Source organism: Mycoplasma pogonae, assembly GCF_054170725.1.
Genome location: NZ_JBSWZS010000008.1, coordinates 1 through 57671, shown reverse-complemented (window position 1 = coordinate 57671; position 57671 = coordinate 1). Strand labels below are relative to the sequence as shown.

At 26.1% G+C, this 57671-nt stretch carries 30 protein-coding genes and 1 pseudogene; 14 read left to right on the top strand and 17 right to left on the bottom strand.

Annotated elements, in window-relative coordinates; all coding sequences use genetic code 4:
• Nucleotides 1-42 precede the first annotated feature (42 nt).
• Complete coding sequence (locus tag ACW95P_RS03330; protein WP_457961815.1) at nucleotides 43-714, bottom strand: hypothetical protein; 672 nt, start codon at nucleotides 712-714, stop codon at nucleotides 43-45.
• A 180-nt stretch (nucleotides 715-894) separates the two neighbouring features.
• Between ACW95P_RS03330 and ACW95P_RS03325 the strand changes: the two genes are divergently transcribed.
• Nucleotides 895-2796, top strand: a complete 1902-nt coding sequence (locus tag ACW95P_RS03325; protein ID WP_457961814.1) for a M13-type metalloendopeptidase — start codon at nucleotides 895-897, stop codon at nucleotides 2794-2796.
• 133 nt (nucleotides 2797-2929) lie between these two features.
• Nucleotides 2930-4141 carry an IS3 family transposase gene (locus tag ACW95P_RS03320; RefSeq protein ID WP_457961813.1) on the top strand — a complete coding sequence of 404 codons (1212 nt, stop codon included), beginning with the start codon at nucleotides 2930-2932 and terminating at the stop codon, nucleotides 4139-4141.
• A gap of 152 nt (nucleotides 4142-4293) precedes the next feature.
• Here the strand turns inward: ACW95P_RS03320 and ACW95P_RS03315 are convergent, their stop codons facing one another.
• The 4 genes from ACW95P_RS03315 to ACW95P_RS03300 form a co-directional block, all read right to left on the bottom strand.
• A complete protein-coding gene (locus ACW95P_RS03315; protein WP_457961812.1) occupies nucleotides 4294-4803 on the bottom strand; it encodes a hypothetical protein in 510 nt (169 codons plus the stop codon).
• Between the two features lie 256 nt (nucleotides 4804-5059).
• Nucleotides 5060-5386: a histidine triad protein HinT gene (gene hinT, locus ACW95P_RS03310; protein WP_457961811.1), complete on the bottom strand. Its 327-nt coding sequence runs from the start codon at nucleotides 5384-5386 to the stop codon at nucleotides 5060-5062.
• Nucleotides 5387-5403: 17 nt separating this feature from the next.
• Nucleotides 5404-6960, bottom strand: coding sequence for a HinT-interacting membrane complex lipoprotein P60 (locus tag ACW95P_RS03305; RefSeq protein ID WP_457961810.1), 1557 nt, complete (start codon nucleotides 6958-6960; stop codon nucleotides 5404-5406).
• A 2-nt stretch (nucleotides 6961-6962) separates the two neighbouring features.
• The gene (locus ACW95P_RS03300) at nucleotides 6963-9083 is read right to left on the bottom strand and encodes a HinT-interacting membrane complex protein P80 (protein ID WP_457961809.1); all 2121 of its coding nucleotides are present in this window, start codon (nucleotides 9081-9083) and stop codon (nucleotides 6963-6965) included.
• A gap of 262 nt (nucleotides 9084-9345) precedes the next feature.
• Here ACW95P_RS03300 and pheS point away from each other — a divergent pair, with 262 nt between their 5' ends.
• The 4 genes from pheS (at nucleotide 9346) to ACW95P_RS03280 (ending at nucleotide 40137) form a co-directional block, all read left to right on the top strand.
• Complete coding sequence (gene pheS / locus ACW95P_RS03295) at nucleotides 9346-10284, top strand: phenylalanine--tRNA ligase subunit alpha (protein ID WP_457961808.1); 939 nt, start codon at nucleotides 9346-9348, stop codon at nucleotides 10282-10284.
• Between the two features lie 22 nt (nucleotides 10285-10306).
• Nucleotides 10307-12463 (top strand): phenylalanine--tRNA ligase subunit beta, encoded by a 2157-nt coding sequence (locus ACW95P_RS03290; RefSeq protein ID WP_457961807.1) that lies wholly within the window; start codon nucleotides 10307-10309, stop codon nucleotides 12461-12463.
• Nucleotides 12464-12772: 309 nt separating this feature from the next.
• Nucleotides 12773-28396 (top strand): hypothetical protein, encoded by a 15624-nt coding sequence (locus ACW95P_RS03285; protein WP_457961806.1) that lies wholly within the window; start codon nucleotides 12773-12775, stop codon nucleotides 28394-28396.
• A 491-nt stretch (nucleotides 28397-28887) separates the two neighbouring features.
• A complete protein-coding gene (locus ACW95P_RS03280) occupies nucleotides 28888-40137 on the top strand; it encodes a hypothetical protein (protein WP_457961805.1) in 11250 nt (3749 codons plus the stop codon).
• Between the two features lie 367 nt (nucleotides 40138-40504).
• On the opposite strand, the gene ACW95P_RS03275 is transcribed toward ACW95P_RS03280, so the two are convergent.
• The 6 genes from ACW95P_RS03275 to ACW95P_RS03250 all read right to left on the bottom strand — a co-directional run bounded on the left by ACW95P_RS03275 (nucleotide 40505) and on the right by ACW95P_RS03250 (nucleotide 45894).
• A complete protein-coding gene (locus tag ACW95P_RS03275) occupies nucleotides 40505-41272 on the bottom strand; it encodes a hypothetical protein (RefSeq protein ID WP_457961804.1) in 768 nt (255 codons plus the stop codon).
• On the bottom strand, nucleotides 41259-43301 hold the full coding sequence (locus ACW95P_RS03270) for a S8 family serine peptidase (RefSeq protein ID WP_457961803.1): 2043 nt from the start codon (nucleotides 43299-43301) through the stop codon (nucleotides 41259-41261). Before ACW95P_RS03270 ends, ACW95P_RS03275 begins: the two co-directional genes overlap by 14 nt.
• A 437-nt stretch (nucleotides 43302-43738) precedes the next feature.
• Nucleotides 43739-43873, bottom strand: a complete 135-nt coding sequence (locus ACW95P_RS03265; protein ID WP_457961802.1) for a hypothetical protein — start codon at nucleotides 43871-43873, stop codon at nucleotides 43739-43741.
• 226 nt (nucleotides 43874-44099) lie between these two features.
• Nucleotides 44100-44756: a hypothetical protein gene (locus ACW95P_RS03260; RefSeq protein WP_457961801.1), complete on the bottom strand. Its 657-nt coding sequence runs from the start codon at nucleotides 44754-44756 to the stop codon at nucleotides 44100-44102.
• 121 nt (nucleotides 44757-44877) lie between these two features.
• On the bottom strand, nucleotides 44878-45327 hold the full coding sequence (locus tag ACW95P_RS03255; RefSeq protein WP_457961800.1) for a hypothetical protein: 450 nt from the start codon (nucleotides 45325-45327) through the stop codon (nucleotides 44878-44880).
• A gap of 432 nt (nucleotides 45328-45759) precedes the next feature.
• Nucleotides 45760-45894 carry a hypothetical protein gene (locus ACW95P_RS03250; protein WP_457961799.1) on the bottom strand — a complete coding sequence of 45 codons (135 nt, stop codon included), beginning with the start codon at nucleotides 45892-45894 and terminating at the stop codon, nucleotides 45760-45762.
• A 149-nt stretch (nucleotides 45895-46043) separates the two neighbouring features.
• Between ACW95P_RS03250 and ACW95P_RS03245 the strand changes: the two genes are divergently transcribed.
• The 8 genes and pseudogenes from ACW95P_RS03245 (at nucleotide 46044) to ACW95P_RS03210 (ending at nucleotide 51014) form a co-directional block, all read left to right on the top strand.
• Complete coding sequence (locus ACW95P_RS03245; RefSeq protein WP_457961798.1) at nucleotides 46044-46703, top strand: S1 family peptidase; 660 nt, start codon at nucleotides 46044-46046, stop codon at nucleotides 46701-46703.
• Between the two features lie 88 nt (nucleotides 46704-46791).
• Complete coding sequence (locus ACW95P_RS03240) at nucleotides 46792-46977, top strand: hypothetical protein (RefSeq protein ID WP_457961797.1); 186 nt, start codon at nucleotides 46792-46794, stop codon at nucleotides 46975-46977.
• A gap of 75 nt (nucleotides 46978-47052) precedes the next feature.
• Nucleotides 47053-47175 carry a hypothetical protein gene (locus ACW95P_RS03235; RefSeq protein WP_457961796.1) on the top strand — a complete coding sequence of 41 codons (123 nt, stop codon included), beginning with the start codon at nucleotides 47053-47055 and terminating at the stop codon, nucleotides 47173-47175.
• A 44-nt stretch (nucleotides 47176-47219) separates the two neighbouring features.
• Entirely contained in the window at nucleotides 47220-47900 is a 681-nt protein-coding gene (locus ACW95P_RS03230; RefSeq protein ID WP_457961817.1) for an IS3 family transposase, read from the top strand.
• Nucleotides 47873-48052 (top strand): annotated as a pseudogene (locus ACW95P_RS03225) (hypothetical protein); the annotation flags it as partial. The gene ACW95P_RS03230 and the pseudogene ACW95P_RS03225, both read left to right, overlap by 28 nt.
• 14 nt (nucleotides 48053-48066) lie before the next feature.
• Nucleotides 48067-48150, top strand: a complete 84-nt coding sequence (locus ACW95P_RS03220) for an IS3 family transposase (RefSeq protein ID WP_457961816.1) — start codon at nucleotides 48067-48069, stop codon at nucleotides 48148-48150.
• A gap of 274 nt (nucleotides 48151-48424) precedes the next feature.
• On the top strand, nucleotides 48425-49705 hold the full coding sequence (locus ACW95P_RS03215) for a hypothetical protein (protein ID WP_457961795.1): 1281 nt from the start codon (nucleotides 48425-48427) through the stop codon (nucleotides 49703-49705).
• A 1-nt stretch (nucleotide 49706) separates the two neighbouring features.
• A complete protein-coding gene (locus tag ACW95P_RS03210; RefSeq protein WP_457961794.1) occupies nucleotides 49707-51014 on the top strand; it encodes a hypothetical protein in 1308 nt (435 codons plus the stop codon).
• Nucleotides 51015-51558: 544 nt separating this feature from the next.
• Here the strand turns inward: ACW95P_RS03210 and ACW95P_RS03205 are convergent.
• From ACW95P_RS03205 to ACW95P_RS03180, 6 genes are all read right to left on the bottom strand, one after another.
• Nucleotides 51559-52065 (bottom strand): PDDEXK family nuclease, encoded by a 507-nt coding sequence (locus tag ACW95P_RS03205; protein ID WP_457961793.1) that lies wholly within the window; start codon nucleotides 52063-52065, stop codon nucleotides 51559-51561.
• A complete protein-coding gene (locus ACW95P_RS03200; RefSeq protein WP_457961792.1) occupies nucleotides 52058-52999 on the bottom strand; it encodes a tyrosine-type recombinase/integrase in 942 nt (313 codons plus the stop codon). Before ACW95P_RS03200 ends, ACW95P_RS03205 begins: the two co-directional genes overlap by 8 nt.
• Nucleotides 53000-53282: 283 nt before the next feature.
• Complete coding sequence (locus tag ACW95P_RS03195) at nucleotides 53283-53726, bottom strand: hypothetical protein (protein ID WP_457961791.1); 444 nt, start codon at nucleotides 53724-53726, stop codon at nucleotides 53283-53285.
• 152 nt (nucleotides 53727-53878) lie between these two features.
• Nucleotides 53879-54247, bottom strand: coding sequence for a hypothetical protein (locus tag ACW95P_RS03190; protein ID WP_457961790.1), 369 nt, complete (start codon nucleotides 54245-54247; stop codon nucleotides 53879-53881).
• A complete protein-coding gene (locus tag ACW95P_RS03185) occupies nucleotides 54248-56371 on the bottom strand; it encodes a collagen-like domain-containing protein (RefSeq protein WP_457961789.1) in 2124 nt (707 codons plus the stop codon). It abuts the gene before it with no gap.
• The coding region (locus tag ACW95P_RS03180; RefSeq protein ID WP_457961788.1) for a hypothetical protein at nucleotides 56372-57671 on the bottom strand (1300 nt) is incomplete at its 5' end. It abuts the gene before it with no gap.

The following is a 57671-nucleotide window of genomic DNA, read 5'->3' as shown; positions in this document are numbered from 1 at the left end:
AATTTTTTTAACAATTTCTAAATTTTGCGAATAATACATAATTTAAATAATGTCATGAGAGAAAATTCATAAGTTTAAAAAATTAAAACTAATTCAAAAGTATTTTAATAATTTAGGATTTTCTTTGATTCAATCAAAGAAGATTAATGCTTGATCTATGCTATCAAAAAAATCTTTTTTAATTTTTGTTATTAAAGGTAGATTTTTATTTAAAATGTTTATTAATTCATAAATTTGCATGTTATTTTCAATATAAAAAGTTGTTAAAAATGGCTCATTAAATCCATAATAGTTGGATTGAAACTGCTCAATTCAATATTTTTCAATTTTTTGAATTTGCCATTCTTCATAAATTTCATCGCGAGCATCTAGTAAATAAAATTTTAAATCACTTATTTCATAACCCTTAGTTGCTAGACCTACAAAAATTTTAAATAAAAATTTTTTATTGTAATCTACTATTTTTTCCAAATAAATTTTTTCGGGATATAAACTATTTAACTTTTCTAAATCACTTAAATGTTTTTTAAAATGTCTACCAAAACCACTTTTATTATTTACACTACCAACATAAATTCAATTTTCAATTTTAATTGCATAAACGCCTTTTTTGTTTCGATCAGCTTTATGTTTATACACTTTTTTAAGATTTTGTTTTAACTTTAAAGCGATTTCTTGAGGAACAACAGGAAGAGGAAATTTGTTAAATTTCATTTTTTAACTTTCTTAGTACTTTTTTAATTTTTATGAATTAATTATAGCAACACAAAATTGTTTTTAGCTTTATATAAATAACAAAAAAGTTTTTTATTATCAAAGTTTAAAAATTTACATTAAAATTTATACAATTAATTTTTGTTTGCTAGTAAGCGAACTATAAGGAAGTGAATTTAAATGACAGATAAAATGTATAAAAAAGATTTTTATAGATATATTAATCAAGAGTGATTAAAACAAGCTCAAATTCCCGGTGATCGTTCTTCAATTTCAGGGTTTGGAGAACTAGATATTAATATTGAAAAATTATTAATGAATTTATCAGCTGATTGAGCAAATGGTAAACAAGCTGTACCGTCTGATGAATTGATAAAAAATTATGTTGAAATGTATAAATTAGCTATGGATAAGACTAAAAGAGCAGAATTGGGATTTCAACCAGTTGTGAAATATTTAAATCAAATTCAAGACTTAAAATGTTTTAAAGACGTTGCTGCAGCTATGTATTCGATGCGTCACATTTGAAGCTTTGCACCATTTTTCTTGTATGTTTCTGAAGATTTTTTAGATCCAAAAACTCAAACAATGTGAATGACTGAACCAGGAACCATTTTACCTTCAACTGATTTTTATGGGACAGAAAACGGTGATAAACTTTTAGTTGTTTATAAAAACATGGTTATTGGATTACTAAAAGATTATGGAATGGATGAGTTGGATGCAAATGAAATGGTTGACAAAGCCTTAAAATTTGACAACCTATTAAAAGATTTTGTTTTAACATCAGTGGAAAAAGCCGATTATACAAAACGTTATAACCCTATTAAAATAGCTGATTTACCAAAAAATAATTATTTTGATATTTCAGCCCTTGCAGCAGAAATTGCAAAACAACCAGTTAAAGAAATTATCGTTTCTAATAAACGCTTTTTAGAATCATTGGATAAACTATACAATGCTGAAACTTTTGAAAATTTTAAAAGTTTATTATTTATTAAAACATTATTGGCATTTGCACATTTATTAAGTGATGAAACTAGAATTAAAGCATCAGAATTTAGTAGAGCAGTTACTGGTACAGTTGAAACACAAAGCTTTGAAAAACATTGCTTTAATTTAGCGAAAAGTTTTTTTTCAGCTCCATTAGGTATTTATTATGGAAAAACTTATTTTGGAGAAGTTGCAAAACAAGATGTTGTTAATATGATTCATGAAATGATCGGAGTTTACAAAACAAGATTAGAAGAAAATACTTGATTATCAGAAACAACAAAGCAAAAAGCACTTCTAAAGCTTTCAAAATTAAAACCAATGATCGGTTACCCGGATGAGATGGAACCTTATTACAATCAATTTAATACTATTTCTTACCAAAATGGAGGAGATTTAGTAACAAATAATATTAATTTTAGTAAAGCAATTCAAGATTACAATGATAGTCTATATTTAAAAGAAGAAAATCCGAACTATTGATCAATGTCAGCTGCTACCGTTAACGCTTACTTCCACCCAATGAAAAATCAAATTGTTTTTCCAGCAGCAATTTTGAATTTGCCTTTTTATAGTATTGAACGAAATGCTTCAGCTAATTTTGGTGCAATTGGGGCAGTTATTGCTCATGAGATTTCTCATGCTTTTGACAACAATGGAGCTCGTTTTGATGAAAATGGGAGAATGAATAATTGATGAACAAAAGAAGATGAAGCTAGATTTAAAGAAAAACAAGAAGCAATTATTGAGTTATATAATGATTACAAAACCGAAATTGGCAATGTTAATGGAAAATTAACAGTTAGTGAAAACATTGCTGATACTGGTGGCTTTGCATGTGCATTGGAAGCAGCTCAAAAAAGAAATGATTTTGATGCTAAAAAATTCTTAGTAAGCTGGGCTGAAGCTTGAAGACAAAAAGCTCATAAAGAATATAAGGAATTATTATTAAAAACAGATGTTCATGCTCCAGCTGAAGCCCGTGCAAATGTTCAAATTAAAAACTGTGATTTATTTTATGATATCTATGACGTCGTTGAAGGCGATGAAATGTTTTTACCAAAAGAAAAACGTATTAAAATTTGATAATTTTAAATCCTAATATTTAAAACAAAATAAACAAAAATGCACTTTTCTAAACCTGGACAAAAAAAGTAAACCTTAGAAGTTATAAAGTCCGCCCCAATATTGGGGCGGCTGAAACTTGGGGGTTTATTTTTTTATGGCAAAACAGTTAAAACTGAACGAATGATTAGAAGCATTTGAAATTTATGAGAAAAGTGACCTTTCTTTACAAACTTTTTGAGAATGATATTGTTCTAAATTTAATAAGAAAAATAGTAAAAATACAAAAAGACTTTTTCGAGAAAAGTATTTTAGGTTTAAAATTTCTAATGATATGGAAATATTAAAATCAAAATCAGGTAAAGCACCTAAGAAAAATAAAGGTGTAGGTAGAAAACCTAAGCCACTTACCGATGCGGAATTATGAAAAATTTATAATGAATTGGAAGATTGAGAAAAGTTTAATTTTTTTAAAAGATATAAACAAATTACTGATGAAAAATCTAAAAATGATAAAAACAAAGAAGCTAAATCATTAGATGTTAAACAAGTCACAAAGGTAAAATTTTTTCAATTATCAAAATCAGGAATATATAAATATGAACAAAAATTTAATGAAAATAAATCCAAGGAAGATCCACTTGACAAAATTATCATTGAAGCTTTTAACAAAAATAAAGGTATTTATGGTAGAGAAAAACTCTCTTTTTATATTAAAAAAGAATATAAAATCTTTATAAATCCTCGCACTTTAGGCAGAAAAATGAAGAAATTAGGGTTATTTTGTAAAGTTAGACAAAAAACAAAAGCTAGAGAAATTAAAAATACTAATGTCAAAATTTCTAATTTAGTGCAAAGAGATTACAATGATGTTTTAAATAGAAATATTGTTGCAACCGACGTAACCTACATTTCTGCTCCAAAAGATGTTAAAGGAAATCATGTTTATTTATCAGCAGCAATTCATCATAAAACTAAGAAAATTATTTCTTGAAAATTGAGTATACTAAATAACGCCGATTTTATTTTACAACATCATAATGAAATTGATTTTAATAATCAAAGTTGAGTATTGCACTCTGATCATGGTTCACAATATTCAACAGAAGGTTTTGCTGAAATGGCTAAAAGAAAAAATGCAGTTTTATCAATGTCAAGAATTGGCAATTCATTAGATAATCGTGAAATAGAATATTTTTTTTCTTGCATAAAATCTGAATGATTGAATTTTATAAATATTTCTACAATCACTTTTCAAGATCTTGAAAATGAAATTAGTAGATACATTGATTGATATAATAATGAGAGAATTCAATCAATTTTAGGTTGAAAAACTCCTCAGGAGTCCTGAGGAGCATACATTAATTAAAAAAAGGTTACTTTTTTTGTCCTAGTTTATTCAGGTGCATTTTTTAAAATAATAAATTATTTAATTTTAGTATTAAATATTTAAAGATAAAATTATTCGTAATTCATAGAATTCAAATAATAACTTCATGAAAGCTTTAAATTATAAAATAGTTAGTTTTTAATTTGTTGATGATATGATTCAAGCACTGTAACACGCCCTTCAAGATTTGTTAGTCTCTCTTTAATATCTGTAATATCAGATTCAATTCTATCTAAGCGTTTACCGTGCTCAATTTGAGTTGCTTGAATTTGATCAATCTTTTTATCTTGAGCATCTAATCTAGTAATAACATATTGTCTAAATTCTTCATCTTTACGATCACGCTCAGCATCTCTTGCATCTTGTAATGCAAAACGATTTTCAACATAAGTTGTAAAATTATTAATTTGGCCAACTAAGCCTAAAACTAATTCTTTTAGCTCTTTAATTTCGGTGTTTTTCTCGTCTTTTTCCATCTCTGAATATCCTTCAAATTTAACATAGTATAAACCATTTAGTTTTCCATTTACAACTTCCACTTCGACTAAATTATAGTGAATATTTTCTGAATTTTTAACAAATTTATTAGCTTGGTTTTTTGAAATATTACCAGGCTTAATTTTATTTAAATTTTTAGTCATTATCAACTCCTTAAATAATTATTTTTTGATAATATATCTATAAAATAAATGTAGAGCAAACTAAGTATTTTTTTATTCTCTACATTTATATATCGTTAAAAACTACTTATTTTGAGAAAAAAAATTTTTATATTTTTTAAAAAAGCGCAAAAACTGTTGTTTTTTAACATTTTATTAAATTTTTAATTTTTTTTAATATAAAAAAAATCGCAATTCTTGCGATTTTTAAAAATGAATAAACAATTAAGTCAAATAATTATTTTTTATGACTAGGAACAATATGAATGTGGGTGTGAAAAACTTCTTGTCCAGCATCAGCATGATTATTAACAACTAAATTAAAACCAGCAACTCCCATATCCTTAATAATCTTTAAAGCTAATTCTCTAGCTTTTGACATAGTGTATAAAAAATCTTGCTCTTCAATATCAATTAAATTAGTAGAGTGATTTTTTGGAATTACTAAGAAATGTCCTTCTCTAACTGGTTTAATATCCTTAATAGCAATTACTTTATCATCCTCGTAAATGATTTCTGAAGGAATTTCTCGATCAATAATTTTTTGAAAAATTGTTTTTTCCATTGTGACTCCTTTTAAAATTATTTAGCAATATCAGGGTATTTTTTTTCTAATTCAAATCCTAGGCTTTTGTAAAATTCAACAGCAGCATTGTAAAATGAATCATTAATATTATACAAACTAAATGCTAATTTTGTTTTTTGTAAATCAGTATTTCAAGGAGTTTTTTCAAAACTAAAGTAAATATTAGCTGTTTTTTTATCTTCACTTACTTTAACAAAAGTTGCTAATGGAGTAATTTTATTAACATAAGCCATTTGAACTTGTTTTTTGTCACTTGTTAATACATTTAATTCACTTGGAATATTAATTTCTTTACCATTACTTGGTGTATATTGGGTTGCTTTATCAGCTTCTGTAAATCACACTACTTTAACTCTATATACAAAGTTATTTTGCTGATTATTTTTATCAGTAGCATTAATAATAATTTCTAATGTTCTTTCTCTAGTTTCGTCGGGATAAATTCCTACTACTTCAAAATTTAAATCAGATTGATCTTCAAAAGTAAAATCTGTAACTTTAATTTCAAAGCGATTTTTAGATTTTGCTGAATCATTTAATTTTGGAATTGCAGTTTTTTTACCTTTTCAAAATGCAGCATTTGTTAGTTGTCTTTGTGAATAAATTTTTGAGGTATTATTATCTACAAAACCTGATTTAGTAGTGTCTTGTGATCTTAAATAACTCACAGCAAAATTTAAATCAGCATTTCCAGTTTGATTAATTTGTAAACCTTTGTATGAAAATAGTTGATTAGTATTTAGATCATCAGATGTTTGTAATGCATTTTGCGGCACAACTTTTTGTCTTACTAATGATAATTTATTTTCTGACAATAAATTAAAGCCTGAACCATCTTTAATTTTGAAGGAACCATAAGATGCTAGTGCGCTTAATTTGTCAGTATTAAATTCTCATTTTTGTAAAATACGATTTTTTAAAACTTGAGCCAATAAGAAAAAATCTTTACTATCAGTTGAAATGTATTTATATTCATCTTTATCTTTGTTTTCGGTGTATTCTTTTGATTTTTCAATATTTTCTTTAGTTGAATTTAATAAATATTGTTTTGTGATCAACATCTTTTTAAGCAATTCTTTTATACCAGTATCTAAATTTTTAGAAATTAAAACTAATTGCATTTTATTTAGTGGTTGATTGGATTCAACATTCAATTGTTGTGTTGCATTGATATTTGAATCAGGGGTTCCATCTTGACTTAAGAATCCTTGGCTAGATCAAGCATTGATTAATTTAATAAAAAAGAAAGGGTCATTTTGTAGTTGTTGAGATTGATAAAAATCAAAAGCTTCTCATGCTTCATTAAAAAAAGTAGAATTAGCATTTTCTAAAGCTTGATCAACACTATCACTACCTAAAATTTCGCGATATTGATAAGTTAAAATAGAATTTAAGTATTCATTATTGCTAACTTTTTCACCATGTTGTAGCAAAATTTTGTCTTGAATATTTTTATTATCAGAATTAACTGTTGCAGCACAAGCCACAAGTGAAACAGATAAAACAGCAGGAGAGGCAATCACTAATAATTTTTTAAATTTATTTTTAAACATAATTATTTCCCTCCTAGCTTTCTAATTGCTTCATAAATTGCCACAGCCATTGGTTTGGAATTGTTTGACCCAGAAATTGAAAAATCAGCAATAGACTTATTAAATTCATAATCCGAATTGATGTTATTATCAATTGTTTGGTTTAAGTAAGCATTAATTTTTTGCTGTGACTCAAGTGAAGCGTTGATGTAAAAGTTATCTTGAATTCTTTGGCCAATTTTTGTTAATGAATTAATCAGTTCAAGTTTTTTATCATCACTACTATTTTTAGCTAATTTTTCTTTTAAATAATTTTGGAACTCAACATCTTTAATCATTTGTGCAAAAATCATATCTTCACCATTAATATAACTAAATGTTTTGCTAATATCGGTTGAAGGTTTAATTGATTTATCAATTTTTGAATTAGCTTCTAATTGCAATTGTTGACGAATTACTTCATTAAATTGATTTAAATTTTCCAATTTTTGTAGCACAACAAAATGCACACCTTTTGAAGATAAAAATACATACTTATTTTCAGCAATTTTATAAATTGTTTTAGTTCTAAAATCAGTTTGCGAAGTTGCAAAAACATCTCTAAATACTTGCCCAACTAATGATTTAACTTGATCATCTGATAGTTTGTTAATTTCGTTTTCTAAATTAACATTAATTTTTTCAATTTCATTTATTTTTTTAGTACTCAAAGATGCTGAAGAAGGCATATAAACTTCTTTGTTAACATCATTAAATAATACACCCTTAATTTTTTCTAGTAATTCGGCAAATAAATTCGGCACATCTTTAGCTTTGTATAAATTACTTAAAAAACCATTAGCATAAGATATTTCTTCATTTTTAAAAATTTCAAAAATATTACTTAAAGGTTTTGCACCTAAAACATTTTGAACATTAATTTGACTATTTAATGTATTTAATAATAATTTGTCATTTTCATTTTGTTGCGACGTTTTTCCTAATGCGCCTTCAAAAGAAGTGATTAATTCAATGTTTTGTTTTACATTCAAATTATTGTCGACATTATCTAAAACACGATATAACAACAAGTCAACTAAATCTTTTTTTGTTATTTCTCAACTCAAGGCAGCGCTATTTGCATCTTGTTTGGCTGGAATAATAACTTCAGAAAAATTAAATGCTGAAGAAAAAGTATCGACATATGAGTTAATTAATTTATTTGTTTTTCTATATTCAGGATCAAAGGATTTTGTTAAAAAAGCAGAAGCTAAAGTTTTTTCGTTTATTTCATTACCATTTATATTTGGGAAAATAGCATTAACTTCATTGGCATTATTAATCGTATTTTTAGTGTTTAAAAAGTTTTTAAAAATTCTTTCACCTTTTGGATAAACAACCACCACTTGTTGAGCGGAGTTAGTGTATGAAATATCTTCTTTGGCTTTTCTTTCTTCTATATCTTTTTTGCTAAATGAACTTTCAATGTATGGCAACCATCTTCCATATGCTTGATTTCTAATTGTTCTTAAAACTAAAAACTCAATTGCTTGCTCTTCTGTAGAAGATTTCCCATACTTATCGGTACCCAATTCTTTTTTTCATTCGCTTTCTCAGTTCTGTACTCCAAAACTTCTTTGAAATGTTCTTTTTTGGTCTTCTAAATTTTTAGCTTCTTTTTCTCTAACTTGTTCTAATGTTTCTAATTTAAAATTACGATCAGCTTCACCGTCTTCTTTACTAGAGTTTCAAGCTTTTTGAAATAAATCAGAAGCATCAACTTCTTTTTTGTATAAATATTGAACTAATTCACGTTTAGCTTTAGCAAATTCACCTTGGTCTTCATCAAAAAAATTTTTTGAAGCTGCAACTACATCACTAACAGTGATTTTTTTAACTCCCCCACCAGGAATTTTAATTTCATATAAAACTTCTTCATTTTTTAAGGCTTCAATTTTTGTGGCTGAAGTTGTAGTTAAGCCAACTGCTAAACCAATTCCGATTGCTGCAACACCAGCGACACTTAATCCAATAATTCAATTTTTAGATTTTTTATTGCTTTTATCTTCGCCAGAATCCGGGTTGCTATTTTGCCCCTTATTATTTTTTTTTGAATTTAATCTAGCAAAATATTTAAAAACATTTTTTTTGTTATCTTTTTCCATAAGTCTATATTGCTCCAGACAAAAATATGTATTAAACTTGTGAAAATTTTCTTTTATTTAGGAAAATTTTAAGAGTTTTGATATTAATAATATAATAATTTAAAAATTTTACCACTTTTCCTAAATTTCGGATATTTAAAATTCAAATATATTTTGTAAAATATTTGAATTTTTAAGGTGAAAAATTAATTTTAAAACAAGGAAATTTTGGAGCTAATTTCCTAGTGTATAATTTCAATACAACTTTTGGAGGAACAAAACAATGGATTTGGAAAAAATTAAAACTTTAGAAGATTTAAAAATTGCCAAAAATCAATTTTATTCACAAAATAGTGCTTATGGTCAGTTGCAAACTGCATTAAAAAATGCGCCAGGTCCAGAAAAAGCAGTGATTGGTAAACAATTGCAAGAAATGAAAAAAGCAGCAGAAGAGTTTTTTTTAGCAGCAAGCGAAAAAATTACAGCTTTAAAAATTGCCGAAAAAATTGCTAATGAATGAGTTGATGTAGAATATGCCCCTAATCATGTAGGAGGATTACACCCGCTGACTTTAGTAGGTAACCGCTTTCGTGAATGATTTGCCCAAAATGGCTATATTGAAACTAAGATGTCAGAAATAGAAAGTGATTTTTATAATTTTGAGCGTTTAAATATCCCTAAAAATCATCCCGCACGTGACATGCAGGATTCACTTTATATTGATGAAAATACTTTATTAAGAACTCATAATACCGGTATAACTGCGAGATACTTAGAAAAATATAAAAATCAAGCATTTAACCAGTTTTCATTTGGAAAAGTTTATCGAAATGATGAAGATGATCAAACCCACTCACATCAGTTTACGCAAATTGATTTTGTATCAGTGGGCTATTTAACTTTTCCAAATTTAATATGAACATTAAAATCTTTACTTTCATATGTTTTGGAAGAAAATGTTGAAATTTTTTTACGACCTTCATATTTCCCCTTTACTGAACCTTCATTAGAAGTTGATGTATTTTATAAAGGTAAAACAATTGAGGTTTTAGGATCTGGAATGCTGCATCCTAAAGTTCTTGAAATGGCAGGATACGATAATGGTATGAATGGATTTGCTGCCGGGATTGGTATTGAAAGAATTGCAATGATTAAATATGGAATTAATGACATTAGAGAATTTTATAAAAATGACCTAAGATTTTTAAAACAATTTAGATAATAATTTTAAAGGAGCGAAATAAATGATATTTTCATATAAAAAATTAAAAACATTAGCAAATATCAATGTCGAGGTTAATGAAGTTGTTAAAGCTTTAAACAATATTGGTTTTGAAGTAGAAGGTTATACAAAATTCTCACAAGTTAGTGGAATAAAATTTGGCCATGTTCAAAAAATTTATAAAAATCCTAATGCTGATCGTTTAAATGTTTGTGAAATCAAATTTGCTGATCAAGATCGAATTATTCAAACTACAGCCACAAATGTCAAAGTGGGTGATTATTTAGTTGCTTTTGTACCTGGAGCTAAATCTGGCGACATAACATTTGCTGCTAAGGAGTTGCAAGGAATTGTTTCTGAAGGAATGTTAGCTTCGTTAACTGAAATGGGTTTTTTTAAAGATTCTTTGCCTGAAGAATTTGTTGAAGGAATTTATACTTTTGAAGCAGTTGATTTAAATTTGGATCCAATGGAATATTTTGATTTAGATGATTACTTAATTGATGTTTCAGTTTTGTCAAATCGCTCTGATGCAAACTCTTATTTAATTATGTCGCGAGAATTGGCTGCCTATTTTAATACAAAATGAAATGACCTAGAATTTTTTCAAGGTAATTTAAAATCGGATTTTGCAGCCGCAAATAAAGAAGGAATTTTAACTTTGATTGAAGCAACAAATGAGTTAAAACCCATTAGTATTCAAGAGCAATTTTTATTAATGAAATCAAATATTAAATTAATTGATCCTGTTGTAGATTTAACAAACTTAACTTTAATTATGACTGGAATGCCGGTTCATGCTTATGATAAGGCTAAACTAGCAAGTAATTTATTATATGCAGCCGATTATAGTGGTAATTTTACTATTTTAGGGAATAAAACATTAGACTTAAACAACGCTTTAGCAATTGTCAATAGTAAAAAAATTCCGGTTTCTTTAGCTGGAGTTATGGGAGGGGAATTCACCAAAATTACCGAAACAACTGAAAATGTAGTTTTTGAACTAGGGATTTTTCCAGTTAAAAAAGTGCGCCATACTGTTAAAGAAATTAAAATGGAATCCAATTCTTCAAAACAATCTTCAAAACAAATTTCGTTAGGAACATTATTATTGGGACATAAATTTCTTTCAAGTTATTTAATTAATTTTTCACCTGCAATTAATTTACCTAAAATTGAAAACAAATTAATTGATTTTGACCTAAATTTTGTAAATCAAATTGCAGGGAGCAAAATTACAACAACGCCACAATTTGTCAAAACTCAAAAATCGCTAGAAATTTTAGGATTTAAATTTTTAGAACAACAAATTGAAGTTCCTGCTTATCGTCATGATGTTAATTCAAAAGAAGATGTTATTGAAGAAATTTTTAGATTTTATTCATATGCTAATTTTGCGCCTGCTAAACCTGTACAAAATAGTTTGGAAGACATTTATGCCTATTATGACTTCCATCAAGCAATTGCAGCAATGGGGTATCAACAGGTTTGAACTTATAGTTTAATTTCAACGGAAAAAAATTTTTTTAATCCATTTGATTTTCAAAAAGATATTGTTTTAAAAACTTTCGTTTCAAAAGAAAGGGAAGTAATTCGTAACTCATTTTTAATTTCACTTGCTGAAGTTATTGATTATAATCAAAAACGCAAAATTGAAGATATTTCAATTTTTGATATTGGTATGGTAAATGAAATTGATAGAGTAATAGCATTAGCTTCAACTACTAAAAATTTTCAACAAATGCAAAACGATTTACAAGCTTTGTACCAAAATAAGTTGCAGTTCAAAAGAACAAATTCTGAGTTTTATCACAATGGTGTCAGTGCCCATATTTATTACAATGAACAATTAGTAGGTTGAATTGGAAAGCCGCACCCTAAATATAATTTGCCTGAAGCTTTTTATGCTGAAATAATTGAACCAAAAAGACATAATTCAACACTTAAATTTCAAACCTATAATTCAGAGCCATTAAAAACACGAGATTTAACAGTTTCTTTACAATCGAATCAATCAATTGCAGAAATTATAAAATCAATTCAAAATAAAATTCAGCCTTATGACATTAAAGTTGTTGATAATTTTGTAAAAGAAAACACTAAAAATATAACTTTAAGAATTTTCTTAGAAGATGAAAAAATTGCAGCATTTGAAAAATTTGCTGAAAAATTTATTTAATCATAATTAAATTACAATCACCATTAGTAAATGGCGAGGTAGCAATTTTAATTGCTACTTTTTTTATACAAAAGCAACTCAAATCTCTATTTGCTTTATATATATATATATATATATATTAAAATATAGGTACTAATAAATAGAGACCATGCTAATTCTGGTTGTTAGTAATTTTTTTGTAAAAAAACAAAAAAAATATTCAAAACTTGCTTTAATTCAGTTTTTATCTAAAAGTCAAAATTTATTTTTATTTCTTAAATTATTTTGTTTTTTTAAGTTATAAAAATACGTTTCTGAAAGAAGGTTTTAATGAAAAGCTCCAAAAATCCAAAAACTAGTAAAACAAATAATGTTTTGAAAAAAACTAGTTTAACAATATTATCTACAACACCATTATTGGGTGCTGTGCTTTCTGTCTCTGGCTACGAATCTCAAAGATGAAATGAATCATTATCTGAGTGAATTAATCGTGTTTTCAAAAGCTTAAATGAAGCTCAAAAATTTTACTATAATAATATACCAACATTTTCCACTGCGTACTGACAAGATCAAATTAGAAGAGCTGATACAGCAATGGGTAAAATTCGAGCTTCTTTTGCTTCTATTAGCCCGAAAAAGAGACCTGGTAGTAAATATTATGACCATTATAATAATGCTGATCCAACACTAAAGGCAAAATTCGATTCTTACTGAAAACTAGCTGATGAGATAATTAATAAAAATTTTAACCAAGTAAATGTAGGCACCTTGGAATCTATTGCAATTCATATTGTTTCAACATGAAATGAATTAGATGGATTTTCAAGAAATCTTAATTGATATATTGAGTCAAAAAAAAATTTAACAAAAGGCCAACAAGATTCTATTAAAAGTTTAATGGCAAAATGAGCCGAAGCAAAACTTACAAACGTTCATACTCAAGACAATTTAAACGAAGCTTTTATTAAATCATTTGAAAATAACAAATCCGAAATTGATTCATTAGATCAACAAATGGTTCTTTATAAAAAATTATTCACAGATGCCCCTTCCCAAAGAAAATCTTTAAATTATACCCATGCAAGCGAAGCTTTGAAAAAAGCTTATGATGACTCCATTAAAGAAGCGGAAACTATGAATGTTTCTACTTTTTCAACCACATTATTACAAGAAATTAATAGATTTAAAAATGCAATTCAAAAAGTTAGACAGGCTTATCAAGCTTTAGAAGGTGATTTAAGAGCTTGGTTTACAAAAGTTCAAGAATTAATATCAAAAGGTGAAAATAAAATTAGATCATATGATAAATTATCAAACCTTTTAAAAGCAAAATTTAATGAAGAAATTGATGAATTAAACATAGCAGATAATTTAGAAAAATATGATAACGAAGCAAAATTAACAAACAAAATAAATGAAATCACCAATAAAGCAAAATTAATAAATGATAAATTCAGTGATTTAACTTCAACTTTTAATAGTTATAAAGATCTATTGAGTTCGATCCAATATACTGAAGCAACTAATAAATCTGTTGAAGACGAAAAAGTTTTTAAAGCGTTAGAATCTGTACTTTCAGATCCGACACGTACTGGAGAAAATGCAAAAACTCTTTGAAGACCAAATGATGGATTATTAAAAAAAGATTATTCTATAGATTCTCTTAAATTTAGATTAGGAGTTTCAGTAATTAATATTAATCAAGCAATTTCTAAAATTAATGCAGCAAAAGCTGCTTTAAACGGTGTAGAAGAATTAAAAAAGAAAAAAGCTGCTAAAAAAGCTGAAGCTATAACATTAATTCAAAATTTGAATAAATTAGATACAAATTTAAAAAATGAATTTCAAGCTAAAATTAACTCAATAAGTACCACTAATTCATCTGAATTATTAGCAGATTTTGAGACAAAATTAAATTCAATCACAACTGAAGCAACTAACCTAAATAATGCTTTTGTAACAATGAACTCCGCCTTGACGGATTTTAGAAATACATATTTTACTAATCCAAACGGTGTATTATCAACTAATAAAGATAGTGAAAAAGAAAAAGTATTAGCTGCAGTTGAGACAATTGTTGCCCAGAAGTTATCAAGAGATTTAACAACAACCTATGAACTACAAAATAATACTGCAGTTATGTTTCAATCTGCAACTACAATTGCAAAAGTAGAAAATGTAATTAATGATATTAATAAAGCAAAAAATGATTTAAATGGAGCAAGAATTTTAATTGAAGCTCAAGCCAAAATTGATACTTATGCAAATTATGGAACAAATCAAAAAACAGAAGCCAAAAATATTTTGGGTGCTAAAAATGCAAGAGTAGATACAAAATCAAAATTCGATGCCCTAGTGGCGATGTTTGAAAAAATTAACGAATACTTAGGTCAAGCAATAAATGAAATTAACAATTTTGTTCACATGAATAATACGCATAAAACAGCGGTAATTAATCGAATTAAAGCCTATGCCTTTGGTACTAAATCTGAAACAGAAATTAAAAATATGATTTTATCAGGAGAAGATTTAGTTAATGCTAGAGCTTTCGATAATCGGTATGCAGAAGTAGAAGCTAAATTAAAAGAATATACTGACACATTCGGAACGGTAAAGCATGATGATGCTTCAAATAAAGTAGAGCAAGATAATAAAGTTAAAACAGCAATTAATAGCATTATTCAAACACCACAAATCACAACATTGGAAAAAACTACTAGTATTGCTGGTGGTATATTTTCTATTACTGGTTCTGGAGCAATAACTACTACTATATCGAGAATTCAAGAAGCTATTAGAGATCTTAATGGAGAATCGCAATTACAAAATCAAAAACAACAAAAAATTACTGAAGCCAAAAATACAATTAATCGCTTAAATAAGTTAGACAATAATTTAAAAAATGAGTTTAAAACAAAATTAGATAGCTTGAATAAAACTGATGTAGGAGAAACATTAGCTTTTTTTGAAACAAAAGTTAATGAAATTAAACAAGAAGCAACAAATTTAAATAATAAATTTTCAGAAATGAATAATGCTTTAATTCAATTTCGAGAAAGATACTTTAAAAATCCTGATGGAACACTTGCAACTAATAAAGATATTGAAAAAGAAAAAGTTTTAAAATCAATTGAGGAACTTGTGACTTCTACATTAGACAGAAATTTAACAAGAACTTATGAATTACAAAATAACACAGCTGTAATGTTTAAGCTGGGAACCACAACTGCCAAAATAGATCAAAAAATTAATGAAATAAATACTGCTAAAGATGCTTTAAATGGTCTTGTTATCCAAGCTAAAAATCAATTAAAAACAAAATTATCACAAGTGCCTTTGAACAAATTAAATGACGCAACTAAAAATGCAATTAGAACAACATTGGAAGCCACATCAATTGACACTATTGCAAAAGTTAATGAAATCGAAACTAAAGCAATGCAGTTAGTTGGTGTTATTGATTCAATTTCAGCAAAAGTTACCGAAATGGAAACATACAAATCTGACTTAAATTACACAAATGCTTCAATCACACTAAAAAATAATTTTGATACAGTTTTAGCTTCATTAGTAACTAAAAAAGATGGTAATATTTTTGAAGATACAGCTACTGCGATTACTACATTAGTTAATGCGGGATCAACAGCGAAAAGCAGCTTAGATGGTATCGAACAACTTCAAAACCAAAAACGCCAAAAAGTTACTGAAGCAAAAGCAGCAATTGACCGTTTAAATAAATTAGCTCCAGGGCTAAGAAACACATATAAAGAACAATTAAATGATTTAGACATTTCAGATAAAACTGAAAGTCTAACTGCTTTTGAAGCAAAAGTTAATACCATTAAAGCATCACCTATTGAACTTCAAAATTCTTTTACGCCACTTAATGAAGCTCTAGTGAAATTCAGAAATAAATATTATAAAAATCCAGAAGGTACTAAAGCTGATAATAGAGACAGAGAGTGAAATAGAGTTAGAGCAAGTATAAATCCACTTATAACTACTACTTTATATAATTTCATAAGCACAAGTTATGAAATTAAAAATAATCGAGAAATTATTTATAAACCAGGCACCACAATTGAAAAGGTTAATGAAGCAATTGCTAAAATAGAACAATATACAAAAGCATTAAATGGTTTAAAAAATCATAAAAAAGCTTATAGCGATTTAATTAAAACTCAAATTCAAGCTTTACCTGGTTTTAATGCTGCTTCAGCTGCATTATTCAAAACACAAATTGATACTTTAAATCCTCATGACGATGAAGAAACTTATGACTCATATGTTAATAAATCAAACGCAATTAAAACCGCAGCTACAGAATTGAGTAACAAAAAAATAGAATTAAAAACAAAATTAAATAATAATCCATTAAATAAATTAAATGCTCCAACTGAAACAGCGATTATCAGCGCAATTGATAATGCTGATACAGAAACGAAATTAAATGAAATCGAAACTAAAGCAACAGAATTGGCTGGTGTTGTTGATTTAGTTAATGTCAAAATTACTGAAATGAATAACTTTAAAACAGATTTAAATTACACAAATGCTTCAGCTGGACCTAAAAGTAGTTTTGATGATGCGCTAAATGCATTAATAGCTAAAAAAGATGGTAATATTTTTGAAGATACAGTTACTGCGATTACTACATTAGTTGAACAAGGAACAACAGCTAAAAACAATTTAGACGGTGTTGAACAACTTCGAAATCAAAAACAAGCAAAAGTAAATGAAGCAAAAATAGCAATTGGTAATTTAGTCAAGCTAGATGTCGCTTTACAAAATGAATTTAAAACACAATTAGATAATTTAGATAAAACTAATGTAACTGAAACTTTGGCTGATTTTGAAATAAAAGTAAATCAGATTAAAACTAAAGCAACAGAATTAGCAGGATCTTTCACTAGCCTTAATAATGCACTAGTAAAATTTAGAACTAAATATTTTAAAGTTCCTGATGGCACAAAATCAAATAATCGTGCTGCAGAATGAGGGAAAGTAAAAGCCAATATTGATACTCTTGTATCAAGACCTTTATCAGCTACATTCACAACAACATATGAAATTGCAGCAAATATCGGTGTAAAGTATAAGGCTGGTACAACAATTGAAAAAATTAATGATGTAATCACTAAAATAGATGCATCTACAGAGGCAATCAATGGCTTGAAATTACACAAAGCAGCTTATGGAGAAGCAATTAATCGACAAATTGGTGATTTACCTAATTTCAATACCACTTCTGCATTACCATTTCAAGAAAGAGTAAATGCAGTTGATGCAAGTGATAATAGCGAAACATATGAAGCATATGTCGCAAAAACTAATGCTATTAAAAATGAAGCTCAAGCGTTAAATACTAAAAAATCAGAATTAAAAGCAAAGTTAAATCAAGTTCCTTTAAATAAACTAAATAACAATACTAAAACAGCAATTCGAACTCTTATTGATAATCTTGTTACTAATGATAAGCTATCAGAAATTGAAGCAAAAGCAACGGAGTTAGCTGGTGTAGTTGATTCAATAACTTTACAAGCTAATGAAATGAATAGTTATAAATCTGATCAAAATTATATTTTGGCAAGTGAAAATTTAAAAACAAATTTCAATACATCATTAGTTAACTTAGAAGCTAAAAAAACAGCTAATATTTATAACGATACTGATACTGCAACATCATTAAATGCATTGGCGACTGCTGGAGCAAGCGCTAAGGCAGCATTAAATGGTTTAGCAAACAAAAAAGCACAGTTATTATCAAAAGTAAGTACAGAACCATGAAATATTTTAAATAACAATACTAAAACAGCAATTGAAACAACAATTAATAATGCTGATAATTTTGCTACGTTAGAAACACTAGATACAAAAGCTACAAATGTCGCTAATGCATTTAAAGCTTTAAAAACTAAATTAGCAAATTTAATCCCATATAAAGATAATGTTGATTATCGTTTAGCGGATGCTGCTAAACAACAAGTTTTTGATGCGAATTTAGAAGCATTAAAAAATGAAGAAAATAAAACAGCAAATATTTTAGAAACGCCAGCTTCTACATTTAACAACTTAGTTTCTGCAGCTGAAACAGCTAAAAGTCATTTAAATGGAAGAGAAGTGCTAAATGCTGCTAAAGTTACAATTGAAGGTTATACAAATTATGGAACTAATCAAAAAACTGAAGCTAAAAAAATTTTAAGTGCTAATGATACAAAAGTGGATGCAAGAACCAAATTTGATGCATTAGTTAAAATGTTTAAAAATATTAATGATTCATTAGGAGAAGCGATTACTAAAATTAATAAAGCTGACCATGTTAAAACTAGTTATAAAACAAGTATTATTAATTTAATTAAAAATATTAAATTTGAATCTAAAACGGAAAGAAATTTAAAAAGTGAAATTGACACTTCAGTAAATTTAATTGAAACATTAAATAATAAATTTATACCTCTTGAAATAAAACTAAACAATTACCTTGCTACTTTCGGTACTGTAAAACACGATGGTGCTTCAAATAAAGCTGAACAAGACAATAAAGTTGTGCAAGCACTTAATGATGTTTTAGAATCACCTACAATTACCTCGCTTTCCAAATCCACAAGCATTACTAGTGGAATATTTTCTGCTACAGATTCAGCAACTCTAGACACAGCTATTTCACAAATTCAAGCTGCTTTAGAAGCTTTAAATGGTAAAACGTTATTACTAAATCAAAAACAACAAAAAATTAATGAAGCTAGAAATTTAATTAGTGGTTTAAATAGATTGCATAGCGACCTTCAAGAAGAGTTTAAAACAAGATTAGATAGTTTATTTGCTTCGACAAATACTAGTGAAACATTAGAAGATTTAGAAAAGAAAATTAATCCAATTACAGCAGAAGCGACTGCATTAAACAATTCATTTAATCAAGTAAATACTGCATTTCTAGAATTTAGAGATAGATATTTCAAAAATCCTGATGGTACTTTAGCTACAAATAGAAATGAAGAATGAGCAAAAGCTAGAAATTCATTGCAATCAATTATTTCATTATCTATTGGATCAGTTATTGTACAAACATATAGTTTTGATAGTGATTTAAGGGCAAAATTAAAAGCCGGTACTACAATTACTACTGTTAATGAAGTAGTCAAACAAGTTGAAGCTGCTAAAAATGCATTGAATGGTTTAGTTATTCAAGCTAAAAATAATTTAAAAACAAAATTAGAGCAAAACCCATTAAATAAATTAAATAACGCTACAAAAGCTGCAATTATTGCAGCGGTTGATGATTCAACCGCAAATACTGTAGATAAAGTTACCGCAATTGAAACCAAAGCAACAGCTTTAGCAAATCCTTTTAGCCTTTTAACTAATCAAATTACACAAATGATTAATTATAAAACTGATGATGACTATGTTTTAGCAACTACAAATTTAAAAACGGCTTATGATGATGCTCTAACAGCTTTAGAAGCTAAAAAAGATTTAAATATTTATAGTGAAAATCCTAATACACTTACAAATTTAGTTACTGCAGCCGAAACTGCTAAAACAAATTTAAATGGTTTAAAAAATAAAAAAGTAACTCTTAAATCTAAATTAAATCAAGACCCATGAAATGTATTAAACGACAATACCAAATCTGCAATTACAATAGCAATCGATAATGCTGATAATTTTACTACTTTAAATGATTTAGAAACTAAGGTAACGGCATTAGCTGATGCAGTTAAGGCTCTAAAAACTCATTGAAACGATTTAAATAATTACAAAGCAACAGCGGATTATCGTCTTGCAGATAATGACAAACGTAATGCTTTTGATGCAGGTTTAACAGCTTTAGAAACTGAAAAAAACAAAACAGAAAATGTTTTAGATACAAATCTTACTACATTGAATACCTTAGTTACTACAACCTCTAGAGCTAAAAATGATTTAAATGGAACAGAAGTTTTAGATAATGCTAAAGCTGCAATTGAAGATTATCCAAATTACGGAACTACTCAAAAAAATGAAGCTCAAAATATTCTAGGTGCTAATAATGCAAGAGTAGATACAAGAACAAAATTTAATGCTTTAGTTGAAATGTTTAAAAACATTAATAATGCTTTAGGTCAAGCAATAACTAAAATCAATAATCAAACCCACACAAATAATAATCACAAAACCACCGTTATTAATAGAATTAAAAATTATAGCTTTGGTGATAAAACAGAAGCCACTTTAAAAACAGAGATTGAAACACAAGTAAATGGTGTTGAATCATTTAATAATAAATTTAATGACTTAGAAAGTAAATTAAAAAAATATACTGATGCTTTTGCAACCCCAAAGCATAATTTTGCTACAGATTTTGCAGTTCAAGATGCTAAAGTTAAAGCAGCATTAAATAATGTTTTAGAAAGTCCAAAAACAGATGCAATAAATGATTCCACAGCGATTACTAATGGAGTATTTTCTGCTACCACTTCCTCACCTGTGGATGAAGCTATTGAAAAAATTCAACAAGCAATCACAGCTTTAAATGGAGAAACAGTTTTAAATGAATTAATTAGTGCTAGTGATTCTGTAATTAATAATTTAAGCCATTTATCCGATGCAGCCAAAAATACATTCAAAACTCAAATTAGCAATATCACTGTAACTAATCCTGCAATTAGTAAAGCAGATTTTGAAACACAACTAAAAAGTATTAAACAAAATGCAACTAATTTAAATGCTGAGTATAGTAATTTAGCAACGGCATTAGATCAATATTTAAATACTTTTAATACTGCAAAATACATAGAAGCTTCTAATGCAGTTGCACAAGATGAAATAGTTATGGCAGCTTTAGAATCTGTACTTTTAGATCCAACTCGAACCGGAGCTGATGCCAACACATTAGCAAGAACAGATAATGGACGTTTAGTTAATTCATATAATATTAACAATTTAAAAATTAAAGCAAATTTAGTTGTTTCTGATATTCAGGCAGCAAGCAAAAAAATTACTGCTGCAATTGCAGCGCTTGATGGCAATGATGTTTTAAAAAATAAGAAAACTCAATTAGTTTCAGAAGCAAAAAAAGATATTGCTAAATTAATTGCTTTATCATCTGATTTAATTAATAAGTATGATGAACAATTAACTGCATTAGATACAACTAATAGCAGTGAAACTGAAGCAGAATTTAAATTAAAAGTTGACACAATTGTTAAAGAAGCTACTGATTTAAATGCTGAAAAAGCAAAATTAATTAATTTAATCAATACCAATCCATTAGCCAAATTGCCAACAGCAATCAAAGAAAAAGCACAATCTGAAATTAATGTTGCAGCTACATTGGAAGAATTAGTACCAATTAAAACTAAAATAGATAATGTTACAAAAGCAATTAATGACATTAAAACAAAAGTTGCTGAACTTGAAAAAGTTAAAGATTTAGACAATTACAAGTTAGCTGATGGTAACAAGCAAGTTGAGTTTAATAATGTAATTGCTGATTTAAATAATTATTTACAACAAGATTTATTTGATGCAACTAAATTGGCAGAAGCTAATGGCGCAATAACTGCTGCAAATAATGACATGTTAAATGGTGCTGAAAACTTAAATAATGCAAAAACTACAATTGAGTCATTAACTCATTTAAGTGAAGATCAAACCGAACAAGCCGAAGTTAAATTAGCTGACCGCAGTAAAGTTAACAATAAATCAACACTTGAGGCGGTTGTTGAAACATTAAAAGCAATTGATTCTAAATTAAGCAAAGCGCAATCTGAAATTAATGATTTAAAACCTTTAAATGATTTAACTAAAAAAGCAATTATAACCGAATTGGGTGCAATTGATATTACTGATATTTCAATTGATGAAGTAGAAAATCAAATTAATGCAATTGTTGAAAAACAAAAACAATTAATTCAGGAATTTGATAAATTAAAAATAGCTTTGGAAGAATATGTAAATTTAATTGGAGAAAATCAACATGATCTTTCTACCAATAAAGATGCAATTGATCAAGAGGTGTTAGATACACTTGCCAAAGTAATTGATAATTTTGATGAAACAGCTTTAGCTAAAACTATAAATCTTGATGATACTAAATTGTCAACTAATAATATTTTAGATATATCTAAAGCAATCGATGATATTAATGCAGCAAAAAATAAATTAAATGGTGATGCAGTATTTAAACAAAAAATTCAAGACTTAATTGATAATTTAAACAATCACCCTGATTTAAAAATTTTAAATACAGCAACTAAAAATGCAATTGAAAATACAGCAAATAAGGTAAAAAACATCATTGAACTTGAAGATCTGGAAGAAAGAATTGAAAAAACTGTTGAAAATAAAAAGTCATTTGAAGTAACAGTTAAAAGCTTGAATGATGTTAAAGATACACCTAACTTTAAATTAGCTGATAAAACTAAAAAAGATACATTTGAAGCAAAATTGCATGAGTTACAAAATCAATTAAATACTCAAAATATTTTTGATAAAACACCTGAAGATATTGCTAATTTTGCAACAGAGGCAAATACTGCCAAAGATGCTTTAAATGGTATTGAAAATAAAAAGCAAGCAATTAAAGACATTAATGCTTTGGTAAATGTTCCACAAATACCACAAAAAGAAAACATTATTAAAAAACTAAATGATTTAAATCAAATTAATTCAAAAGAATCATTGCATGAATTAGTTGATAAATTTAAATCTATTGATAAAGTTATCGAGACTCAGAAAAAAGAAATTGAAAACTTAAGTCACTTAGCAAAAGAAGTGCAAGATTATTTTAAAAATGAATTAGCAAACATCAATATTGATAATAATCAAAACGAGATTGAAACTACAATTGCTAAAAAAGTTACAGAAGCGACATCACTTAATGCTAAATTTGCAGAATTACAACAAACATTAGCTGAATATCAAAAAACATTTGATAAACCTAAACATCAATTAGCACAAAATCAAATCCAACAAGATAAAGCTGTAGTGGATGCTCTTGCTAGTGTTTTGAAAAATTTTGCAACCACTACAGTTTTAAATTCAACTACAAATATTGCTTCAAATGAATTATCTGTAAATAATGAAGCAAATTTAGATGTTGCAATTGATTTGATCAAAGCGGCATTAAATGCACTTGACGGCGAAGCTGTTCTAGCACAGCAAAAAACAAATTATGCTACAGAAGTAAAGACAAATATTGCCGCCATGCCACATATTTCGGTAGAACTATCACAAGAATTTAATGCCAAAGTGGATGCCATTTTTGCGCGCAATGGTAATAAACCAGAAGAAACCCTAGAAGAATTTAAGGTACTTGTAAATGTTGTAAAAGTTGAAGCAGAAAAATTGAATGCTGAATATGAGAAAGTAAATCAAGCTTTTATTGATTATCAAAGCACTATTGGCGCTGATAAATATGATCAAGCAACAAATCAAAATGCACAAAATGACATTGTATTTGATGCTTTAAATACACTTGTAGACCCAAAATTAAGCAAGCCAGACCCATTAAATAAAGCTTATAAAATTGATACCTTAAAATTAGCTAGAGATACTAATTTAGACAAAATAACTGCTGCAATTCAAGCAATTAATGCAGCTAAAAATGCTTTAAATGGTGATGAAGTTGTTTTAAATAATAAAAAAGCAGATTTAACAAAGTCTGTTAATGAAAAACCATTAAATGAATTAAATCCAGAATTTAAAAATAATATTGAAAAAGAAATTAATTTAAAAACTAATTTAGATGATTTAAAACCAATTGAAGATCGCATTAATGATGCTAAAGCAACAATTGAAAAAATTAAAGCAGAAATTTTAGACCTAGAAACTAAGCAAAAAACTTCTGATTATAAATTAGCTGATGAAGCTAATAAAACTAACTTAAGTGATATTCTTGCAACGCTTAGAAATCATTTAACGCAAGATTTATTTAATTCGGATAATGTTGCAAAAGCTAATAAAACATTAGCAGAAGCTAAATCAATTACTTTAAATGGAAATGCAAATCTTGCCGCTTCTGAAGCTAAAATTGATAGTTTGTCTAATTTAACAAAAGATCAACAAGATCAAGCAAAAGCTAAATTAGCTGAAATTGCAAATTCTGATAAAAATACTACTGATGAACCTATTTCTAAAACAGATCTTGATATAGCTGATGCAACGTTTGAAGCAATTGATACAGAACTAGGAAAAGCTACAACCGCAATTAATGGATTAATTCATTTAGGCGATGATGTTAATAAAAAAGCTAAAGCAGAAACTGCAGCAATTAACATTACAAACCTCGAAACAACAGAAGCAACAACTGCAATTAAATCAATTGTTGATAAATATAGTAATTTAAATGATGAATTTAACAAGTTGCAAGAAAAATTAAAAGATTACACCAATACATTCGGAACAATCAATCATGATCTTTCTGAAAATAAAGCAAACATTGATCAAGAAGTTTTAAATGCTCTAGGGTCTGTGCTTAATGATTTACCATCATACCCACTAAGTAAAACCTATGATATCACTGGTGCTAAATTAACAACCTCAGATATTGAAGAAGTAAAAGAAGCATCTAAAGTAATTGAAAAAGCTTTAGAAAAACTAAATGGAGACCAAGTCCTAGAAGCTGCAATTCAAGCTTTAATTGATAAGCTAACATCAGACTCAAATTTAAATACATTAAACCAATCAACTAAAAATGCAATTGAAACAGCGGCTAAAGCTGCCAAAGATTTAGATATTTTAAAAGAACTAGAAGCAAAAGCGCAGCAAGCATTAATTGATAAGGCTAAGTTAGAAAAAAATCTTAATGACTTAAAAGTAATTGAAGTGACAACAAATTACAAACTAGCTGACCCAAACTTACAGTCTGAATTTGTAAAAGCATTAAATGATTTGAAAGCTAAAGTAGATACAGAAAATATTTTCGATAAAACATTAGCTGAGATTGATTCCATATTAGCTCCTACACAAGCTACTGAAGCTAGCTTAAATGGAACTAATAATCAAAATACAGCGCTTAGAACAATTGAAGGATTAAAAAATATCCCTCAAACTCCGCAACGTAACGCAATTGCAAATAAAACAAAAGATTTAAATAGTATTGACAGCAAAACTAAATTAGATAACTTAGTTAATGAATTTAGTGAAATTAACACGACAATTGGCAATGCAAATAACGAGATTAGTAATTTAAATCATTTAGCAGAAGACTTGAAAAAAGAATTTAACAATAAAGTTAAAAATATTAAAGTTCACAGTGCTAAAGCTATAACAATAACTGAAATTGAAAATCATGTAGCACAAGCTAAAGCATTAAATAATAAATTTAATGAACTAGCTAGCGAAGTTGAAAATTATAAAAATGCTATGAATACAATTCGCTATACTGAAGCAACTACAGCAAATAAATCTGATCAAAACATCAAAGTCAGAGAAGCTTTAGAAGCAATTTTAGAAAACAAAACTTATAATAATTTTGAAGCAGATTTCAAACCATTAACTGATGAAAAATTTAAACCTGGAACAACGGCTGCTGGTGTTGATCATGCAATTACTCAAATTCAAGATGCTTTAGCTACACTTGATGGCAACAAACAACTTGATCAAGCTAAAAAAGATCTAAAAGATAAGATTAATAACTCAGATGGTATTTATAACAAGTTAAATGATAAAACTAAGACAGCAATTAATGGAGCAATCGATGATAGTGGAACAGATACTAAAGATAAAATAAATTCTATAGATGCCAATACTAAAAAAGCCTTAGATACTCATAATGATTTAACAAATAAAATTAATGATTTAGAAACTGCTAAATCTGATCCAAACTACAAATTAGCTTCTAATGATGTAAAACAAGTTTATGAAGATGCAATTAATAAGTTAAAAGAGCAATTAGACAAAAATCTTTTTGATACAAAAAATCAAAATGAATCCCAAACAGCAATAACCAATGCTGAAAATGCAAAAAATAATCTTGATGGTAATAGCAATTTAAATAAAGCTAAAAAATTGATTGAAGATTTAGCAACTTTAAATAACAAAACTAAAAAAGAAATTCAAGATAAATTGGATACAATTGCAGCTTCTGTTGATGGTGATAATAGCAAATTAAATGCTGAAGTAGATAAGTTTAAATCTATAGATGACAAATTAAAAGAAACACTTAAAAAAATTACTAGACAACCAAATCTTTCTAATACAGTTAAGGATCAATTTAAAGAAAAAGCTAATACAATCAACATTAACAATTCCCAAGCAGCAATTGAAGAAATATTAGACATCATTGCCAAAGATGCTGAAAATTTAAACAATAAATTTAACGAACTTAAAAATACATACAATAAATATAAAAATGCAATGGACAGTGCAAAATATAAAGATGCTACTGATGAAAATAAAACTGAGCAAGATGAGGCAGTTAAAGCTGCAACTAACAATGTTTTAGATGTGGCAACTACACCAAACGCCACAACTGAATTGCAAGGCAAAATTAAAGATGGAATAACTCCAACAGATTTAGATCAAGCAATTCAAGATATTGAAAAAGCTTTAAATAATTTAAATGGCAATACTGAATTACAAAAAGCCAAAGATGCAACAATTAGTAAAACTAACCCAGGACAACCATTTAATCCTTTAAGTGATGCAACGAAAAATGCAATTAAAAATCAAGTAGATGATGCTACATCTAAAGCAGAAGTTAAAAATGTTGATAACAAAGCTGAAAATGCTTTAAATACCCTTAAAACAATTGAAGATGAAATCAAAAAACTTAAGGAAGCCAAAAATAGCACAAACTACAAATTAGCAAATGAAGATAAAAAGCAACAACTTGATGAAGCAATTAAAAAACTAAATACTTTAAAAGATAGTAATTTACTTGATTCAACAATTCAAACAAAATTAATTGAAGCTAAAGATAATAGTACAAAAGCAATTAGTGAATTAGATGGGCAACAAAATCTTGAAAAAGCTAAAAAAACAATTGATAGTTTTACTAACTTGCTAGATTCTGAGCGAGAAAAAGCTAAAAACAATATTCCAATTACTTCACTAACAGATTTGAAAAAACATTTAGATGATTTAAAAATAATTAATACTGCAATTAAAGATCAAAAAGATTTAATTGATGCATTACCAGATGTCAGTCAAGAAGCTAAAAATAAATTTAAGGCTGAAATTGATAATGTTATTGATGTTAATAAAACAAAAGAAGAAAATATTGATAATATTCAAAAAATTGTCGATCAAGCTTCAGGCATAAATAATCGATTTATTCATTTACAAGAAGCTGTTGATAATTATTTATCTGTACGATTAACACCAACTTATATAGCTGCAACAAATGGAGCTGAGCAAGATCAAAAATTTGTAGATGTTTTAAATGAAGTATTAACTAGTGCAATTAATAACCCTAATGATAATATTTCAAGCAATAAATTTAAAGCAGGAATTAATAATGACAAAGTTAATTATGTAATTAAAAAAATTCATAAAATAATAGATGATTTAAATGGAGATACTGTAGTTGAAAAAGCTAAATTTAAATATATTGATATTATTGACAATAGTGAAAAATATAAACGATTAAATCAAGCAACTAAAGAAACATTAAAATCTTGAATCTATCATGTTGATTCAAATCAAACAAATTGACAAGAAAAATTAAATCATGTTTTGGATGCTGCAAATCAAGCATTAGATTTGTTAAATAACATTAAAGTAAAAATTTTGAAACTTGAAACTATGGGATCTAATGAGCTGAAACTAGAAATTATTAATTTGAAGAAGTTGTTAGAACAAGATCTTACTAAAGCTATTCCAAAACCAATTAGCCCAAATGATCCAATTATTCCAACAACTAGTGATAGCTCCCAACCTAATAAATTATGATGATTACTATCGCTTTTAGGATTAATTCCACTTTCACTAGTTGCAATTTGATCTAAAATGAAAAAGAAAAAATAGATAAATACACAAAAACCCTATTTTAAATTTTTTCTGAAACATGAATTGTTTTATTGATTTAAAAACCAAGAAGTAAACTTTTGAAAATTATTTAAAATACCAAATTAGGCTTTTTAAATAAAAAAAAACAAAAGTTTATTTTTTTTTATTTAGCAATTTTTTTAAACTACAATAATTTAACGAAATGAAATTAAAAATTTATCTTTCAAAATATATAAGATTAAAGTTACCTAATTTTTAATTTAAGTGATTTTAACTATTTGCTTATATATATATATATATATATATTAAAATATAGATAACTAATAATTATAAGGCATATTTGGTTCTATTTATTAGTTGTTTTTTATTTTTGCTAAAAAATTATTAAATATTCAAAAATAATTTTTTTATTTAAGAAATTAATTCAGGATTAAACTAATTAATTTTAATTAATCAATTTACTAATTTAATAAAATTAATTAGATTAAATTTTTTGAAAGAAGGTTTTTATGAAAAAAACAAATAATAATTTTAAATTGCAGAATTTAAGAAAAACTGGTTTATTTGTTTTATCAACCATTCCATTAATAGCATCAAGTATTGCCATTTCGCGGGTAGGTAATGGACCTAATGACTGATATGATGGTGAAAGTATTATGGGTTGAATTGAAAATCCTGTTAACAATATCAAAAATTTAACCCCTGGTCAAAAAGAAGCATTCGCTAATGGTAATGCCCATGCTTTTGGAAAAAATGATATTCGCCAAGTTGAATCTGATATGGCTGAGCTTTATCAGCGCTATATAGCTATGAAAAAAATAATGGACAATCCTAGTGGAAAATATTACCCTCATTTTTCTCAAACAGAAAAATTTATTAGACCTATTTTTGAACAAGCAATGAAAGATGCTGAAAACGCTTTATCTAATCCAAAATACAATGTAATTAATTTTGTTGAAATTCAAAAATTAGGGGAAGATCTATATAAAAAATGAAATGCCCTTGATGGATTTGAAAACATTCTTCTTAAAGAAGTTGCCTCAAGAAAAGTTTTAACACCTGCTATAAAAGCTTATTTTAATAATTGAATAATAGATAATTTAAGATCTATACGAGAAAATGAAATGGGCGAAAGAAATAACATAGATGACACCTATTTAGCAAAAATTGAGGAATGAAAAAAAGATATTAATGAAGCAACCAAAAAAATGGAAGAATTTAAAGCTTTTATTAATTCATATAAAATTAAAAAAAATGAAGCCAAGTATCAAAAATCAACACCAAGATTAAAAGAAGAATTTGATAATGCTATTAAAAATGCAGAAACAGCCAATATTTCAACACCTGAAATAATTAGTGAAAAGCAAAAAATTATTGATGCTTGAAATAAACTTGATGGATTAGTAGAATCAAATCAAAATTTAATAACACTAGAACAAAAAATTCAAGAAATTAATAATTTAGACAAACTATCCAATGAATATAAACAACAAATAATTAATTTAATAAATAATACAGGTAGACGAAGAATTAATTTAAACAAACCAAATGATGAATATATTAAAATAATAGATAGATTAATTGTTGGAGCCAAAGAAAGAAATGATCAATTTCATACAATTGTTGAAGCTTTTAAAAATTACCAAAATACTATTGGTACAATTAAATACGATGAAGCAAGCAATAAATTAGAAGAAGATACAAAAGTTTTCAAAGCTTTATCAGAACTTTTTGTAGACCCATCAGAACCTGATGGTTCACTTAGAAAAACCGCTGATAATTATGTAAGTAAATCATATGATTTACAATATTTTAAATTAAAATTTGGTCCAAATCCAGAAAAAGTTCAATCGATAATTGCAAGTATAAATCAAGCAAAAGAAGATTTAAATGGTGTTGAAGAATTTGAAAGAAAAAAACAAGCTTTAATAAATAAATTAAATGAAGAACCGTTAGTTAATTTAAACACATCAACTAAAAATGATATAAAAAATAAAATTGCCGCTGCAAAAAATTCTTCAGAACTTTCTGATATAGAATCCAAAGCTAATGATTTAAATAAGGAACTGAAATATTTAAAATCTGTTATTTCAGATATGGAAACCTATAAAACAAATGGCGAATATACATTAGCAACTAATAAAAGTGAATATGATGAGGCTTTACAATCTCTAAAAAATAAATCAAATACTAATTTATTTGCAAACTCAGTTGATGAATTATCTAAATTTATTTCTAATGGAGCACAAGCTAAAACTAAATTAAATGGTTTAGAAATTAGAAAAAAACAATTAAAAGATAAATTGAAAACTTTGCCACTAAGTAATTTAAATCAAGAAACAAAAGATGTAATTGAAACAAAAATTAATGAAGCTCGTCTAGTTTCTGAAGTTAATTCACTTGATAGCAAAGCTACAGAAATTGCTAATGCATTTAAAGAATTAAAAGATAAAATTACTGAAATGGAATCATATAAAACTAATATTGATTACACATTATCAGATGAAAATTTAAAAACAGCTTATGATAATGCTTTGGCCGCATTAAAAACTAAAAATACTACAAATATTTTTGGCGACACAGTTGATTCACTTACAAACTTAGTTCAAGCTGGAACGACAGCAAAAAATAATTTAAATGGAATTGAACGACTTCAAAGTCAAAAACAAGTAAAAGCTGACCAATCTAAAACTGCAATTAATAGCTTGAATAAATTAAATAATGATTTAAAAAATGAATTCAAAACAAGATTGGATAATTTAAATAAAACTAATGTAGGAGAAACATTAACATCTTTTGAAACAAAAGTTAATGAAATTAAACAAGAAGCAACTACTTTAAATAACTTATTTACCGGAATGAATACGGCTTTAACTAAATTTAGAGATAAATACCACATTGAAACTAATGGTAAATTATCAACTAATTGAGATACTGAAAAAGAAAAAGTTTTATCTGCAATTGATGAAGTAGTAACAATTAGCTTATCTAGAGATATTAACAGTACTTATGATTTACAAACTAATAGTAGAGTTATGTTTAAACCTGGAGCAAATGCTACAAAAGTTCAAGAAATAATTTCACTAATTAATGCTGCTACAGCTGCATTAAATGGAGATGTAATAGCTAAACAAAATGCTTTAAAAGCAGAATTAGCTAAAGAGCCTTTTAGTAAATTAAATTCTGCTATAATCCAAAAAATCACTCAAGAAATTAATGATGCAACAACATTAGAATCATTAAATTTAATTGAGACAAAAATTAATAATGCCAATGCAGTTGTGAAAGAAATCAATGATAAAGTTAGTCAACTTATAAATATGGAAGCATTGGCAAAATACAAATTAGCTAGCGAAGATAAGCGAGCAAGTTTTAATACAATTAAAAATAATATTGAAAGCCTACTAAATCAGGATTTATTTGAAGCTACAAAATTACAACAAGCTAAAGAAACACTAAAAACATTTAATGATATTGATTTAGATGGAGACAAAAATTTAGAAGCTGCTGTTGCAAAATTAAATAACTTAACAAATATTGAGGTTACACAAAGAACAGCAATTGTTACAAAAGCTCAAAATTTAAATGAAACAGATAATAAAACCAAATTAGATAATTTAGTTACTACATTCACTACAGTAAATAACGATATTGCAACAAAACAAGGTACAATAGCTGGTTTATCGCATTTATCGTCCGAAGTTCAAAAACACTTCAAAAACCAATTATCAAATATTGACCCTAGTTTAGATAAAACACAAATTGATACAAAACTTGCTAAAGATCTTAATGCTGCTACAACATTAAATGCTAAATTTTCAGATTTAGAAGCTAAATTAAAAGCTTATACAGATGTAATTGGCACACCAAAACACAATTTAGCAACTAACAAAGATGATGAAGATAATAAAGTCATAGCTGAACTTACTAAGGTTTTAGCGACACCGACTGTTTCTGCATTAACTGACAAAACAAGTATTGCTAGTGGAACTTTGAGTGTAACTGATGATACTGACGTCACTAAAGTAATTAATGCAATTGATAATTCATTAAAAGCACTTGACGGGGAAAATGTTCTTAAAAAACAAAAAACAGAATATGCTAATGAGATCAAAAACCAAATTAAAGCCTTATCACATCTTTCAGATGATTTAGTAACTGAATTTGGTAATCGAATTAGTGCACTTGTTACAGCTAATGCTAATGATGCAACTCAATCACTAGATGACTTTAAGTCATCAATTGATACTTTAAAAACAGAAGCTAACAATTTAAATAATGACTATGATAAATTAGCTAATGCTTTACAAGATTATTTAAGTACATTGGAAGAAACTAAATACATTAAAGCAACTAATCAAAATGAGCAAAATGATGCAGTATTTGCAGCACTAAATGAAGTGTTGGAACCAAGTGTTACAAAGCCTAGAAATTTAACCAAAGACTATACAATTGCAGTCCCAAAAATTAAATTAGGCACAACAACAGATACAATTACTAAAGCTGTAGCGAAAATTACAGCAGCTAAAGCGGCGTTAAACGGTGAGCAAGTTGCATTAGATGAATTTAAAAAAGAATTAAATGCAAAACTTGACAATACCCCATTTAAAGATGTTATTGATGCCAAATTTATTAATACAATTAAAAAAGATATTGAAAAGCAGAATACTTTAACTGGCTTAGATTCAATTAAAGCTAAAATTGATACAGCTATTGATTTAATTACCAAAATTAATCAAAAAAGTGCTGAATTAAAAGCTAATAAAACAACTGATAATTACCAATTAGCTAATGATGATAAAAAACTAGCATTTGATAATTGAATTACAAAAATTGATGAGTTTTTAAAGAAAGATATTTTTGATGCATCAGAAGTGGCTAAAGCAAATGAAAAATTAGCCACAGCAATTCCGGAATTAAATGGCGATATAAACTTATCTACTTCAAAAGCCAAAGTTGCTGGACTAGAGAATTTATCAGTTTCTCAAAAAACCCAAGCAGAAACCAAATTAATGGATCGAGCGCAAGTAGCTAATAAAACAACACTTGATACAGCTGATGCAACATTGAGATCTATTAATAATGCCTTAAGAACAAATAAAGAATCTATTACTAACTTAACTCACGTTAATGAAAGTAATAAAAAAGCATTTGCAACAGCTTTAGAAGCAATTGATATCACTAATATTTCAACCGAAGAAGCTCAAAAAGCAATTGCTAAAATCGTGGATAAAGCTACTGCCTTAAATAATGAATTTATCAAACTTAAAGAAGCGCTAGATCAATACACTAATACAATTGGCAAAACTAAACATGATCTTGCTTATGATAAAGACAAACTAGATCAAGATGTGCTAAATGCCTTAAAATCAGTTTTAGATGATGTAACTGCAACAGATTTAACTAAAACTTTTGACATTAGTGCTAACAAATTAAAAGTAGCCACTGCTGCAGATGTACAGACAGCAATTACTAAAATTAATGAAACTTTTAGCAAATTAAATGGCGACAAAGTTTTAGAAAACAAAATTAATGCTTTTGTTACTACATTAAGTAGTGATGAAAATTTGCAAAAGTTAAATGATGCAACTAAACAAGCAATTACAGAAGCTGCCAAAGCAGCTAAAACTGAAGCTGAACTAAATGATGTAAAAGACAAAGCTAATAAAGCATTAGAAAATAAAACTGCACTAGAAAAAATTCTAGCTGACTTACAAGCTGTCAAAAATTTAGCAGATTACAAATTGGCTTCAACAAATAAAGCAAATGATTTTGATACAAAATTAGCAGAATTGGAATCAAAATTAGCTAATGAAAATATCTATGATAAAACAACAGATGAAATTAACACGCTTTCAAAACCTGCCCAAGATGCTAAAAGTGCTTTAGATGGTAAGAATAATAAAATTGAAGCCAAAAATGAAATTGATAAATTAACTAATATTAATTCAACTGAACGCATTGATATCAAAACTCAAATGGATGACTTAGCAAAAATTGATACCAAAGCTAAATTAGATAAATTAGTAAGCGATTATCAGGACATTAATAGTGATATTGGAGCTAAAAAAACAACAATATCAGGATTAACTAACTTAACTCCAAGTGTGCAAAATCATTTCAATGATAAATTAGAAAATATTGACACAACACAAGATAAAGCTACAATTAAAGCAAAAAATGCTGCAATTGTTACTCAAGCAACAGAGTTAAATAATAAATTTACTGAATTATCTACAAAATTAAAAAACTACACTGATCTTATCGGTAGCGCAAAACACGATTTAGCTACTAATAAAGACGCTCAAGATGCTGCTATTATCGCTGCTGTTAATAAAATTTTAGAAACACCACAGCTTACAACATTAACAAATACAAGCGCTATTAATGATGGAAAATTAAGTGTTAATGATGTTGCAAAAGTTACTGAAGCAATTGTTGCAATTGAAACTGCAATTAATGCACTTGATGGTGAAACTGTTTTAGAAACACAAAAAACTCAGCTTGCTAATGAGGCCAAAACTGCAATTAGTAATTTAGATCATTTATCACCAGAATTGGTAAAAGAATTTACTGATCAAATTGAAGCTTTACCAAAAGATAATAAAACGCAGAATAAAGAAACTTTTGAAGCAGAAGTAGCTAAAATTAAAACTGCCGCCGAAAATCTAAATAATGAATATGATAAAGTTGATCAAGCTTTAAAAGGTTATTTAGCTGTTTTAGATAAAGTGCAATATACAAAAGCAACTAATGCTGATACTCAAGACAAAGCATTATTTGATGCACTTAATGAAATACTTCAAACCCCAGTTGCAAAACCAAATCCATTTAATAATGAATATAAAATTGTTAATCCTAAAATGAAAGTGGGGACTACTTCAGATAAAATCACTAAAGTTGTAGAAACAATTGCGGCTGCAAAATCTGCCTTAAATGGTGAAGCTGTTTTAAAACAACAAAAAACCGATTATGCCGAAGCTATTAAAAAAGAGATTGGGGCACTAAATCACATTTCGGTTAATTTGGCAAGTGAATTTGATGAGCAAATTAATAAAATTGCAGAATCTCATTTAGATAATTTAGATCAAGACTTAGATGATTTTAAAGCACTAATAGATGCTGTAAAAACAACAGCCCAAAAATTAAATAATGAATATTCAAAAGTTAATACTGCTTTTATTGATTATCAAAGCACAATTGGAACTAATGCTTATGATCATGCAACTACTAAAGATGCTCAAAATGATACAGTATTTGCAGCCTTAAATACACTTGTTGATCCAAAATTAACAAAACCAGCAACATTAACAAAAAATTATAAAGTTGATAATTTAAAACTAGCATCAGGAACTACTTTAGCAAAAATTACTAAAGCAGTTGAAGACATCAAAAATGCCAAAGCTGCCCTTGATGGTGATCAAGTGGTTTTAAAAAACAAAAAAAATGAATTGAAGGATTTATTAAAAAAATCACCATTAAGCGATCTTCCAGACGGTGTTAAAAATAAACTAAAAGAAGAAATTGAATCTAAATCTAATTTAAATGATTTAGATTCAATCAAAGATCGCATTGATACTGCTAAAGATGTAATTGAAAAAGTTAAAACACAAATTACTGATTTAACAACTAAAAAAGCTACTCCGGATTACAAATTAGCTGATGAAGCAAATAAAAATAATTTAGATGAAGCATTAGCAAAATTAAATGAAGATTTAACTAAAGACTTATTTGATCAAACTAATGTAGATCAAGCTGAAAAAAATATTGATGTAGCTAAAAATGTAACATTAAATGGTGATGCACACCTACAAGCTGCTAAAAAAGTAATTGATGATTTACTTAACTTAAGTGATGATCAAAAAGAACAAGCAAAAGCTAAATTAGATGAAATTGCAAATTCACCAACTAATGCAGCAGGTAATCCAACTTCAAAGACAGATTTGGATGCAGCTGTGGAGAATTTTAAAGCAATTGATGAAAAAGTAAAAATTGCTAAAAATAAGATTGCTGATTTAAACCATTTAAATAAAACTGTTATAAATAATGCAAAAGATGAAATTAATAAAATCAACATCAAAGACCTTTCAAGCAATGAAGTAAAAGCGAAAAGCGATGAAATTGTTAATAAGTTAACAGAAGTACACAACCAATTTGATCAATTACAAACAAAGTTAAAAAAATACACTGATACAATCGGTACTATAAAACATGATTTAGCAAATGATGTTAATGCAATTGATCAAGAAATAAAAAACACGGTTATGAATGTGATTGATAATTTACCTAGCGGTGACTTAGTAAAAGATTATGATATTAGTAGTTCAAAATTCAAAACAGTAAATGCTGAAGATATTAAAACAGCGATTAAAGCAATTGAAGATGGATTTAGTAAATTAAATGGTGAACAAGTTTTAGCTGCGAAAGTAAAAGAATTAACAGATAAATTAACTAATGATGCAAATTTAAGCACTTTAAATCAAACAACGAAAGCTGCAATTATTGATGAAGCTAATAAAGCACAAACACTTGCAAAGTTAAAAGACATTGAAGACAAAGCAAATCAAGCTGTATTAGACAAAAATAAATTGCAACAATCAATTAACGATTTAAAAACCGCAAAAGAAACAGCAAATTACAAATTAGCTGATCCAACTAAACAAGCAGATTTTGATTCAAAACTCACTGAATTAGAGAATGCTTTAGCTAATGATAATTTATACGATAAAACAACCGATGCAGTTGATGCGCTTTCAACCCCTGCCAAAAATGCAAATAATGCTTTAGATGGTAATAGCAATTTAGCAAAAGCTCTTAGAAATATTGAGGGTATGACAAATATCCCTGCAGAACCACAAAGAGCTGCGATAAAGTCTCAAGCTAATAATTTAGCAGAAACTAATAGCAAGGTTGCTTTAGATGCTTTGGTCACAAAATTTACTGCAGTAAATGCAGCCATCGCTAATGCTAATGTTGAAATTGATAAATTAAATCACTTATCACCGGAATTGCAAGCTCAATTTAAAGTAAAAGCTGCTAATATTGACATCAAAGCTGACCAAACCGCAATCACAAATACAATTAAAAAACATGAAAATAATGCCAAAGCTCTTGAAGCTAAATTTGCTGAGCTTGCTGATGCGGCAGAAAAATACAAAGCCGCTATGGAAACCCCAAAATATTTAGAAGCTGATCCAGCAAATCAAATTTCACAAAACCAAAAAGTTCAAGAAGCATTAAAATCTGTTTTAAAAGATAAAACTTATAATGATTTTGCAAGTGAATTTGACAGAATTAATAATGAAACCTTAAAAGCTGATACAACACTAGCTAATGTTGAAGCTGCAATTGCCAAAATTAAAGATGCACTCAATTCATTAGATGGCACCAAGCAAGTTGATGATGTTAAAAAAGACTTAAAAGACAAAGTCAATAACTCGGATGGAATTTACAATAAATTAAATGAAACAACTAAAGATGCTATTTTAGATGAAATTAACAATGCCAATACCGACACTAAAGCTGAAGTTAATGACATTGATCAAAAAGCTAAAGAAGCTCTTGACACGCATAATAAATTAACTGATAAAGTTAAAGAATTAGAAGATTTTAAAAATAATCCAAATTACAAATTAGCTTCTGATGCTGAAAAAACAGTTTATGATAATGCAATTACAAAGTTAAAAGAAGAGCTAAATAAAAATCTTCTTGATCCGAATAATAAAACTACATCTAATACAGCAATGAGTGATGCTGATGCAGCTAAAACCGCTCTTGATGGTAATACTAATTTAGCAAAAGCTAAAGAAGAAATTGACAAACTAACTAACTTACCAGACAGAGTTAAAAATGACATTAAAAATAATTTAGATACAATTGCCACTTCAGGAGATGGAAGCAATTCAAAATTAACTGATGAAGTTAATAAAGCAAAAGAAACTGCACAAAAATTAGCTGATACAATTCAAGCAATTGATGGACAAACAAATCTTTCTGATGCTGCTAAAACAGCTTTAAAAGATCAAGCCAAAGCAATTGATGCTAATAATTCAGTTGCTGAGATTGCTAAAAAGCTTGATGAATTGACTCAAAAAGCAAAAGATTTAAATGACAAATTTAATGATTTAAAAGATGCATATAATAAATATAAAGATGCAATGGATAGTGCCAAATATAAAGATGCAACTTTAGAAAATAAAACTGAGCAAGATGAAGCAGTTAGAGCTGCAACTGACAATGTTTTAGACTCACCAACCACACCAAGTACCACAACCGAGTTACAAGGTAAAATTAAAGATACAACAACAATAGCTGATTTAGATCAAGCAATTAAAGACATAGAAAAAGCACTAAATAATTTAGATGGTGATACCGAATTACAAAAAGCAAAAAACGAATTAGTTGATAAAACCAATCCAGGTAATACATTAAATCCGTTAAATGAAGCAACTAAAAATGCAATTAAAGAGGAAGTTAATAATGCTACTTCGAAAAAAGATATAAAAGAAATTAGTGACAAAGCTAATGAAGCATTAAATACTTTAAAAACAATTGAAGAAGAAATTAAAAAATTAAATGATGCTAAAACTAGTGATGATTATAAATTAGCTAGCGATGATAAAAAACAACAATTTGATGAAGCTTTAAAACAGTTAACAAATTTAAAAGATAGTAACCTATTGGATTTAACCACTAAAGATAAATTAGATAAAGGGAAAACAGCTAGCGATGAAGCAATCAAAGCTTTAGATGGACAAAAAAATCTTGATGCAGCCAAAAAAACAATCGATGAGCTAACTAATTTATTGCCTAAAGATCGTGAAAAAGCTAAAGAAGGCATCCCTACTACTTCATTGAACGATTTAAATAAATATGTTGATGACATTAAAGCAATTAATGATGAAATCAAAAAACAAAATGATTTTATTGATAAGTTACCAAATCTTTCTGATGAAGCCAAAGCACAAGCCAAAGACAAGATTGCTGAGGTTGTTGATTTAGATAAATCTAAGGAAGAAAATATTGAAAATATTCAAAAAGTAGTTGCTAATATTTTAGATATTAATAACTACTTTAATGATTTAAGAGAAGTAATTGATAACTACTTATCAGTAAGACAGACACCAACCTACACAGCGTCAACAAATGGTGTTGAACAAGATCAAAAATTTGTGAATGCTTTAAATGAGGTAATTGCAAAACAAATCACCAATCCTGATGACAATATTCTAAATCGCTTTAAAGCCGGAGTTAATGAGGATAAAATTAATGAAGCGATTGTTAAAATTAAACAAGCTACTGCAGATTTAGATGGAAATATTGAAGTCAATAAATTTAAAGATAAATTAATTGATATGATCGATAATGATGCAAAATATAAACATTTATCACAAGCTACTAAAGAATCACTAAAAGCAAAAATTTATGCTATTAATCCAAATGAAAGTAATTGAAAAGAACAGCTAAATATCATTCTTTCAGAAGCTGAAGATATTATTACAAGAGTAAATCAAGTTTTAGCAAAAATTGTCAAACTTGAAACCTTAGGTGCTACAAAATATAAAACAGAAATTACTGAATTAAAAAAAATATTAGGACAAGATTGAACACGTCCAATCCACTTACCAGAAGATGAGCTGGTTGATAATCAAAATTCTAAATCACAACCAACTAACAAATTGTGATGATTATTATCACTTTTGGGATTGATTCCACTTTCATTAGCTGCTCTTTGAGCTAAACTGAAAAAGAAAAAATAGTTAGCAAATTTTTTAAGCAAACTATTTTTTATTAGTGAACAAAAAACAAAATTGAAGTGCTCCCGGAAAGTTAAACAAAACTGCTAAGACAAGCATTTTTTGTTTAAAAACTAATAAAAGAACAAAAAAATCAAATTTATAAAGAATCTAAAAGACAATCTGTATTAAATTTAGCAAAAAATGCATTAACTCCCAAAAGTTAAAAGCTTTAAATTTACATATTTAAATGAGTTTTTATTGATTTCTTTAAAAATTATTTAAGCCCTCAAATTTATTTTTACAAATTTTGTGGCAAACTGCATTGTATTTCAATCTTAATATTTTTATTAAAAAACAAAGAGTAGGTCAAAATAGCCTACTCTTTTAATTATTCCATTTCAATAAATCCTGATTCAATAACCTGGTTTTCTGATTTAAAAATTATTCCAGCTGGATTTTTATCTCTGTATTTTTTATATTTTTCTATATTATAAATGTAATTTGCATTAACACTTTCTGTGTTATTAATTTTAGGAATAATTACAAAATACGATAATGGTTCATCGAATGCTGCTTTTGCCGCTGTAATCGGAAAACCATGCTCTAATTCAAACGAAATAGCTCGGTAATTAACGATATTTAAATAAATATTGTTGTTTTCGACATTGACAGAGTCTAATACATATTTTCCTCAACGCATTGGTACAGATTCGAATAAATAAATTAAATCAAATTTTTCAAAAAATTCTGCATTGAACTCTTTTTTATAAAAATTCAAAAAATTATCTAAAAAATTTGTTTTTTCTTCGCGTTCTTCATTAGATGTTCCTTTAGCAAAAACGCTTTCTTTTAATTTATTAATAAATTCATTAAATTGCAATAAATTATCTAATTTTCCATAAAAAGTTTTAAAACGTGTAAAATCAAATTTGTTTTTTATTATGCTTATTTTTTTATCTAATTTTTCACTTTCTTCAAAATTAAAATCAACATATTTATTTATTTTAACTTTTTGCTCAATTGGTTTTTCTTTTTTAGGATTCATTTCACTTTTTTTTTCTTTTGTAAAAAGTAAAGAAGGTATTAAAACTATTGGGATTGCAACTACAGAAAATATAGAAAAAATAATTAAAAATTTCTTTTTATTTTTTAACATATGTCACAGCTAAAACATCATCAATAGAATTATCAAAAATTGAATCCTTATATTTTTTAATTACAATCCTATATTCTCCGCCTGAATCAGAAATATATCTAATAAATTCTACATTAGATGCAACAACATTAATATATTTAACTGGGTTTCATTTACCGCTAGAATCTTTTTTTTCTAAATATAAATCATAATCTGAAAAAAATTTAGACTCTTGTCTTGAAAATGTTTCATCTTTTTTTAATAAAAATGAATCAAGGTGTGTTTTTGATCATTCTTCTTTTCATTTTTCAATTTGAGATCAATAAACACCATTATAAATTCCTGAAGCTATACCTCCTATTAAGGGTCCGCCCATAAATCCTAGTCAATTAACTTGTCAATGATATTTTGGCACACTTTCTTCATTTTTTAAAATTCCTGCATTAAATAATCATGATGAAGCAATTTGAATTTTTTCTTTTTTTGACAATTTTATTATTGGTGATTCATAAACTATTTCGGATTGATTATTAGATTTTTTAATACTTAAATTAACTAAATTATTAGCCGCTTCTTTCATTTTTTCAAAATCTATAACTCCTGTTCCAATTGCATTTTCAAGTCCATTTGGATTTATTTGTTTATTTTCTTTTAAATCAAAATTATCGTCATTTCCAGAAGCTGCCAAAATCGCTTTAATAGATGGAACTCTATTATCATCATTATTTAGATGCGGCTTTTCTCTTAGCAAAACACTTATAGCTCCGCTTACTATAGGTGCTGCAAAACTTGTTCCTTCAATACCTGAAATAGATAAAAAATTATATTTTTCACCAGGAGCTACAACAAGCGGCTTAGGTAAATTCAAATATTTTTCAAATTTTAGCCTATTGGAAAATACAGATGGAACATATGAATCATTCCCTTTGGATGAAGAGCCAACTACTACAGAATTAAATGATAATTGTGTTCCATCAATTCATTCGTTTTTTTTATCAGGTTCATCATGACCATTACCTGAAGCAAAAACATTAACTACACCATATTTTCTAGCCAAATAATCAATAAAATAAGATTGTTCATTATATTCAACTTGATTCAAATCATGGTTAGAACCATAACTATGATTAATTACCCTAATACCATTTTCTATAACCATTCATTCAAGTCTTTGTTGTCATTCTTCATCTGTTTGATGTCCAGCTGAATATAATTTAGCAAATCTATCTACACCAGTTTTCCCTCCGGCAATAGCAGCAACTAAACTACCATGAAAATCTCACCCAGGCTTACTTTCATGTAAAATAACTGATTTATTATCAAAATATTCTAAGAATGGATTAACTAGACCGTTACCAAAAGGATTCTTTTTTTCAATAACCTCTAAAATACCAATTTTACCAATGGAATCTTTATAATTTGAACTATTAATTGTTAAATCTTCTTTTTCTCTTTGTTTTGTAAAATTTATTTGTTTAAGTTGATCTAAAAATTTGTCAGAACTAAATTTATCTAATGATTGTCTATCAACTCTTCTATATGAATAATAATTGGCTGATGTTTCATTATTTTTTTCATACGAAAAAACTTTAAAAACAAAATCATAATTAGCAATAATTTCTAAATTTTCTTTTTTAAATTCTTCATCATGAAAATTAATTCAAACAAAAGGACTCAACCTACTAAAACTATAACTTTTTACATTTTTTAAATTAGCTACAATATTATCAAGAAATAACTTATTTTTTTCAGAAAATAAACTTACATCCTGGTAAATATTTTCACTATTTTCTAATTCATATTTTAAAAGTAATTTAATTCTATAAGTTTTATCTTCTTTTGGCGAAATTTTACTATTTTGATCTAAAGAATAATTAACACTTTGAAATTCTGATCTTTTAATTAATTTATCTTTTAATAAATCTGAATAAGTATTTACATCTTCTTTATTGTTAAGGGAATAGCTCATAGTTGATGAAATAAATATTCCAGCAACCCCTAAAAATAAACTAGATGAAATTAAATATTTTTTCATTTTACTATTTTTCATAACTAAAACTCCTTTGTTAAGTATAAATAAATCTTCTTTTTAAAAAATTTCTTAAATTAAAATTAGAAATATTAAATATTTCGATTATTTATCCCCCCCTTTATAAAAAATTATAAAATAAATAAAAATTAACTTTATAAAAATGTAAAATTTTTACTTTATATTTAAAATAATGCAAATTTTTATTAATGTTAAATGTAAAATAGGATAAAAAAGTAAATTATAAAGTTTTGCTTAATCCAGTATTTGGGGTGGTTTTAAGTCTTTTGAATTTCACTTTTGTGAGGTTTATTTTATCAATATCTTTTATTTTTGCACAAATCCCAAATTTGTGTTTAATTTATTTTTCAAATTTTTTACTAATGTATCTGGCGTTTTGCACATTTTTTTTAAAAATTTATTGAAAGCAAAACCTAAATTTTTTATTTGTTTTAATTCTAAATTACAAAAAATTTTAAAAAACTTTGTGCAGCATTAGTTATATTTTTCTTGTTTTTTATCGTTTTAATTTGTAACTTTCTAAATAAATTTTTAATTTCATAATTTGTTAATGTATCTAAATATTTATTCATTTAAAAACCCTATATAAACTTTTCATTTTTCATTAACAAAATTATATGAAATTTTGTGCAAAAACCTGAATAGGAAGTTTTGTTTGAAAATACACAGGATACATTGATTGATATAATGATGAGAAAATTCAATCAGTTTTAAATTGAAAAACTCCTCAGGACTGCTGAGGATTATACACTAACTAAAAAAGTGTTACTTTTTTTGTCCTAGTTTATACTCTTTTAACTATTCCATTTCAATAAATTCTGATTCAATAACCTGGTTTTCTGATTTAAAAATTATTCCAGCTGGATTTTTATCTCTGTATTTTTTATATTTTTCTATATTATAAATGTAATTTGCATTAACACTTTCTGTGTTATTAATTTTAGGAATAATTACAAAATACGATAATGGTTCATCGAATGCTGCTTTTGCCGCTGTAATCGGAAAACCATGCTCTAATTCAAACGAAATAGCTCGGTAATTAACGATATTTAAATAAATATTGTTGTTTTCGACATTGACAGAGTCTAATACATATTTTCCTCAACGCATTGGTACAGATTTGAATAAATAAATTAAATTAAATTTTTCAAAAAATTCTGCATTGAACTCTTTTTTATAAAAATTCAAAAAATTATCTAAAAAATTTGTTTTTTCTTCGCGTTCTTCATTAGATGTTCCTTTAGCAAAAACGCTTTCTTTTAATTTATTAATAAATTCATTAAATTGCAATAAATTATCTAATTTTCCATAAAAAGTTTTAAAATGTGTAAAATCAAATTTGTTTTTTATTATGCTTATTTTTTTATCTAATTTTTCACTTTCTTCAAAATTAAAATCAACATATTTATTTATTTTAACTTTTTGCTCAATTGGTTTTTCTTTTTTAGGATTCATTTCACCTTTTTTTTTCTTTTGTAAAAATTAAAGAAGGTATTAAAACTATTGGGATTGCAACTACAGAAAATATAGAAAAAATAATTAAAAATTTCTTTTTATTTTTTAACATATGTCACAGCTAAAACTCATTATAAATTTCTGAAGCTAAACCGCCCATTAAGAGATTGGCCATAAATCCTGTCCAATTAATTTGTCAATGGTATTTTGGCGCACTTTCTTCATTTTTTAAATTAGCTACAATATTATCAAGAAATAACTTATTTTTTTCAGAAAATAAACTTACATCTTGGTAAATATTTTCACTATTTTCTAATTCATATTTTAAAAGTAATTTAATTCTATATTTTTTATCTTCTTTTGGCGAAATTTTACCATTTTGATATAAAGAATAATTAACACTTTGAAATTCTGATCTTTTGATTAATTTATCTTTTAATAAATCTGAATAAGTATTTACATCTTCTTTATTATTAAGGGGATAGCTTATAGTTGATGAAACAAATATTGCATTAGCCCCTAAAAATAAACTAGATGAAATTAAATATTTTTTTATTTTACTATTTTCCATAACTAAAACTCCTTTGTTAAGTATAAATAAATCTTATTTTTAAAAAATTTCTTAAATTAAAATTAGAAATATTAAATATTTGGATTATTCACCCCCCTTATAAAAAAATTATAAAATAAGTAAAAATTAACTTTATAAAAATGTAAAGTTTTTACTTTATATTTAAAATAATGCAAATTTTTATTAATGTTAAATGTAAAATAAGATAAAAAAGTGAATTACAAAGTTTCGCTTAACCCAGTATTTGGAGTGGTTTTAAGTCTTTTGAATTTTACTTTTGTGAGGTTTATTTTATCAATATCTTTTATTTTTGAATAAATTCCAAATTTGTGTTTAATTTATTTTCAAATTTTTTACTAATGGATCGGGCATTTTTGCATATCTTTTTAAAAATTTGTTAAAAGCAAAAATAAATTTTTATTTGTTTTAATTCTAAATTACAAAAAATTTTAAAAGACTTTGCGCAGCATTAGTTATATTTCTATTGTTTTTTATCGTTTTAATTTGCAACTTTCTAAATAAATTTTTAATTTCATAATTTGTTAATGTATTCAAATATTTATTCATTTTACCCCCCTATATAAACTTTTCATTTTTCATTAACAAAATTATGTGAAATTTTGTTTGAAAACCTGAATAGGAAATTTTGTTTGAAAATACACAATATAAAAACATTTTTAAATTTATTTTAAATTTAAATTATATAATTTATACAAATGAATTTTAAGTACAAACGATTTTTCTTACCATCTATTTTGTTTTTCCCAATTTTAACTTTGCCTTTTTTTGTTTCATGTAGTAGTTCTAGCGATAAAAATTTTGAAAAATATTTTGAAAGCGTTGTGGAAATAAAAATAACAAGAAATAATCAAGACATTAATTATGCAACAGGAACAATTTTTAAAAATAAAATAATTTCAAATTCACACATAATTCCTAGAAAAGATAATGGAGATGTCATTGAATATTGATATAGAAAATTTAATTCAAATGAATTTTTTAAAATGAATTTACTAAAATTTTCAATTGAAAATGATTTGGCTTTGTTTAGTTCTGAAAGTAATTTGCTTAATGAAGGTTTTCAAAAATATTCAAATTATAATTTAGGAGAAAAAGTTTTTACAATAGGTAATTCTTTAAATATGGGTTTAGCAATATCTGAAGGAATTATTTCTACAATAAACTATTTTGACGAAAAAAAGTTTATTAGAGTTTATGGGCAAATAGAAGAAGGTAATAGTGGAGGCCCACTATTTAATTCAAAAGGAGAAATTATGGGAATAATTTCTTTTAAACATAAAATAAATTTAATTGAAACAGTAAATTCATTTTATTTTGTAATACCCTTTAAAGAGGTTTTAAATTTTTTAAAGTAATTTCATTGTATTTTATAATTTATTAAAAATTTAGTATTTTTGTAGTGCGCCCTAAAAGTTGGCCAAACAACTAAGGAGCGCATTTTTTATGCCGAAACTAACAAAAGAACAAAAAATTAAAATTTATAATGAATCTAAAAACCAATCAGTATTAAATTTGTCTAAAAAATACAATGTTGATAGACAAGTCATTTATAACTTAATAAGACTTGGAAATAAAAACGGTTTAAAAGCTTTTGAAAAAATAAAAAATATTCTAATAAAATCAAACTAGAAGTAATTAATAAAGTTTTGCTTAAACACGAAAATTAGTGATCTTGCTACAGAATATGATATTAATTCTCCTGCTATGATTTCAGCTTGAGTTAGATCTTATCTTGAAAATGGTTATAATTTAATAACTGAAAAAAGAAGTAGGCAAAGGATGACAAATCACGAAGATTTTTTATTAAAAAACAAAGACAAAAATTAAAATAATAAAACAACCAAAGAAAAACAACAAGAAGAGAAAATTGAATATTTACAAGCTGAAATTTCTTATTTAAAAAAGTTCCGTGAACTGATGAAGAAGAAAGAATAATCAAGGCAAAACAAAAAGTAAAAATTATCATTCAACTATATAAGAAATATAAGTTAAAAAATTTATTAAAGGCTGCTAAAATTTCTAAATCAGTTTATTACTATTGAGCTTCCAAACTTAGTTATGATAAGGATAATGAGGTTAAAGAAGAAATCCTTATAATTTTCACAAAACACTTCGAAAGATACGGATATCGCAGAATTCATACAGAATTAAAAAGAAAAATGGTTATAAATACTAAAAAAGTACAAAGATTAATGAAAGAAATGGGTTTGATTACAATTAAAAAAACCAAAAGAAAACTTATTACCTATCATGGGCAAATAAGCAAAATTTCTCCAAATCATTTACTTGTTGCTCAAGCAAATGATGATAAAAATAAAAACCAAAAACGAGAGACTGATGTAACACAATTTTCATTTAAGGAACAAAAGATATTTCTTTCTCCGATTATGGATTTACATTCTTGTGAAATTATTGCTTATGATATTTCTAAATCTCCCGACTTTAAGCAAATTAAAAAAATGCTACAACAAGCTTTTAATAAATTTAATAATTTAAAAGGATTAATTTTTCATTCAGATAAAGGCTGACAATATCAAATGAAAAAATATTAAAATGCTTTAGAAGAAAAAGGGATTATTCAATCAATATCAAAAAAAAGAATTGTTTAGATAATTGAATTATAAAAAACTTTTTTAGAATCTTAAAAAGAGAAATGCTGTATGGACATGAACATGAATTTAAAGACATTAAATATTTAAAAGCTACAATTAAAAATGTATTAAATACTATAATCACGAAAGAATATCAATTAAATTAAATAAAATGACCCCCGCAGAATTCAGGGATTATTCGAATACTTAAAATTTATAAATCTAACTTTTGGGGCGCATAGCAAAAAAAAAAAAAAAAATTAATAATGTAAAAAAATCAAGAATTGCAATACACACTACAAGTTAAATAAAACAAATAATATGTAAATTGCATTTTTATTTTGTTTGTAATTGAAACACCTTTTAAAAAGTGTTTTGTAATTTAAAAGCTTTTAATTATTTAAGATTTTAAAAACAATTTTTAATTTTATTTAATCATATTTTTGTATAATTTTAATAAAAATTAAAAATAAAGGAGCTTAAAAATGAAATTTAAAAAAAAGACAAAAGCGTTTATACTATCTATTTTTGGAATTTCAACAACATTATCATTAGTATCTTTTTCACCGAATAGTCATGTAGAAATTAATTTAAACAAAAAAGATCTTAATGAAAAAAATTATAGGAAATTTGATTTTAATAATTATAAAGAACCTGATTTGTTTAAATTTATAGAAAATAATTTTTCTAATTTTTATTTAAATGAAAATAGTGACTATTTATATTTTGAGGAAAATAGTAAAAATAATAGAAAACATTATATAAAAATAGATAATGAAGATAAAAAAATTATTTATTGAATAAAAGATAAAAAAAATCAGATTTTAAATGAAGGTTTTTTTTCAATCGAACCAGATGTAGAAAAAAATGATTATAAAATAAAAAATAATGATAAAAATGGTGAAACAATTATTTATTTAAGTGAGGCATTAGAACATGCCACATCAACGAAAAAAAATCTTTTTTTACCGTTAGCTGTAGCAGCAGCGCCCTTCATACCTACATTATTAGGTTATTTAGGAATTGGATTAGGAGCTACGGTTGCAACCGTTGCAACTGCTGCAGTAATCGAAGAAGCAACTAGCGGGTCTGCATTTACTCATACACCAACACCATCTGAAGATCCAAATGACTTTGAATTTAAAGATGTTGATGGTAAAACTATTAAATTTAAAAGATTTAAATTAACTAACGCAAAAAAATTAACAACAATATTAGCTATTAAAACAACAATTGAAGCTTTAAATAAAGACCAATATTTTTTAACATTTTTTAAAAAAATAGGAGATTTTAAATTTTTTGATATACCAATACCATACTTTATAGCAAAAGCAATCATCATATCAGCGCCGATTTCTAATTATAAAGGAATTGATAATTACAAACTAAATCCAGCTTTTAATCCGTTGGGTTTGATTGATAAGGTATTAAATTTATCAGGTTTAGGTAGCGACTATACAGAGCTATATTATGATGTTTACACAAAAAAAAGAGAGAATGCATTGCTTCTTGCTGAGTCTGCGGCAAAAATAATGAACACAAATCTTTATGAAATGGTTTCTAGTGGAAAATTAAAAAAACCTGGAGAAGAATGAGTTGTTGTTGAAGAAGGTTATAATTGAAGATATTGAACACAATTTAAGCATTTTCATATTCAAAAAGGACAAAAATTGCATTCAAAAGATTATAAAATAAGAAAGAAAACACATATTTTGTACGGGGATCCTAAGTTTAATTACAAAAAAGAAAAAGATAATTTAAAATAAAATGATAAGTGAAAAAAAATTTGAAGATGTAATATATAATCTTGAAAAATATAAATTAAAAAAAACTAAATTAGGAAAATTGAGTTTTAATGATATTTACTTAAATTGAAATAATTTACCATTGGATATAGATACAGAAAAATTTTATTTTTCAGAAAAATTAGATCTATTTAAATTTTATGATAACCCACATGAAAATTATATATATGAAGAATCACCATACAAAAATTTAAACACCGATTACCCAATTGAAGCCCCTTTTGAAGATTATATGTATGATGATGATTCAAAAAGATTTGACAATGAATATGATCTTTATATTTTAGAAAATAAATATTTTGGATATGATTCTAAAAAAATAGATTTTTTAGAATTTGGAAAAAAAGAATTTTTAAGTTACCCTTTTTTTGAAATACGTAATTTTGAAGGTTTTAAAGAAACGTTTATTTTAGTTAAAAACACACCAGTTGATGGTAAAGCTGAATTTTATTTAAAACATTCAAATTATTGTGAAATTATTTATGGGGAAACTCCAAAAACAGAAATGTTTATTAATAAAATTGAAGCAACAATTAAAGAAATTTTTGGTTGACCTATTATAAATTATCGTTTTTTAGAAAAAGAAACATATGATCCAGATAGACATTCATTATTAGATGCCGAAACAAAATTTAATGAATTCATCGAAACAAATAATTTGCAAGAAATAGATTACTCATTTATTTTAAATAATTATTCAGTTTACCCTTCTAGTTATATTGATTGGAAAAATCTTTCATTAGAATATCCAACAATAAATATTTCTAATCCTTTAATAACCAACATCGAGGACGGCAAAGGTAATTTATTGAAAGACATAAGTGAAATAAAATTATATTTTTTAAAAGAATCTAAAAATTACCCTTTAACTAAAAAAAATTATTTATATTATAATTTTTGAAAAGATAAAGATTTACCGTATTTAAAATTTTTTAAATTAGATGAAAAATTTTTGAGTATAAAACATTTACAACAAAAACCAAATCCTTCTAAAAGTGATTTCTCTTATAAATTTCGTTTTAATGATGAATTAGAATTACAACAACTAGCTTTTGAAAAAAATACCATTTTTACCGAAAATATAATTTGACCTATTTTAATTTGAGATCAAAGGAATTTTAGAAAACCCTTTTATAAATTTATTTTCCCTTTGAGTATTAGCAATTTTTATAATTCAAAAGAAGCAGAAATATTTTTTAAAAAATCATTTCAAAAAATTGAAGAAACTAATAAATTTTTTGAGAAATTTTTGAGTATTTTTTATGAATAAATTATTTATAGTATAAAATGCAGTGCACCTTAAAAGTTGGACAAACAACTAAAGGGTGCATTTTTATGTCAAATTAATAATAAATCAAAAAATAAACTAAGATAAAAAAAGTGAACTACAAAAGAATAAACACACCCCAATATTAGGGATGGTTTTAAGTCTTTTGAAGTTTACTTTTTTGTGCATGTTAATTAATATTTTACCTAGCCTAGCATTCGCTTTAATATTTTTTCATAACCCAATATTATTGTTCTTTTCAAAAAAAAAAAAAAAAAAATGTTGGCATTTTGAATTAATTATTTATAATAACTTATTAATTTTTAAAATTTTAATGTTTTTTTACCTATTTTTTAATAAAAATAATATTCATTAAAATTCAAAATATTCATATAAATTAGCCCTCTTTTTCTATTTGCTTTATATATATATATATATATATAGGGTACTTTGTAGTGTACTACTATATGGTACTAATTATTATGATTTTGGTTATAAAAGATGCAAACAAATAGGTAAATTTGTTTTTTATTAAAATAATTATAAACTAAAAAATAAATTTTTGGAAGTTTAATAAATTTTTATGCTCAAAATGATTTTTGTATTTAATTGATAATATCGGTATTGCATTTTGGTTAATTGCAAAAGTTTTTAATCTTTTAATATCTGAATCACTTAAGTTTAAATTGCTTTTTAGTTGAATATAAAATGTTTTGTTGTCTTTTTTAGCTATTAAATCAACTTGTCATACTGCATCAACATCTATGCTTGAAACTTTAACTATATATCCTTTTTCTTCTAATAAATTTTTAAGCATTAATTCTTTTCTAAAATTTATAAAACCATAATAAAAAATAATTTGATAAATATTAGAAAAAAAAGACAATTGATTTGTCTTTTTCAAATATATTTTTAATTTAATAACAAAAGATTTTTCTGCTATTAATTTTCATTCTTCAAAATTTTTAGGTTTGTTATCTCATAAAAGTTTTTTAATATTTATGTTTAAATCATTATTTGTCGGTATTTTTAATTTATTATTTGTATTAATCATTCTCAAATTTTATATTATTTTCTCTTAATTTACTTTTTAAATATGCAATTTGGTTTTTTTGGTTTGTAATTATATCTTTTAATTGGTGTAGTTCTAAACTATCTAATGTATAAGAATTCGCTTGTTCTCATCAAATGCTTTGAAAAGTATCGTTATACTTTATATATGTTTCTGAAAGTGTGTTTGAATTAACATGTCCTGTCAATGATTGAACTTTAGTAATGTCACCAATATTTAACATTGCTTTAGTTGCGAAAAAATGTCTTAGCATATGTGCATGAATTGGTTTTTTAAATTCGGGGTGTTTTAAATTAACGAATTTTCTAAAAGCTGTAAAATGATTTTGTATAGTATTTTTAGTTATTCCCATATTATATTTTTCAACTTCAGCTATTAATTCATTAGGAACTTTAAAAAATCTAAAATTCCCTCCTTTTTGAGATTGGATTTGTAATTGATAATTATTTTCTTTTAATAATTTTCAATCTAAAGTAGCAAATTCAGACACTCTAGTTCCGTTATGTTTTAATAATTTTCAAATTAAAGTAAATTTATGATTACCAAATTCTTCCAATTGCTGCTCTAAGAAAATCATTTCTTGCTCTGAATAAGCTTGCCTTGTATTTCTTTCTTTTTGAGGTTTAATGAATAATGAATCATTGTAATACTCTTTATTAATATCTGATAAAAATTCTAAAAACGAATTTAATATTTGATAGTATAAAACTTTTGTATTGCTATTACAATCATGTTTTGGTAATTCTTGATTAAAAATTTCTATAATTTCGTTTATATTAGTAGTTTGAATATTTAATTTCTTAGCTCATTTTAAAACAGTTTTTATATTTAATAATGAACCTTTTTTTCTTAAATTTTTGTTTACTAATGTCTCAAAATTTCTTTCAAATATATCGAAATATTGATTTAATTCCATATTTTCTCCTGTATAAATTAAATTTAACAAAAACTTCCAACAAATTAAGGACATAATAAATGCTTGTTTAAAGGGTGAAAATATGATAAAATAAACATGCATAAGCCTAATTTATGCCCTCTCGTTGAGAGGTTTTTTTATTTTTTTTATCAAGAAAAATAGTTCCATTCAAAAGAACAGAACTATTCTATATTTAACCTATATATACAAATATATCAATTAAAATAGGCCTAATCTATTCCTTGACAAAAGAAATTATAGCATATAATATAAAAATATGGTACTAAAATTTGAATTCCATTTTTCAATAAATATTTTTTATATACAGATCAGCCCCTTTATTTGAAAGAAATTTTAATTTATCATTTTCATATGTATCATCATAATAATTTTTTATTATTTTTATATTATTATTAAAATGAATATCACTAGGGTTGTTATATAAGCTGTAAATTGCCATCAATATTTTTTGTTCTTTTAAAGGTAATTTTCTAATGGAATAAGACTGCAATTTTTCTATTTTAGATACTTCTTTAGATATAAATTCTTTATCTTTTAAATTGAGTTCGAATAAATTTTGAATTACATTATCGATTATATTTTTTTCTTTTATATAGTAATTTAGTGTCAATCAAATTTTTTTATATATATTCCATAATCCATCTAAATTTAATAGAATGGTTGTTATAAAAACAAAAATACCAAAAATTATTAATCCAACAATCATAAAATAATTATAACAAATAAAAAAGTAGTATTCCATTCATACAAATACTACTTTTTATTTTTTATTTTTTCTTTTTAAAATTATTTTTATTGCTTAATTTTATTAAAAATAAAACTAATGCATTTCAAATAATTTTTAAAATACTCAATAATTTATTTTTCATTTGACAATAACTCCTTAATAATTTTTTTAGTTTCCGGTTTTGCTCCGTTATTTTCAACATAAATCAAAAAAGCTTTATTTAAATTGTTTTGATCTACTTGTAATTTATTTAATTGGATAAACAATTTAGTAATATTTTTGTTTGTATTCATTATTACCTTGTTTTGCTCTAAATCCATTTTATGTTTAGTTTCAATTTCTTCCTGTTTTTGTTCTATTTTTTGAACTCCTAAAATATTTCAATTTCTTGAATGAGGTCTTTTAATATTTTTGAATATTATTTTAACTAGAAAAGTTATTGCGCCTGCTAAAATAAGTAATATATTAAATACAAGACTTACAATTGTGCCTGTATCCATTTAAACTTTCCTTCCATATACAAAAATGAAAAAAAACACTTTCTTTTTCATTTCAGTTGCTTCCGCAGAGATTGATATGTCACTATAAATATTAATTTTGTTTTCTTTTAATTCATAATATATTCCTGGGTTAAAGGTTGAATCATCAGAGTTTAACCATTCATTTGCTTTTGTAAATGATTTATGATTATATTTCCTATTTAACCCAATAAATGTTTTGATTGCATCAAATGTACGATAGCTATCAGATAAATCTTTTAAAGATCAAATTCTTTCATGATATTCTTTTGATAAAGACAACATAAATTGATAATCAATATTTTCATTTAAAAAACTACTAATTTTTTTTTCTATATCATCATATATAGAAATTTGAACAACCTTATCAAATACAATTTTTCTTTCTGATAACGTTGAGAAAAAAATGATTCTAAATTCATTAAAATTTGAATTTTCTGGTAAATTAAATTCTATTTTAGCAGGCTCATAATCATTAGCTGAAGTGAAATCATGCGACATCCCAATAAAAGTTCAATTACTTTGATTATTTAATTTATCTATTTCTTTTGATGTTTCTTCTGTAAAACTTAATAAATCATTTTTAATTTCATTAATTTCATATTTAAAGCTACCCCTCATATCACTATCTAAAAATTGTTTAAAAGCTTTTAAAGAAACGGGTTTTTCTAAATTTGAACTAATAAATTCTTGGAGTTCTTCTGATTTATTTATATCAAATAAATCTTCTGGTATTCCATCAAATGTTTCTGTAATGCCATTTCCACCTTGAAAAATTATTTTTTCATTAGCACAAACAAGATCTGCGTTTATATTTTCATAATCAGGTAAATCAAAATTTTTAATATATGTTTTAGAAGCTTCAAAATAATCATTATAAGAACCTCCTGTTGTTGGTCTTTGAATTGTTAATCATGTAAGCAGTTTAGAAGTGGTTGAAGTATCGCTATTTTCATCACCAACTCAATCTAAATTTCGAAGATTAAAACCTTTATGATTATTTCTAGCATTTGATATCCCTCTTTCTCATGCGAAAGTTGTTAATTTATGAGCAAAGGCTTCTATTTTAACTTCATTATTTTCTCTTTTTAATTGAGCAATATAACTTTTCAAAAGAGAAGGGGCAATTCTTATTGTTAAATACCTTAAATTATTTTTTGTTCATCTCTGGGTACTTTTTATTTCTTCTAAATTTATTGCATCATCCGGTATTTTCTTATAAACAATATGGCAATTTTCATTAGAAGGCGAGTCTAAATTAAATATTTCTTTTAAATGCTTTATATTTTCCGCTTTAGATAACGGAGGTCCTTCGGGACCACGATCCCCCTTATCCCCCTTAGGTCCTTGAATTCCTCTTTCCCCTTGTTCTCCGCGTTCTCCTTTAGGTCCTTGAATTCCTTGCTGCCCTTGTTCTCCTTTTTCCCCTCTAATCCCTTGGATTCCCGGTTCTCCTTTGTCTCCTTTATCCCCTTTAGGTCCTTGGATTCCCCTTAAACCTTGTTCTCCTCGTTCTCCTTTATCCCCTTTAGATCCTTGGATTCCTCGTTCTCCACGATCCCCCTTATCACCTTTTAAAATTTCTTTATTTTCTATAAAATATTTTTTTAATCTAAGTTTTAATGTATCGGGATTAACTGATAAATTTTCTCAAAGAGAAACAGCTAAAAATGATAATGATTGTGCATTTAAAAATTGTTGAGGAGAATTATATGTTCTAGGGTTTGAATTCAAAACCATATTTTGATGTGTAAAAAATGACTTATTTGTAAATTCCGGAAAATCATTATTCAAGCATCTATAATTAATTTCATAATAAACAGCATTTTGTAAATTTTGCGCTCTTTGTTCACCTACTCTAGCAACCCATTCTTCATATGTATCTTGCATAGTTAGTGAAGCTTTTTGATTGATTAGATTATCACAAATGTCAAAAATAGATTTTGCTACATAGTAAAAAAAATTATCTTCAGACATGCTGGGATTAATTTTTCTTATTTGATAAGGTATTTTAAATTGATTTGAAAGGCCTCCACCAAATTTATTAATATATTCTTCTTTTGTAATATTAAATTTGGCTAAATAATTTTTTTTATATTCAGACATTTATCTCCTTTTTCAATATTTCGATCTTAATTTATGAGTTTTTAAAACTTTGTTAGTTTGTTTAAAAGCGGTTGTTGTTATATATCTTGGATTATTTGTCAAAGCTCCTCTAGCAACATAACTTATTGGTGATAAATAAGGTATTTTTCAACCTTTTAATGCATTATCTTTTAAACCTTTACCAAACTCACCTATTAAGTTTTTGTTTTTTCATTCATAATCAGAATTTTTTATTGATGTTATCAGCCTTGAAACAGTTTTTTGAGATCAAATAATAGTGTTTGCTAAACTACCAAAGACGGGAATTTTTGAAATAAACATAAATTGTTTATTTTCTCTTAAAAACTTACCAACATCCCATCCTCAAGCAAAGTTATCTAAATAATGAGCCATAGGGGAAGATGAATTAATGAACTCTACAATTTTACTCATTGATTTATTTGATAAATATATAGGAGGTTTACCATTTGGGTTATTTTTACTAGATGTTGCATCTTTTCTAAAATATACAATACAGCTTACATTATAAAAATCTCAAGTATTATTATTTGGAATAAATTTTATGTGACTAATTACTTTAGATTTTACAGGTATTTTTTCTAAATAATCATCTGAATATTTATCAAAAAATTTGTATTTTTTAGCTAAAGTTTTTTTAAAATTTTTAAAATTTTCATTAATGTATTTATTAATTTTTCTTTTAAATGGAGATGTTAATAAATCTGAAGTTTTTTTAGCTAAATATTCAGGGCTTGTTGCTGCCGAAATTAATTGTCTTGTTGTAAATATAACTTTTTTGTATTGCTTTATTCGAGAATTCAAAATTTTTATTTCTTCTTTGTTTTGCAATAAAGTAGTTTTAAAATTTTCAGCTTTTAATTTAGGCATATTTTGCCCAAATTTAAAATAAGCTCTTCTTGCATTAGAAATATTTTCAATTTCATTACTAAATTTTTTTGAATACTTTAGTATTTCATTGCTTCTTCCTATTTTATATGCTTCTTTTCCCAATTTTTTTAATTGTGCTTTCATATCTAAATCATTAATTTGAGAAGCTATGCCATAAAATCTATTTTTATATTTACCTATAACATGCTTACCCACTTTATTAGCAAAAGGTAAAATATTTGATGCAATACTAATTGCAATATCTTGTGTTGAAGAGCCGCTATCAAAAACATAATCTCATAATAAATCATTGGCAACTGATAAACCAGCTTCTAAAATTATTCCAACACCAGGGGCAATTGCTTGTAATGGCTTAATTAAAATAGAAACTCCAATTTGAGTTAGAGTTTGT